Annotated in this window: 50 protein-coding genes and 2 tRNA genes (2 of these 52 cut by a window edge); 25 read left to right on the top strand and 27 right to left on the bottom strand. The window is 43.1% G+C overall.

Translation table 11 applies throughout. The features are described from left to right. The 4 genes from carA to AXF12_RS04945 all read left to right on the top strand — a co-directional run. On the top strand, positions 1–333 hold the final stretch of the coding sequence (carA, locus tag AXF12_RS04960) for a glutamine-hydrolyzing carbamoyl-phosphate synthase small subunit (RefSeq protein ID WP_066428862.1). The gene continues 771 nt to the left of window position 1, outside the view; only the last 333 of its 1,104 coding nucleotides appear in the window; the start codon falls outside the window, past its left edge; its stop codon occupies positions 331–333. A gap of 2 nt (positions 334–335) precedes the next feature. Further along, positions 336–806, top strand: a complete 471-nt coding sequence (locus AXF12_RS04955) for a DinB family protein (RefSeq protein ID WP_066428861.1) — start codon at positions 336–338, stop codon at positions 804–806. An 83-nt stretch (positions 807–889) separates the two neighbouring features. Continuing rightward, a complete protein-coding gene (gene eno, locus AXF12_RS04950) occupies positions 890–2,182 on the top strand; it encodes a phosphopyruvate hydratase (protein ID WP_066428860.1) in 1,293 nt (430 codons plus the stop codon). 82 nt (positions 2,183–2,264) lie between these two features. Continuing rightward, positions 2,265–3,020, top strand: coding sequence for a carboxypeptidase-like regulatory domain-containing protein (locus tag AXF12_RS04945; RefSeq protein ID WP_066428855.1), 756 nt, complete (start codon positions 2,265–2,267; stop codon positions 3,018–3,020). Between the two features lie 83 nt (positions 3,021–3,103). Here AXF12_RS04945 and AXF12_RS04940 read toward each other — a convergent pair whose 3' ends face one another. The 9 genes from AXF12_RS04940 to hemH form a co-directional block, all read right to left on the bottom strand. Further along, entirely contained in the window at positions 3,104–3,910 is an 807-nt protein-coding gene (locus tag AXF12_RS04940) for an undecaprenyl-diphosphate phosphatase (protein WP_066428853.1), read from the bottom strand. Continuing rightward, the gene (locus AXF12_RS04935) at positions 3,907–4,152 is read right to left on the bottom strand and encodes a DUF3098 domain-containing protein (protein ID WP_066428851.1); all 246 of its coding nucleotides are present in this window, start codon (positions 4,150–4,152) and stop codon (positions 3,907–3,909) included. The genes AXF12_RS04940 and AXF12_RS04935 overlap by 4 nt, the downstream gene beginning before the upstream one ends. Before the next feature lie 10 nt (positions 4,153–4,162). Next, complete coding sequence (locus AXF12_RS04930) at positions 4,163–5,041, bottom strand: cell division protein FtsX (RefSeq protein WP_066428849.1); 879 nt, start codon at positions 5,039–5,041, stop codon at positions 4,163–4,165. A 349-nt stretch (positions 5,042–5,390) separates the two neighbouring features. Next, complete coding sequence (gene ychF / locus AXF12_RS04925) at positions 5,391–6,482, bottom strand: redox-regulated ATPase YchF (RefSeq protein WP_066428847.1); 1,092 nt, start codon at positions 6,480–6,482, stop codon at positions 5,391–5,393. 88 nt (positions 6,483–6,570) lie between these two features. Beyond that, positions 6,571–8,370, bottom strand: coding sequence for a translational GTPase TypA (gene typA, locus AXF12_RS04920; RefSeq protein WP_066428845.1), 1,800 nt, complete (start codon positions 8,368–8,370; stop codon positions 6,571–6,573). Positions 8,371–8,478: 108 nt separating this feature from the next. Then, a complete protein-coding gene (locus AXF12_RS12260) occupies positions 8,479–8,619 on the bottom strand; it encodes a hypothetical protein (protein WP_159429709.1) in 141 nt (46 codons plus the stop codon). Between the two features lie 106 nt (positions 8,620–8,725). Further along, positions 8,726–8,799 (bottom strand) — tRNA-Met (locus AXF12_RS04910). An 82-nt stretch (positions 8,800–8,881) separates the two neighbouring features. Continuing rightward, a complete protein-coding gene (locus AXF12_RS04905; protein ID WP_066428840.1) occupies positions 8,882–9,424 on the bottom strand; it encodes a CopD family protein in 543 nt (180 codons plus the stop codon). Positions 9,425–9,428: 4 nt separating this feature from the next. After that, positions 9,429–10,457, bottom strand: coding sequence for a ferrochelatase (gene hemH, locus AXF12_RS04900; protein ID WP_066428837.1), 1,029 nt, complete (start codon positions 10,455–10,457; stop codon positions 9,429–9,431). A gap of 362 nt (positions 10,458–10,819) precedes the next feature. On the opposite strand from hemH, the gene gcvH reads away from it, so the two are divergent. The 6 genes from gcvH to AXF12_RS04870 all read left to right on the top strand — a co-directional run bounded on the left by gcvH (position 10,820) and on the right by AXF12_RS04870 (position 13,939). Next, on the top strand, positions 10,820–11,200 hold the full coding sequence (gene gcvH, locus AXF12_RS04895; RefSeq protein WP_066428835.1) for a glycine cleavage system protein GcvH: 381 nt from the start codon (positions 10,820–10,822) through the stop codon (positions 11,198–11,200). Continuing rightward, positions 11,193–11,588, top strand: coding sequence for a VanZ family protein (locus AXF12_RS04890; RefSeq protein WP_066428833.1), 396 nt, complete (start codon positions 11,193–11,195; stop codon positions 11,586–11,588). The genes gcvH and AXF12_RS04890 overlap by 8 nt, the downstream gene beginning before the upstream one ends. A gap of 35 nt (positions 11,589–11,623) precedes the next feature. Continuing rightward, complete coding sequence (locus AXF12_RS04885) at positions 11,624–12,358, top strand: energy transducer TonB (RefSeq protein ID WP_066428831.1); 735 nt, start codon at positions 11,624–11,626, stop codon at positions 12,356–12,358. Positions 12,359–12,621: 263 nt separating this feature from the next. Beyond that, the gene (locus AXF12_RS04880) at positions 12,622–13,353 is read left to right on the top strand and encodes an energy transducer TonB (RefSeq protein ID WP_066428830.1); all 732 of its coding nucleotides are present in this window, start codon (positions 12,622–12,624) and stop codon (positions 13,351–13,353) included. 62 nt (positions 13,354–13,415) lie between these two features. After that, positions 13,416–13,607, top strand: a complete 192-nt coding sequence (locus AXF12_RS04875) for a hypothetical protein (RefSeq protein ID WP_066428829.1) — start codon at positions 13,416–13,418, stop codon at positions 13,605–13,607. Positions 13,608–13,621: 14 nt separating this feature from the next. Next, positions 13,622–13,939, top strand: coding sequence for an energy transducer TonB (locus AXF12_RS04870; protein WP_231909942.1), 318 nt, complete (start codon positions 13,622–13,624; stop codon positions 13,937–13,939). A gap of 52 nt (positions 13,940–13,991) precedes the next feature. On the opposite strand, the gene AXF12_RS04865 is transcribed toward AXF12_RS04870, so the two are convergent. Further along, positions 13,992–15,482, bottom strand: coding sequence for a GH3 auxin-responsive promoter family protein (locus tag AXF12_RS04865; RefSeq protein WP_066428826.1), 1,491 nt, complete (start codon positions 15,480–15,482; stop codon positions 13,992–13,994). Positions 15,483–15,744: 262 nt separating this feature from the next. Here AXF12_RS04865 and AXF12_RS04860 point away from each other — a divergent pair. Then, a tRNA-Arg gene (locus AXF12_RS04860) sits at positions 15,745–15,818 on the top strand. Positions 15,819–15,853: 35 nt separating this feature from the next. Here the strand turns inward: AXF12_RS04860 and AXF12_RS04855 are convergent. Further along, positions 15,854–16,444: a hypothetical protein gene (locus tag AXF12_RS04855; protein WP_066428823.1), complete on the bottom strand. Its 591-nt coding sequence runs from the start codon at positions 16,442–16,444 to the stop codon at positions 15,854–15,856. 149 nt (positions 16,445–16,593) lie between these two features. On the opposite strand from AXF12_RS04855, the gene AXF12_RS04850 reads away from it, so the two are divergent. Then, positions 16,594–17,244, top strand: a complete 651-nt coding sequence (locus AXF12_RS04850; protein ID WP_066428821.1) for a protein-L-isoaspartate(D-aspartate) O-methyltransferase — start codon at positions 16,594–16,596, stop codon at positions 17,242–17,244. Between the two features lie 89 nt (positions 17,245–17,333). Here AXF12_RS04850 and AXF12_RS04845 read toward each other — a convergent pair whose 3' ends face one another. Next, a complete protein-coding gene (locus AXF12_RS04845) occupies positions 17,334–18,428 on the bottom strand; it encodes a DUF4434 domain-containing protein (RefSeq protein WP_066428820.1) in 1,095 nt (364 codons plus the stop codon). A 19-nt stretch (positions 18,429–18,447) separates the two neighbouring features. Continuing rightward, positions 18,448–19,503 carry a branched-chain amino acid aminotransferase gene (locus AXF12_RS04840; protein ID WP_066428818.1) on the bottom strand — a complete coding sequence of 352 codons (1,056 nt, stop codon included), beginning with the start codon at positions 19,501–19,503 and terminating at the stop codon, positions 18,448–18,450. 110 nt (positions 19,504–19,613) lie between these two features. Between AXF12_RS04840 and mnmC2 the strand changes: the two genes are divergently transcribed. Continuing rightward, positions 19,614–20,276, top strand: coding sequence for a tRNA (5-methylaminomethyl-2-thiouridine)(34)-methyltransferase MnmC2 (gene mnmC2, locus AXF12_RS04835; protein WP_066428810.1), 663 nt, complete (start codon positions 19,614–19,616; stop codon positions 20,274–20,276). On the opposite strand, the gene AXF12_RS04830 is transcribed toward mnmC2, so the two are convergent. Beyond that, positions 20,266–21,276 (bottom strand): o-succinylbenzoate synthase, encoded by a 1,011-nt coding sequence (locus AXF12_RS04830; RefSeq protein ID WP_066431784.1) that lies wholly within the window; start codon positions 21,274–21,276, stop codon positions 20,266–20,268. The genes mnmC2 and AXF12_RS04830 overlap by 11 nt on opposite strands. 244 nt (positions 21,277–21,520) lie before the next feature. After that, complete coding sequence (gene tsaE / locus AXF12_RS04825; RefSeq protein WP_066428808.1) at positions 21,521–21,931, bottom strand: tRNA (adenosine(37)-N6)-threonylcarbamoyltransferase complex ATPase subunit type 1 TsaE; 411 nt, start codon at positions 21,929–21,931, stop codon at positions 21,521–21,523. Between the two features lie 135 nt (positions 21,932–22,066). On the opposite strand from tsaE, the gene AXF12_RS04820 reads away from it, so the two are divergent. After that, positions 22,067–23,077 carry a phosphatase PAP2 family protein gene (locus AXF12_RS04820; RefSeq protein WP_066428807.1) on the top strand — a complete coding sequence of 337 codons (1,011 nt, stop codon included), beginning with the start codon at positions 22,067–22,069 and terminating at the stop codon, positions 23,075–23,077. 76 nt (positions 23,078–23,153) lie between these two features. On the opposite strand, the gene ric is transcribed toward AXF12_RS04820, so the two are convergent. The 3 genes from ric to AXF12_RS12255 all read right to left on the bottom strand — a co-directional run bounded on the left by ric (position 23,154) and on the right by AXF12_RS12255 (position 37,414). Further along, the gene (gene ric, locus AXF12_RS04815; RefSeq protein ID WP_066428806.1) at positions 23,154–23,873 is read right to left on the bottom strand and encodes an iron-sulfur cluster repair di-iron protein; all 720 of its coding nucleotides are present in this window, start codon (positions 23,871–23,873) and stop codon (positions 23,154–23,156) included. A 685-nt stretch (positions 23,874–24,558) separates the two neighbouring features. Beyond that, complete coding sequence (locus AXF12_RS04810) at positions 24,559–36,690, bottom strand: T9SS type B sorting domain-containing protein (RefSeq protein ID WP_066428805.1); 12,132 nt, start codon at positions 36,688–36,690, stop codon at positions 24,559–24,561. Between the two features lie 577 nt (positions 36,691–37,267). Continuing rightward, positions 37,268–37,414: a hypothetical protein gene (locus AXF12_RS12255; RefSeq protein ID WP_159429708.1), complete on the bottom strand. Its 147-nt coding sequence runs from the start codon at positions 37,412–37,414 to the stop codon at positions 37,268–37,270. An 88-nt stretch (positions 37,415–37,502) separates the two neighbouring features. Here AXF12_RS12255 and rsmH point away from each other — a divergent pair, with 88 nt between their 5' ends. The 10 genes from rsmH to AXF12_RS04765 all read left to right on the top strand — a co-directional run bounded on the left by rsmH (position 37,503) and on the right by AXF12_RS04765 (position 49,882). Further along, positions 37,503–38,411, top strand: coding sequence for a 16S rRNA (cytosine(1402)-N(4))-methyltransferase RsmH (gene rsmH / locus AXF12_RS04805; RefSeq protein WP_066428804.1), 909 nt, complete (start codon positions 37,503–37,505; stop codon positions 38,409–38,411). Positions 38,412–38,449: 38 nt separating this feature from the next. Continuing rightward, the gene (locus tag AXF12_RS04800; RefSeq protein ID WP_066428802.1) at positions 38,450–38,779 is read left to right on the top strand and encodes an FtsL-like putative cell division protein; all 330 of its coding nucleotides are present in this window, start codon (positions 38,450–38,452) and stop codon (positions 38,777–38,779) included. Positions 38,780–38,785: 6 nt separating this feature from the next. Further along, positions 38,786–40,804 (top strand): penicillin-binding protein, encoded by a 2,019-nt coding sequence (locus AXF12_RS04795; protein WP_066428800.1) that lies wholly within the window; start codon positions 38,786–38,788, stop codon positions 40,802–40,804. A gap of 37 nt (positions 40,805–40,841) precedes the next feature. Next, positions 40,842–40,973, top strand: a complete 132-nt coding sequence (locus AXF12_RS12645) for a hypothetical protein (RefSeq protein WP_257721646.1) — start codon at positions 40,842–40,844, stop codon at positions 40,971–40,973. Between the two features lie 24 nt (positions 40,974–40,997). Further along, the gene (locus tag AXF12_RS04790) at positions 40,998–42,458 is read left to right on the top strand and encodes a UDP-N-acetylmuramoyl-L-alanyl-D-glutamate--2,6-diaminopimelate ligase (protein WP_066428799.1); all 1,461 of its coding nucleotides are present in this window, start codon (positions 40,998–41,000) and stop codon (positions 42,456–42,458) included. 61 nt (positions 42,459–42,519) lie between these two features. Next, a complete protein-coding gene (gene mraY, locus AXF12_RS04785) occupies positions 42,520–43,752 on the top strand; it encodes a phospho-N-acetylmuramoyl-pentapeptide-transferase (RefSeq protein ID WP_066428796.1) in 1,233 nt (410 codons plus the stop codon). Between the two features lie 486 nt (positions 43,753–44,238). Then, the gene (locus AXF12_RS04780; protein ID WP_066428789.1) at positions 44,239–46,374 is read left to right on the top strand and encodes a TonB-dependent receptor; all 2,136 of its coding nucleotides are present in this window, start codon (positions 44,239–44,241) and stop codon (positions 46,372–46,374) included. 280 nt (positions 46,375–46,654) lie between these two features. Further along, complete coding sequence (locus tag AXF12_RS04775; RefSeq protein WP_066428787.1) at positions 46,655–48,886, top strand: NADP-dependent isocitrate dehydrogenase; 2,232 nt, start codon at positions 46,655–46,657, stop codon at positions 48,884–48,886. Positions 48,887–48,992: 106 nt separating this feature from the next. Then, positions 48,993–49,397 (top strand): 2TM domain-containing protein, encoded by a 405-nt coding sequence (locus tag AXF12_RS04770; RefSeq protein ID WP_066428785.1) that lies wholly within the window; start codon positions 48,993–48,995, stop codon positions 49,395–49,397. Then, a complete protein-coding gene (locus AXF12_RS04765) occupies positions 49,394–49,882 on the top strand; it encodes a dihydrofolate reductase (RefSeq protein WP_066428783.1) in 489 nt (162 codons plus the stop codon). Before AXF12_RS04770 ends, AXF12_RS04765 begins: the two co-directional genes overlap by 4 nt. A 57-nt stretch (positions 49,883–49,939) precedes the next feature. Here the strand turns inward: AXF12_RS04765 and aroB are convergent, their stop codons facing one another. Then, positions 49,940–51,007: a 3-dehydroquinate synthase gene (aroB, locus tag AXF12_RS04760; RefSeq protein WP_066428782.1), complete on the bottom strand. Its 1,068-nt coding sequence runs from the start codon at positions 51,005–51,007 to the stop codon at positions 49,940–49,942. 127 nt (positions 51,008–51,134) lie between these two features. Between aroB and upp the strand changes: the two genes are divergently transcribed. After that, positions 51,135–51,791 (top strand): uracil phosphoribosyltransferase, encoded by a 657-nt coding sequence (gene upp, locus AXF12_RS04755; protein WP_066428779.1) that lies wholly within the window; start codon positions 51,135–51,137, stop codon positions 51,789–51,791. Here upp and AXF12_RS04750 read toward each other — a convergent pair. The 8 genes from AXF12_RS04750 to AXF12_RS04715 form a co-directional block, all read right to left on the bottom strand. Further along, positions 51,762–52,694: a DUF6427 family protein gene (locus AXF12_RS04750; RefSeq protein ID WP_066428777.1), complete on the bottom strand. Its 933-nt coding sequence runs from the start codon at positions 52,692–52,694 to the stop codon at positions 51,762–51,764. The genes upp and AXF12_RS04750 overlap by 30 nt on opposite strands. Continuing rightward, the gene (locus tag AXF12_RS04745; RefSeq protein ID WP_066428776.1) at positions 52,694–53,182 is read right to left on the bottom strand and encodes a hypothetical protein; all 489 of its coding nucleotides are present in this window, start codon (positions 53,180–53,182) and stop codon (positions 52,694–52,696) included. The genes AXF12_RS04750 and AXF12_RS04745 overlap by 1 nt, the downstream gene beginning before the upstream one ends. After that, entirely contained in the window at positions 53,179–53,553 is a 375-nt protein-coding gene (locus tag AXF12_RS04740; protein ID WP_066428774.1) for a hypothetical protein, read from the bottom strand. The genes AXF12_RS04745 and AXF12_RS04740 overlap by 4 nt, the downstream gene beginning before the upstream one ends. A gap of 54 nt (positions 53,554–53,607) precedes the next feature. Next, positions 53,608–54,228: a porin family protein gene (locus AXF12_RS04735; RefSeq protein ID WP_066428773.1), complete on the bottom strand. Its 621-nt coding sequence runs from the start codon at positions 54,226–54,228 to the stop codon at positions 53,608–53,610. 83 nt (positions 54,229–54,311) lie between these two features. Then, positions 54,312–54,542: a ferredoxin gene (locus tag AXF12_RS04730; RefSeq protein ID WP_066428772.1), complete on the bottom strand. Its 231-nt coding sequence runs from the start codon at positions 54,540–54,542 to the stop codon at positions 54,312–54,314. A 75-nt stretch (positions 54,543–54,617) separates the two neighbouring features. Beyond that, positions 54,618–55,859: a peptidase U32 family protein gene (locus AXF12_RS04725; protein ID WP_066428770.1), complete on the bottom strand. Its 1,242-nt coding sequence runs from the start codon at positions 55,857–55,859 to the stop codon at positions 54,618–54,620. Between the two features lie 210 nt (positions 55,860–56,069). Next, entirely contained in the window at positions 56,070–56,477 is a 408-nt protein-coding gene (locus AXF12_RS04720; RefSeq protein WP_066428768.1) for a lipocalin family protein, read from the bottom strand. A 163-nt stretch (positions 56,478–56,640) separates the two neighbouring features. Further along, positions 56,641–57,671, bottom strand: partial view of a peptide MFS transporter gene (locus AXF12_RS04715; protein ID WP_066428764.1) — the 3' portion only. The gene runs 697 nt beyond the window's last position; 1,031 of the gene's 1,728 nt are visible here — the last part of the coding sequence; its start codon lies beyond the right edge, outside the window — the gene reads right to left on this strand; its stop codon occupies positions 56,641–56,643.

The following is a 57,671-nucleotide window of genomic DNA, read 5'->3' as shown; positions in this document are numbered from 1 at the left end:
TTAGGACATCAGATTATTGCACTGGCAAACGGGATTAGCACTTACAAAATGCACAACGGTCACCGTGGTATTAATCACCCTGTGAAGAATTTGCTTACAGGTAAAGATGAAATTACCTCACAAAATCACGGTTTTGCTGTGAATAGAGCAGAGGCAGAAGCTAACCCTAATGTGGAAATCACGCATATTCACCTAAACGACAATACTGTGATGGGTTTACGAGTGAAAGGCAAGAAATGTTTCAGTGTGCAGTATCACCCCGAAGCCGCTCCAGGTCCCAACGATGCTACCTATTTGTTCGACCAATTTGTAGAAATGATAACTAAAAAATAATAATGAAAGAATTACTTACACCCGAAGCACTGCTCACTAATCTAAAAGATGTGCGTGCCCTCACTCGCAAAGTGATTGAGACTTTTCCCGAGAAAGACCTCTTTGAGTTCAGTATTGCTAATTTGCGTCCGTTTTCAGGAATGGTAGAAGAGTTTTTGAGAGTTATGGACTATCTTTTTAAAGAAAGATTTCAGGAGCAACACACGCTTTTCTTGGAAGGAGCCTTTCCTACTACCAAAGCAAAAGTATTGGCTTTGTGGGATAGAGCTACTGAAATTCTTGACCGTGAATGGCAAAAAGTAGGTGATTATACCCAACCACTTACTATCTATCAAATGACTTTTAGCTTTGTCCAATGGATATTATACTTCATTGAAAACGAGAGTCACCACCGCGGACAAGGTTACACTTACCTCCGCGCTTTGGGTATCGAACCGCCTTACTTTTGGGGAAGAGAAAGCTTTAACAATTGACAATTGACAATTAGCATTACAAACTCAGATAAGTCCGATATCCCTAACCCCTAAACAAAGTAAATAATTAAATAACAAAATATATGAGTATTATTGTAGGCGTACACGCACGCCAGATTTTGGATTCACGTGGGAACCCCACTGTGGAAGTAGATGTAGAAACTGCTAATGGTTACATTGGTAGAGCAGCGGTGCCATCAGGTGCCTCAACAGGTGAATACGAAGCGGTTGAGCTCCGCGATGGTGGTAAGGACTATATGGGCAAGGGCGTAACCAAAGCCGTTGCTAACGTAAATGACATTATCGCTCCTGAGGTGATCGGTATCGAAGTTTCAGAGCAATTGCTTATCGACCAATTGATGATCGGCTTAGATGGCACACCTAACAAGTCTAAATTGGGTGCAAATGCTATCCTCGGGGTATCCTTGGCGGTAGCACAGGCTGCAGCAGCTGAGTTTGGTTTGCCACTCTATCGCTATGTGGGCGGTGTGAATGCACACACGCTTCCTGTACCTATGATGAACATCATCAACGGTGGTGCACACTCCGATGCCCCTATCGCATTCCAAGAGTTTATGATTATGCCTATCAAAGCAAAGAGCTTTACTCAGGCTATCCAAATGGGTTCTGAGGTATTCCACAACTTGAAGAAAGTGCTTCACGATCGCGGACTTAGCACTGCCGTAGGCGATGAAGGTGGTTTTGCTCCTACATTCGATGGCATTGAAGATGCGTTGGATTCTATCAAGAAAGCGGTAGAGAAAGCAGGTTACAAATGGGGTGAAGAGATTAAGATTGCGCTTGACTGTGCTTCTTCTGAGTTCTACAAAGATGGTAAGTACGATTACACTATCTTTGAAGGTGCTAAGGGTAAAGTACGCACTTCACAAGAACAAGCTGAATACTTGGCAGAGCTCGTTAGCAAGTACCCAATCATCTCTATCGAAGATGGTATGGACCAGAACGACTGGGACGGATGGAAGGTGCTTACCGATAAGATCGGCGACCGCGTGCAGCTTGTGGGTGATGACCTCTTCGTAACTAACGTATCGATCTTAGAGCGTGGTATTGAGGCAGGTATTGCCAACGCAATCCTTATCAAAGTAAACCAAATCGGTACACTTTCTGAAACGATTGCAGCTGTGGAAATGGCACACCGTGCAGGTTACACTTCTATTATGTCGCACCGTTCAGGTGAAACTGAGGACAACACTATTGCTGACCTCGCTGTAGCACTCAATACAGGACAAATCAAGACAGGTTCGGCTTCACGTTCAGACCGTATGGCCAAATACAACCAATTGATCCGCATAGAGGAACAATTGGGCACTACGGCTTATTTCCCACAGGAAAAGGCTTTTAATGTGAAGAACTAGTTTAGCTTCTAGCTTTTAGGTGTTAGCTTTTAGCGGTAGTGGCTAAAAGCTATCACCTAAAAGCTATTATTTAAATATTTATATGAAGAAACTAATCAGTTTATTGGTGTTGATGATGAGCGTATCGGTGTGGGCTCAGGAGGCTGAGCTCAAGGGGCATATTTACAGTGTGCACACCAATAAGCCAATGCCAAATGTACATATTCTCAACCTCAACAAAGTAAAGGGGGCTATCACCAATGAAAAGGGTGATTTTGTGATACGGGTATCAGCGAATGATACGCTGTATATTTCTTATTTGGGCTATAAATCTACTAAAATACGGGTTACCAATGATATGATCAAGTTTCAAGGCTTGAAGATTGGTATGACCGAAACGGCTTACACCTTGGGGGAGGTGGTAATTACCCCCTATAAACTCACAGGCTATTTAGATATAGACGCTAAAAATGCCCCTATTAGCGATGTGAAACGCTATAGTATCTCAGGCTTGGATATTGGCTATGAGAGCAAGGCAAGTGCGAGTGCTGTAGGGCGTGTGCTGAGTTCAGTGATGAACCCTGCCGACCTCTTATACCGCTCGTTTACCTCCAAAGGCAAGGAGCTAAAGAAGTTGAGAAGTATTCGTGAAGATAACAAACTGAGTGATGCCCTTTCACGACGTTACGACCGTGAGACACTAATGGAACTCTTGCAGGTAAGTAGAGCAGAATTAGAGGATATCATCCGTTCGTGTAATTACTCTAACGACTTTATTATGAGTGCCAACGACTTGCAGGTGCTTGAAGCCATCAGCAATTGCTATGAAGAGTACCGAGTATTACATAAGAAGAAATAAGATTAAAAAGGCTACTATTAATAAAATAAAAGAACCGCTCAAAATAAATGAACGGTTCTTTTATTTTTTAGTTAAGTCTATACTTACCAAAAATAAATAAGCAATATTGTACCTATCACAATTCGGTATATACCCCATACCTTAAAACCAAACTTTGTAAGAATATGGATAAAGAATTTCACGGCAATCATTGCAACAACAAAGGCTATTACATTGCCAAGTAAAAACATAGTTAAGTGTTCTTTACTTGACATTATCATTTCATAACCGTATTGCTGTACGCCACTAGTACCCCATTTCTTTAGAAAAAGTGAATAAACTGTTACTGCCAGCATTGTAGGCACTGCCAAGAAGAAAGAAAATTCAGCGGCTGCCTTACGTGTTAAGCCCTGTGTCATACCTCCAATGATAGAGGCAGCAGAGCGTGAAGTACCTGGCATCATTGCTAAACATTGCCAAAAACCTATCACTACGGCCTTCTTAATACTGATCTGCTTTTCATTATCAATCGGCTGATTCTTAAAGAAATTATCTATAAATAGCAATACAATTCCCCCTACAATCAGCACTATTGAGATCGCTATTTGATTACCGAGCACAGCCTCAATCCTGTCATCAAAGAGTTTACCTAAAATAAGAGCTGGTATTACGGCACAAACGAGCTTCATATAGAAATTAAAGTTAGAGAAATCAAAAAACTTTCGCCAGTAAAGCACTACTACTGAGAGGATTGCTCCAAATTGTATTGATACCTGAAACATCTTCAAGTACTCAGGATCTTCTGTACCCATCAGACTTGCTGCAAATCCCATATGAGCAGTAGATGAGATTGGCAAATATTCCGTTAATCCTTCAATAATAGCTATGATAATTGCTTGTAATGTACTCATTCCTTTTCTACCTTTTTAGAGTGAAATAATATAGCATAAACCTCAATAGCAAATCCTAATAATACTATGGCTGGAGCTAAGTGAATACGCCTAAAATTAAATATTGAAGGATCAAACATATTAGGGTCATCACTTCCTCCCCCACTCATTAGAATAAAGCCTATGGCAATTACTGCAAGACCTATACACATCACAATATAATTCTCCTTTTCAAACAAAAGTGTCGAATGATGTTTCTTCATAATAAATATTTTAGTAATATAAATCGTTCGTATTTAGGTTTAAGAATCTTTGTGTAGCAAAATAGGTACTCAGCCAACTGATGAGTATCCCTATTGCGAAAATACCAATAAACACTACAATCAGCGTAGTGTAATCCATTAATACTCCAAACTCTGGATATGAATTCACAATCGCAATCAGTGCTACATAGAATAGCACAGCTGCAATCACTGCACTGAGGATACCCAACTTTACATTGGTGATAATAAAGGGTCGACGTATAAAGCTACGGGTCGCACCCACAAGCTGCATTGTCTTAATTATAAATCGCTTAGAATAAATTGACAAGCGTATAGAGGCATTGATAAGCAGCACCGACACAAAGGTAAATAAGCCACTAATGATGAGAGTAACCCAGCCAATACGACTGACATTCTCGTGAAGCAAAGCAACTAACGACTTGTCATAATCTACTTCAGATACAAATGAGTTCTGCTCTAACTCCCGCTTGATTTCTGCCATCTTCTCAGGTTCAGCGTACTCTGCCTTAAGACTCAAGTCAATACTGTTCTGAAGGGGGTTTGTGCCTATATAACTTACAAAATCCTCACCTATTTCCTTGCTATAATTCTCAGCGGCTTCTTCTTTTGGTACAAAACGCAATGATTTTACATAGGTTGCCACTTGTAGTGTTTTTTGCAATTGCTCAATATCTGCCTTCTTTGCATCATCTTTAATGAAGATAGTTACTGACACTTGTTCCTTGAAATAATTAGCTAACTTTTTAGCACTTAGCACTAAGAAAGCCAAAAATCCCAGAAGAAAAAGTACTAAGCTAATACTCACTACTACTGAGAAATACGAGCTACGCAAGCGCCGTTTGTTAAATGATTCTATTGATCTTGACACAATCGTTTAGTTTTAATGAACACGCAAAGGTAAACATTATTTCAGAAATAGCCATAACTTTATATTAGATTTTTTTCAGAATTAAAAACACTTTAAAAAGCAGCTTTTTTTAATCTACACATTTAACTAACTATCAATATTTTATAGTGCTATTAAAATGTAATCTAAGTTTATATTATTTAAAGGAGCTAATTTATATTGCTTCTAAACGCTACGTGTCATACCTTTGCCTCGTGATTAGAGGTAAGTTCTCTTACAAGGATTTATCTTTATCAGATTTGAACCATAAAGATTATTTAATTTAGAATTATTTTTTATCGGTAAGCGATGTGAATTGCTTACCGATTTTTTATACATTAAATCTAAAGTGCATTATATCACCATCTTTCACGATGTATTCCTTGCCCTCTACGCGCATCTTGCCAGCCTCTTTTACTTTGGTCTCACTGCCGTAGTGCACAAAATCCTCATAGGCAATCACCTCCGCACGGATAAAACCTTTCTCAAAATCGGTGTGGATTACCCCTGCGGCTTGTGGGGCAGTATCGCCTTGGTGTATCGTCCAGGCACGCACTTCTTTCACTCCTGCCGTAAAGTAGGTCTGCAAACGCAACAAGTGATACGCCGCACGGATGAGTTTAGACGCCCCTGGCTCCTCTAAACCTAAATCCTCTAAAAAGAGCTGCCGCTCCTCATAGCTTTCCAGCTCAGCAATGTCTGCCTCTGTACCTACTGCCAGCACAATCACCTCTGCATCCTCATCTTTCACCGCCTCGCGCACCTGCTCTACGTAAGCATTACCAGTAGCAGCCGACCCCTCATCTACATTGCACACATAGAGGATAGGCTTTGCGGTAAGCAACTGAAAACTCTCCATAAGCTCGCGCTCCTCATCGTTGCATTGCACGGCACGGGCAGAGTTCCCTCCGAGCAAGGTCTCGCGTGTGCGGTTGAGCAAATTCATCTCCACCGCTGCTTTCTTGTCGCCTGCTTTTGCTGCGCGGGTTACTTTCTCCAAGCGTTTCTCCACCGTCTCCAAGTCCTTGAGTTGTAGCTCCACATCTATGGTACCCTTATCGCGCAATGGATTGACACTGCCGTCCACGTGCACGATGTTGTCATTATCAAAACACCTAAGCACGTGTATAATGGCATTGCACTCGCGTATATTCCCCAAAAACTGATTGCCTAAACCCTCACCCTTGCTGGCTCCTTTCACTAGGCCCGCAATATCAACTATCTCCACGGTGGCGGGCATCACACGCTCAGGATTTACCAAGCCCTCAAGAGTCTGCAATCGCGGGTCGGGGACATTCACCACACCCAAGTTAGGCTCAATGGTGCAAAACGGAAAGTTCGCACTCTGTGCCTTGGCGTTCGACAAACAATTAAACAACGTTGACTTCCCTACATTCGGAAGCCCTACTATTCCTGCTTTCATTCTTTTTTTTAGTGATTCGTGGTTAGCAATTAGTGATTAGCACTCTAATCATTCATACTGCTCTCCATTATAAATTATATATTATCCTTTACTCCCGCGCCATACGTTTTCTATCATTCTCATCTAAATAAATCTTCCTCAGGCGCATCGTCTTAGGCGTAACCTCCACATACTCATCTTTCTGTATGTATTCCAACGCTTCTTCCAACGAGAACTTAATCGGTGGGGCGAGCTTTACCTTGTCGTCCGAACCCGCCGCACGTACGTTGGTGAGCTTCTTGGTCTTGGTTACATTCACCACAATATCCCCACTGCGCGAGTTCTCACCGATCACCTGACCCGTGTAAATCTCCTCACCTGGGAAGATGAAAAACTTACCTCTATCCTGCAACTTATCAAGCGAATACGGAATCGCCGTGCCTTGCTCCATTGAAATGAGCGAACCATTTACCCTGCCTGCTATCTCTCCCTTATAAGGCTGATATTCAATAAACCTATGGTTGATAATCGCCTCCCCTGCCGTAGCGGTCAGCAGCTGATTTCTTAAGCCTATGATACCGCGCGAAGGTATCTGGAACTTAATTATCATACGCTCTCCCTTAGGCTCCATACTCAGCATCTCGCCCTTGCGGAGGGTTACCAAATCCACAGCACGCCCGCTAACATTTTCTGGCAAATCAATAGTGAGTTCCTCCACAGGCTCACACTTCTTACCGTCTATCTCTTTTATAATTACTTGGGGCTGACCGATTTGCAGCTCATAGCCCTCTCTTCTCATTGTCTCTATCAAAACCGAGAGGTGCAACACCCCACGCCCGTAGACGATAAACTTATCCGCCGAGTCAGTAGCCTCTACTCTGAGTGCCAAGTTCTTCTCTGTTTCGCGCTCCAAGCGCTCCTTAATGTGGCGTGAGGTAACAAACTTCCCGTCCTTGCCAAAGAAAGGCGAGTCGTTGATGGTAAAGAGCATACTCATCGTTGGCTCATCGATAGCAATCGTTGGCAACGCCTCAGGAGCCTCAGCATCGGCAATCGTATCGCCAATATCAAAGCCCTCTAAGCCCGCAATCGCACAAATATCGCCAGGCTGCACTTCCTCTACTTTCTTCCTGCCCAAGCCATCAAAAACGTGCAATTCCTTTATACGCGATTTAACAATGCTGCCGTCTCTTTTTACCAAAGAAATCGGCATACCCGCTTTGAGCTGCCCGCGGTGTAAACGCCCAATAGCAATACGCCCTGTGAAAGTCGAATAATCCAACGAAGTGATGAGCATCTGGGTCGTGCCCTCCTCTACCTTCATCGATGGGATATGCTCGATCACCATATCCAGCAGTGGCTCAATGCTGTCGGTCTTCTTGTGCCAATCCTCACTCATCCAATTCTGCTTAGCTGATCCGTACACCGTTGGGAAATCGAGCTGCCACTCCTCAGCACCGAGCTCAAACATCAAGTCGAATACTGCCTCGTGCACCTCATCGGGGGTACAATTCTCTTTATCTACCTTATTGATAACCACTATCGGCTTTAAGCCCATCTCAATAGCCTTTTGCAGCACAAAACGTGTCTGTGGCATCGGTCCCTCAAAGGCATCTACCAAGAGGAGCACCCCATCTGCCATATTGAGCACACGCTCTACCTCGCCCCCAAAGTCGGCGTGGCCTGGGGTATCGATAATATTAATCTTGGTGCCTTTGTACATCACCGACACATTTTTGGAGAGGATAGTAATCCCCCGTTCGCGTTCCAAGTCGTTGTTATCGAGTATCAGCTCGCCCGTCTCCTGATTGTCGCGGAAGAGCGCGCAGTGATGTAAAATCTTGTCTACGAGGGTAGTTTTGCCGTGGTCAACGTGTGCAATAATAGCTATGTTCTTAATAGCGGTCATATAATTTTCTACTTGTTAAAATAAATTCAGGGCGCAAAAGTACAACTTTTTAATGAATAATCAGCAATGTATAATTTTTTTTGTTAGGGAGAATAATATGCAATCTCATCATACATAACCCAAAGGAGGCTGCCGTTCCAATCGGTCTGTCTCAGGGTTTCTTACAGAATAATAGACATACCAACGCTTGGAGAGATCCCCTCCTGCATCATAAACTTTAGGCTCCGTATAATCCTTAGCTTTTTTCATAGTGTATTCATTTCTGTATTCATTTCGAACCAGCTCAGTAAATTTTCTCATAAAAAAAGAGCGATTTGTATTCACAAATCGCTCTTTTTCAATTCTTTAAAATTTGTAGCGAAGACGGGATTTGAACCCGTGACCTTTGGGTTATGAATCCAACGCTCTAACCACCTGAGCTACCTCGCCCTATTTTTCGGGTGCAAAAGTAATACTTTTTTAATTCACACCAAACTTTTTAGCATCTTTTTTAAGAAAAAAAGTAATCACCTTACTTCTTCCTCCTATTTACCACTTTGACAGTCAGCATAATGAGTGCACCCATCACCACAAAAGCAATCAACGACCAATACCAGTATTTGATAAACAATTGCTTCAATAATACGGCAAATACCACCACAAAGAGTATCAATGTTGCCACTTCATTCAGCATACGCAATTGCACAGAAGTAAACCGCCAAACTCCGCACTGCAAACGCTTTAGCTCTCGCCAACAAAAATAATGATACCCAAAAAGCAACACAATAAAAAGCAACTTAATATGCATCCATCCCTGCAACAAATACTCCCAATCAGTAGCATACAACAGATAAACCCCTGATACAGACATAATCACCAACGCTGGCACCGTGATGATATTCCACAGACGCTCCTCCATAAACGAGTACTGCTTATGCAATATAGAGCGTTCAGGCTCCTGACCTTGCAGTGCCTCAGTATGGTAGATAAACAGCCGCACCATATAAAAAATCCCTGCAAAATAACTCACCACAAAGATGATATGTATTGCCTTCGCTATCAAATAATCCTCCATAGCACTATCCTATTGATTCAAAATCTTCAACCCACTTCTGCAAAGCCTGCACCCAAGCCTCACTGTCGTTCAAACACGGAATCATCTGAAACGACTCGCCCCCGTGCGCCAAGAACGCCTTCCCTTCGCCCATCTCAATCTCTTCCAACGTCTCTACACAATCTGCCACAAAAGCAGGCGTAATCACTGCCAAACGCTTCACCCCTTGCTTTGCCAAAGCCTCCACCCTCTCCGAAGTAAAGGGTTTCAACCACTTGTCAGCCCCCAAACGCGACTGAAATGCTTGTGAATACTGCCCCTGCTTCAAACCTAAACGCTCTACCAATAAGCGTGTCGTCTCAAAACAATGGCTGCGATAACACAATGCCCCCTCCTCAGAATAAGCATCACAACAAAGCTCATTTTCAGTGATATGCTTATGCGCCGCAGTACCCACCGTCTTATGTAAATGCCGCTCAGGCAGCCCGTGATACGAAAACAACAGATGATCAAAAGCCCCCTCCCTCAGGTAAGGCGCAGCCACTGCAGCCACTGCCTCAATATACTCCTCCCGTCCAAAAAACGCAGGGAACTTTGTGAGCGTCATCTCCTTAAACTTCGTACTTACCAAACACTCCGCCAGCACCTCAATCGTTTGCGAAGTAGCCATCGCATACTGAGGATAAAGCGGCACCAACAGCACCTCCGTTACCCCCTTCGCACGAAGCTCCTCAAACCCCTGTGCTATACTTGGCTTGCCATAGCGCATCGCCATCGCCACGGGGGTCTGCACCCGTTGGGAAAGTTTCTCCACTAACCGCTTGGTAATCACAATAAGTGGCGAACCTTCCTCCCACCATATCTTCTGATATGCCACAGAAGTACGCTTAGGGCGCACCCTCAATATAATCCCGTGAACAATCAGATAGCGCAGCCAATACGGGTAATCAATCACCCGCTCGTCCATCAAGAACTCATCAAGATAGCGCTTTATGTCTTTAATCTCCACAGAATCAGGCGATCCTAAATTAACAAGTAATACTCCCCTTGGCATTTCTTCAAATAATTGCTCGCAAAGATACGACAATTTTCGCAAGTAACCCTACAAATCCATAAAAAAAATTAATACTACTATCAAAGAACACCCTCTATAGAAAAAACGGATACACAACGGATAGATAACGAACCCACCCCCTACCCCCCACACACCTTATATATATAACTGCTCCAACGCCACACTACCTCTTAACACTAAATCCTAAAAAAATCATAAAAAAGCTCAAAATTTATTGTATTGGCAATCAATATTATACATCAATTCACCCTAATTTAAAAACATTTTTCTGTTAAAAAATTTGTGTATATTGGGAAAAGTCCGTACCTTTGGCTCGCTATTTTAAACCAATAGAAAACACTATGAACATACCATCAGAATTAAAGTACACCAAGGATCACGAGTGGATACGCATTGAAGGCGAGACCGCTGTGGTAGGCATCACCGATTTTGCCCAAAGAGAATTGGGCGATATCGTCTATGTTGAAGTTGAAACTGTGGGCGAGACCCTCGCTAAGGAAGAAGTCTTTGGCACTGTCGAAGCTGTAAAAACGGTCTCGGATCTATTCCTGCCCCTCAGTGGAGAGGTTACTGAGCTTAACCCCGAGTTAGACAGCAACCCAGAGGTAGTCAATGCCGACCCTTATGGCAAAGGCTGGATGATCAAAGTAAAACTCTCTGACCCTTCTGAGGCAGAGAACCTACTCACAGCCGAGGCGTACAAAGAGCTCATTGGTGCTTAAAAAGTACAGATACACCATTCTCTGGGCGCTTTGGGTGATAGCTGTTGCAGTCTTATGCCTCCTGCCAACAAGTGATATCCAAAAAGCACCGAGAATACCTATACCACATTTCGATAAGGTCGTTCATTGCGCCTTCTATTTAGGCTATACCGTCCTCTTTATCCTAATGTGTAGGCTCGAAATAGCAAAAAAAACGACAGAAAAGAGAATTTATCTATGGGCTTTTATAACCTCCATCTCACTGGGAATAAGCATAGAAGCGCTCCAAGCACTTCTCACAACCACCCGTAGTGCAGATATGATGGATGTACTAGCTAACACCTTTGGCACAATTATTGCTATTGGTTTTATGAAGAAGTGCAAAGCCTTTTTCAGAGAAACAAACTAAGTATATTTTTAATAACGTTATAAAAAAGATTCATTATGCAACCTAAAAAAAATCCAAAAGCTGACCTTACGAAAAGCAGTGGACTCTTTTTTGCCATAGGCTTTGCAGTAGTCTCTGCCCTTACACTATGGGGCTTTGAAGCAAAAGTGTATGATACTAAAAAGGGCGACGATCGTAAGTCAGACGTTGACAAGGTTCTCGATGAAAGCCAAGAGAACTTTGTGGTTGAGGCGCCCAATACACCGCCACCACCGCCACCACCACCACCGCCAGCAGTAGTGCAAGATGTGGAAGTGGTTGATAATAGCAAGCAAATTCAGGAACAGGTCATCGGTAGTACTGAAACTAAAAAAGAAGAAAAAGTAGCTGAAGTTTCTTCTATTAAAACTCCTGAGCCTGTGGAAGAAGCACCTATTGATGTGCCTTTTACCATCATTGAGGACAAACCAATGTTCGAGGCTTGTAAAAACGTGCCAAAAGACCAACAGTTCAAATGCTTCAAGGAAAACCTTGACAAGCACGTGGCTAAGAACTTCGTTTATCCACCAGCTGCCCTCGAAATGGGTATCCAAGGAAAGGTAAACGTCAGTTTCCGTATCAACACTGATGGTTCTATCACCATCTTAGGTGTAAGAGGTACTGATAAGCTCTTAGAAGCTGAAGCTGAGCGTATCATTAAGAAATTACCTAAATTGATACCAGGGAAACAGCGCGGAAAACCAACTCCGGTAACTTTCGCATACCCTATCAATTTCAAATTACAATCATAATATCAACCGTTGTGAGTACATCCCCAAGAGTTTCCACTCTTGGGGATTTGCTTTTTTTAGAGTAATATTTTTACAGTCCTAAAGCAATTCTACCTTTATATAACATACAAATAAACAAACACTTAAAAACTTTTTCAAAGGAATAAGACTTCAAAACACCACTTTGGCACAGTTGTTGATTTACACATAATGACAAAACAATAAAAAGCTTTTTAGATAATTGTCGCAGTAGTTTTTTTAATAACTTTCAAAAAAGATTCATTATGTATCCAAAGAAAAATCCAAAAGCCGACTTATCTAAAAGTTCAGGGCTCTTTTTCGCTATTGGTTTCGCTGTGATCTCAGGCTTTACGCTATGGGGTTTTGAATCCAAGATGTACGACAAGAGCAACTTAGATAATCGAAAATCAGACTTTGACAAAGTTCTTGATGAAGACCCTGTGGCTGTAACTATTGAGCAGCCTACAATCCCCGTGACCCCTCCACCACCACCTCCGCAAGTAGTTCCTGCGGTAAATGTGGTAGATAATGACGCTCATATCATTGAGACTACCATCGCTTCTACTGAAGACAACAAAAAGAGCCCTATTATTGACCCAGGTGTAATTCAAACTCCTGAACCCGTAGTGGTTGAAGAGCCCGAAGTATCTTTCTATGTCATTGAGGAAAAACCAATGTTCAAAGAATGTGAAAACGTACCTAAAGCACAACAAGCTAAATGCTTCCAAGAGGCTTTAAACAGACACGTTTCTAAGAACTTCGTCTATCCTCAGGCGGCTTTAGATATGGGCGTACAAGGAAAGGTATTTGTCAGCTTCCGTATCAACACTGATGGCAGCATCACTGTATTGGGTACTCGCGGTCCTGACAAACTATTAGAAGCTGAAGCAGAACGTATTATCAAGAAACTGCCTAAGCTCATCCCTGGTAAGCAAAGAAACAAAGCCACTGCAGTTACCTTTGCATACCCCATCAACTTTGTGTTACAACAATAATCCAGAATGAAAAGCCCTGAGTTTAGGCTCAGGGTTTTTGCTATAAATAAAATACTAGAGCTATGAAGAATAAAGCAAACATAGTGCTAAGCCTAACAGTAATTTTCTTTATTGCCATTTGTATCTATCTACTAAGTGATATAGATAGTCAACCTATAAAGAAAAGGAATGATAAAGAAGAAGCAAAAGTAAAAACAGCTAACTCAACTCATAATGAAATAAATACACCTTCTTGCATATTGGCAATCAGATAGTAGATAAAATGCCTATGTTTGAAGCTTGTAAAGATGTAGTAACCGAAGAGCAAATAAAGTGCTTCAAAAACAATCTTGACAAACACGTAAGTAGTACATTCACCTATCCTCCATCAGCTCTTGAGCAAGGAATACAAGGGCGTGTGAATGTCAATTTTCGTATCAATATTGATGGTACAATTACTGTGGTAGATGTAAAAGGTTCTCACCCTCTCTTAGAGAATGAAGCTAAGCGAATTATAGAAAAGTTACCCAAGCTAAAACCTGCTGAGTTAGATGGGAAACCCATTGCAATCACATTTCAATATCCTATTAATTTTAAGTATCAGTAAAATCAATAAGCCCCGAGCTAACGCTCGGGGCTTATTGATTATAACAACTATATTATAATAAAGGTAACTTTTCGGCTATGGATCGGTCGTTGGCAAGGCGTTGTATCTTGTTCTGCCCGCCGAGTTTGCCTTGGGTTTTCATATAGGCATTAAAGCCGCCTTTCTCGACGCGGGTTATCTTCAAGGGTTGGAGCACTTTGCCTTGGATGAGGTCGTAATAATAGGTGTTCTGCTGTTGCATCGCCTTATCGAGGGCAAGGGCAAAGGCGGACATATCGGCAGGCTCGTTCTCGAACTCAATGAGCCACTCGTGGTAAGGCAGTTGTCCTTGGGGGGGCGTTACTTGCGGTGCGACTGTGAACTCGGTTACACGCGCCTCAGTGCCCTCTAAGGTTTGTTGCAGTGCCTCTTCCACTTCCTTGGCGATGACGTGCTCACCAAAGGCAGAGATAAAGTGCTTGATGCGCCCTGTAACCACAATGCGGTAAGGGGCAAGGGAGGTAAACTGCACGGTGTCGCCGATGCTATAGCGCCATAAGCCTGCATTGGTGGAGATCACAAGGGCGTAATTCACCCCAAGTTGCACTTCGCTGAGGGGTACACACTTAGGCGTATCGGTGAAGAAGGTGTCCGCCTCCACGAACTCATAAAAGATGCCTGAGGCGAGCAGCAGTAGCATTCCCTTCTCCTTTTGGCTATCTTGGAAAGCAAAAAAGCCTTCGCTGGCGGGGTAAAGCTCAATGCTATCGACCTTTCTGCCGATAAGATACTCGAACTTTTGGCGGTAGGGCTCATAGTTTACCCCTCCGTAGATAAAGAGGGAGAAGTCGGGGAAGAGTTTGCCCACGGGTAGCCCCGAGCATTTTACGAGGCGTTCGAAGTACATCAGCACCCAGGAAGGGATACCACTGATGAGGGTCATATCTTGGGTAAAGGTCTCTGAGACAATAGCGTCGATTTTAGTTTCCCAATCCTCAATACAGTTGGTTTTGTAGGAAGGCATTCGGTTACGTTGCAGGTAAGCGGGGACGTAGTGGGCTGAGATACCCGAAAGGCGACCGAGTTTGATGCCGTTTTTCTCCTCTAAAATAGGGCTTCCTTGCAGGAATATCATTTTGCCATCGACGAAATCGGCGCGCCCCGTCTCGTTGATATAGCAGAGAATGGCATTGCGTGCTGCCTCGATATGGTGGGGCATTGATTCTTTGGTAATAGGGATGTATTTGGCACCGCTGGTAGTGCCTGAGGTTTTGGCGAAGTAAAGCGGTTTGCCGCGCCAGAGCACGTCGCGTTCGCCCTCTACAACCCTGTCGATATAGGGTTTGAGAGCCTCGTAGTCGCGGATGGGTATGCGCTGGGTGAAATCGGCATAGGAATGAATTTCGGCAAAGCGATGGTCGGTGCCAAAGGCGGTGTTTTGAGCCTTAGCGATCAGGCTGTGGAACACTTGTTGCTGGGTGGCAATAGGGTCGGCTGCCCATCGATTGATTTTTCGCTTTACCAAGGCGGCAAATACCTTTGCGAGTGTGGCTTTCACTGACATATCTAATACTTCTGATTGAAGTGCAAAGGTAGTAAAAAAATATAAATTGCAACTAAGAAACACTCTAAATATATATCAAAAAGAAGCTAACCCTATCAACGTTTTAACACAATGCTTACTAAGCATTTATAAGGGTTTCTAAAGGCCAAGAAAGTAACTATGGATTAGAGTATAAATATTTTTTTTAGAAAAAAGTCCTTAAAAAATTTGGTAGTTTAAAAAAAGGTCGTACCTTTGCACCCGTAATAACTAATAGAACAATGGCCTCGTGGCGCAACTGAATAGCGCATCTGATTACGGCTCAGAAGGTTACAGGTTTGAATCCTGTCGAGGTCACAATAAAAAAGCCCTGAGAAGTCAGGGCTTTTTTATTACAACTCATCAAATGAATTAATAATATCTTTCATCTGCTGGCTATATTTATCCTTCTTACTGTCCAATGTCCAAGTAAAAATTTGATAATAAGCCTTATCAGTCTCTAAGATTGCAACAATATAATAAACCTCATTGCCATTTACATTCTCTGTCGTTTCTACTACAAAAGCTGGGCGATCATTAATCATTACCTTCTTTATTTCCTTAGGTGCAGGATACATCATCTTTGCATCCGACCAGCCCTTCTTGCAAATATTAAAGTAGTCATTCAAAGAAAAAGATTTCAAAAAAGCCTTCTTCGATGTATTTGCTAATGAGTCTTTCAGTACTTCATAAAGTATATCATTCGTCTCATCTCTATCCTCATCTATAATTGCCACAAAAACCTCCGATCGGTTATTGGCATACTGAAGGGAAGCATCATCATATAGATTTGCTCTTTTAGTAAATGAGTTAGGCAATTCCACTTCGTATTTATCATCAACTTTAACTAGTTGTAGCCCATCTGTTGAGCCCTCTCTAATCCTACACGAAGTCAGTAAAATAAGCATTGTGAGAACATTTACTTTTTGCTTTAAAAGTCTCATCTTTTCACAATAATTTAGTTTTTCGCTACAAAAGTAAGGTATTTTTTCTTACTGTTAAAATTTTTGACACAAAAAATAGTAAAAAATATTTTTTTACACTTTTGTAATTCCAGAAAAATGACTAATTTTGCGCTCTTAAAAGTACGACAATGCAAAGTTTAGAAGATACTTTAAAACATAGAGGATTACGAAATCAATTAGCTGATTTACTGCGAGAAAAAGGTATCAAAGACCAAAAGGTTTTAGAGGCAATTCGTGCTATTCCACGCCACTTATTTCTCGACAACAGCTTTGAAGAACACGCTTATCAAGATAAGGCTTTCCCTATTGGCGAAGGACAAACCATTTCTCAACCTTACACAGTAGCTTTTCAAACAGAACTGCTACAAGTATCTCCTCGCCAAAAAGTATTGGAAATAGGTACAGGTAGTGGCTACCAATCAAGCATATTACTCTATTTAGGAGTGCAACTTTTCACCATTGAGCGCCAAGAAAAGCTCTTCAAACAAACCCAAGTATTACTCCCCAAACTGATACGCCGCCCCGCAAGAATGTACTTTGGCGATGGCTACAAAGGATTACCCAAAGAAGCTCCTTTTGACCGCATTTTAGTAACCGCAGGTGCCCTATCCGTACCGCGCCCTTTACTGGCTCAATTAGCCATCGGCGGTAGATTGGTCATTCCCGTAGGAGATAAAACCCAGATTATGACCCTCTACGAACGCATTTCAGAAAAAGAGTTCCACAAAACAGAATACGGCGAATTCCAATTTGTCCCCTTATTAAAAAACAAAGCCTAACTGTAATTTAATCTATAAAAACTCAAAAAAAGAGCTATTCAAAAGAATTTGAATAGCTCTTTTTTTAATATGCTAATGAAATTCATCTTTTACTTTATCGTATTTATAAAGCCCTGATAATCTTTATAGAGCTTCTTTGCTCGCTCTCCTTTGGGGCTTACAGACGACATATCACTATAAAAATCAAAAGACACCACCTTACTTACACGCGGTACAGCTATCGCTACTGCAATCTGTCCCTTCACACGGTCAAAATTAGCAGGAATAGAAGAAAACTCTCCTGAAGGAATCTGTTCAAATGTTTCAAGGTCAATCCAAAATGCACCTTTATAAGAGGTGTTCTCCGTGTAAAGTCCCTTTTCTGCACTCTGATAGTAAGCTGCAAGTCTGTCGAGGGTTACGTGCTTCGCCCCTACTCCATCTTGAAGCATTATCACTTGTAGGTTACACTTGCTCAGCTCTGCCATAAAATGCTGTAGCTGATCAGGCGTTGATAAACCACTATTCCAAAAAGCTGCAATGGCAACAGGCTTATTATTGAGTTGATGCAACTTATTAGAAATCCTGTTCACAAAGTTATCCCTGAACGATGCCACAAGCGCAGAACTATTATAAGCATTCGGCTCAGGCTCGTGTGGAATATACCATCCTTTGAAAGCCTTACTATTGCCAAACTGTGCTTGAATCTCTCGCGCTATCTCAATACAGCGGTCGGCGTGAGTATGTAGCCAACTGACATTCGTCTGATTATGCCAATACCCTCCGTCAAAATACAACCCAATATACACCTCCATTCCCTTCTCTGCTGCCACAGTGAGAAGATTGCCAAGCGCCCCCTTAAACTTAGTATTTGTAAAAGTATTCTTTGAGTCAAACCACGTGTAATCACCATAAGCAGCAAACTGCACAATCACAGTATTGAGGTGTAACCCTTGCATCTCTCCAAGAAAGCTACTCCATTGCTCCTTGGTCCAATCTCCCTTACTCCAAAAATCAACAAATGACCCAGTAAGCGCTTTCTTTGCATAGGCATTTACATTATTATCAGGCGTCCTCATATCAACGCCCGTATCAGACTTCTGCTTAGGTGTTCCATCGGTAGTTGGTTTATCATCTTGGTCTTTACCACAGCTACTCAATGCAAACAGCATCAAGAGAATAGCTACTAAATAATATCTCTTCATTTTACAATTCTATTTATTATTATTTTACTTCTTCTCGCCAGCCAAAAGGGTCTTCTCCCCTATTGTACTGTATATCCAATATAGTTTCTTTTATCTTGTTAGCATACAACTCTTTAGGGCGATGAATAGCATAATCCTTCCCCTTGTATCCAAAGCCCGAAATAGGGCTAACCACTGCTGCTGTCCCGCAACCAAAAGCCTCTTGCAATGTGCCGTTCTCCGAAGCCTTAATAAGCTCCTGCACACGCACCTTACGCACTTCTGTTTCAATACCTAAGCGAGGTGCCAACTCCAAGATACTCTTACGAGTCACCCCATCTAAAATCCGTTCACTCACAGGGCACGTAATTAACTTATCTGCAATACGGAAATACAAGTTCATCGTTCCTGACTCTTCTAAAAATTCGTGGGTAGCATCATCCGTCCACATCACTTGCTGATAGCCTTCCTTAGCAGCCTCAGCCGTTGGGAAAAACTGCCCCGCATAGTTCCCCGCAGCCTTCGCATAGCCAAAACCTCCATTAGCGGCACGGCTGTAATAATCAGCAATCTTCACCTTCACATCACCATCGTAGTACGACTGCACTGGCGAAGTGATGATAACAAAAAGGTATTCCGTAGCCGCCGACGCCTTCACTCCTGCACTAGTAGCAATCATAAACGGTCGTATATAAAGCGAATTGCCAACGCCTTGCTTTATCCACTCTTTATCAAGCCCTAAAAGTTGCTTCAAGCCAGCGTCAAACCATTCCTCAGGAAAGGCTGGCATTGCCAATCGCTCACACGAGCGGTTCAAACGACGATAGTTCTCCCACGGACGAAACAAAAACACACGCCCCGCTTCATCCTTGTAAGCCTTCATCCCCTCAAACACCGCCTGCCCGTAATGGAACACACTCGCCGAAGGCATCAACGAGATAGGCGCATAAGGCTTAATCTCTGGTTGCTGCCAACGCCCCTCCCTATAAGCACATACGAACATATAGTCCGAAAACTCCTTGCCAAAAACTAACGACGTAAAGTCAACCTGACTGATACGGCTCTCCTCTATTGGTGTTATCTTAATATCTACCATAACGATCTTATTAATTTTTTGACAAAAGTACACTTTTATTTCATATCTTTGCCTTTTCAAAGTTGTATTTTTCTTGCAAAAAGAAATAATAAATTGATAAACAATATATTATGAAGAGAGAAATTATCACTACTGACGACGGTTCCACCTCTTTTCGCATCCCCGAGTGGGGTGAGAGCTTCCATTCCACGCACGGCGCTATTCAGGAAACCAAGCACGTCTTTATCAAAAACGGGCTTGCTCTGTTCAGTAACCAAAATATTTCAATCCTCGAAATAGGCTTTGGCACAGGGCTTAACGCCTTGGCTACTTTGGCTGAGCAGCCCCATCTCAACCTCAATGTACATTACGAAACCATCGAAGCCTACCCCCTATCGTGGCAAGAAGCCTCGCAGATGAACTACTGTGAGCTATTACAGCAGCCAGCACTTGCCCCTCTCTTTGCTAAGATGCACCAATGCCCTTGGAATGAAGAAGTTACCCTCAATAGCCATTTTATTTTAAAAAAAAGAAAACAGTTTTTCCAAGAGATTAACGACCTCTCCCAATTCGACCTTATCTACTTCGATGCTTTTGGCGCTCAAGTGCAACCTGAACTCTGGCAGGAAGATATCTTCCAGAAAATGTATAATGCCCTCAAAACCAATGGTATCTTAGTAACCTACGCCGCCAAAGGAAGCGTGCGACGCGCAATGACTGCCTGCGGTTTCACGGTCGAAAGACTACAAGGACCCCCAGGAAAAAGAGAAATGCTCCGTGCTACTAAAGCCTAAGCCCCAACTTGCCATCCTTCACTTCCAATGGGAAAGGGATATTGTTAGTATACAAACTGCCCGTACCCAAGCCCTGTGGCAAAGGGTTGCCAAGCATATATGTCCACTGGGCAATCGCATTCAAGCCTATATTGCTCTCAAGTGCGCTGGTTACCCACCAGCCAATGTTCAAACTCTCCGCCAGAGTTATCCATTGTTCAGATCCCTTATATCCGCCTATCAATGAAGGTTTTAAGATAATATACTGCGGACGAATTGCCTCCAGTAATCGCTGCTTTTCTTCCTTTGAAAACACCCCAATAAGCTCCTCATCAAGAGCTATTGGCAAAGGCGTCCGCTCACACAAGCGTGCCATAGCCTCCCACTGCCCTGCCTTGATAGGCTGCTCAATAGAGTGTAACTGCAAGTCAGCCAATCGATTGAGGTAATCCATTGCCTGCTCAGGCGCAAAAGCCCCATTAGCATCTACTCGTAGCTCGATATCCTCAGGTGAAAACTCCAATCTAATTCCTTGTAAAAGAGCATATTCTTCCGAAAAATCAATAGCCCCAATCTTCATTTTGATACAGCGAAAACCCTGTGCGAGCTTCTCACGTATCTGAGCCTTCATAAACTCTGGCTGCCCCATCCATACCAATCCATTGATAGGTATCTGAGCCTTCCCAGAGGTAAAATCCGATGGAAACAAATTGTACCAAGCCTCAGCTCTAAGTGATCTAAAAGCTTGCTCCACACCGAATTGTATCGATGGAAAAGCCTCTAAGTCAGCCCACAAGCGTTCTTCACCTAGGTGGATATGCGCACAAACCCACACCAACTTCTCCTCGTAATCCACACGATCATCTACGCTGAGTGTACGCAACAAACCGCATTCACCAACGCCCAATTTTCCATCCTCATTCAGCAGAAGAAAATAAGTATCCTTCTGCGTCAGCACCCCACGAGAAGTGCCCGACGGACGCTTAAAATTTAACACATATTTAATGTACGTTGCTCTCATCTTTTTACTAAACTTATTTAGCACTCTCTAATGGCATTGGAGGCGTGGCTGAGAAAATCATAGGAACGAGCGTTGAAAATCTCTACTGTTTGAGCGACCGCAGGGAGCGAGTTTAGAGATTTTCAGCGAGAGACGTTGATTTTCTCGCCTAAGCATCCACAGCCTTGAATTTTTGGTTCTTTTGTTTCAAGACAAAAGAACAGAAAAAACTAATCAGTTGTGAGTTATAATATTAGGAAATCAATTAAAACAACTTTACTTTTAATCTCCTTGTATTAGCGTCAATTACCTCAATATCAATTGCTATGTACTTCTCAGGTAGATACGAAGGCACTCGCTCAGCCCATTCAATAAAGCACCAATCGCCTGAGTACAGATACTCTTCAAATCCAATGTCAAAGGCTTCTTCCTCTTTCTTAATACGGTAAAAATCAAAATGATAGATAGTACCTTCCTCACTCATATAAGGATTGACAAGCGCAAAAGTAGGGCTCGAAACCGTATCACTGCTCCCCATAGCCTTCACCAAAGCCTTGATGAGCGTCGTCTTACCCGCACCCATTTCCCCACGGAAAACAATCACTCTTTCAGTGAGATAAGCCAATAACCGCTGCGCCACCAAGTCAATATCTACCAATGTATATACTATTTCCATACGATACTAATTACAGCGCAAAGGTATAACATTTTAGGCAATGGAGAAGCACATTTCCTCACATTTTTTAACAAATAAGCCATCTATTACCCTAAAAATTCGTATCTTTGCCGCCTCTTAACCAAAGATCGCTATATGAAATACATTGTTTTTACATTACTCCTCCCTTTCATAGGAATATCACAAACACTTGATACGCTGCCGCCATCACAAAAAGATAGCCTCCCCCTCCCCTCCACTATCGAAGGCGAAACGAAGGCGTATCGGATAAGTAAAGATGAAATCCTCATTTACAAAAAGCCCAAAATAAGTGATATCTTCAACAAGATACCGCGCAACTTTGGCAAGTCGGCAACGCTGATGGTTTCCAAGCCTTATTACCCCTATGGACTTGCCTCATTGGCAGCAACGGCGGCTATCATCCCTGCCGATCCTTGGCTGATAGAGGAAAGCCGCAACTTCGGTAAAAACTTGGGGCTGAATGAGGCACATACATATAAAAAACTGGGTTTCTTGAAGATTATCCCCGCAGATGTAAACTCAGCGATGTATTTTATCGGTAATGGCACTACGTTCCTGATCATCAGCGGAGGACTGGCTACCTATGGACTTATCACCAATAATTATAGAGCGAAAAGTGTATCGATGCAATTGGTGGAGAGCATCATCGTCTCGGGCTTGTTTGTGCAACCCTTTAAGCGCCTTAGTGGGCGTGAAAGCCCTTTCATCACCTTTGATGAGGGACGCCGCCACAGCCATTGGACTTTTGCCCCGAGCTTTGCCTCCTATCAGGAAGATACCCCGCGCTACGATGCTATGCCTTCAGGGCACCTCACCACGGCGATGTCTGCCCTTACGGTACTCATCGAGAACTATCCCGATCACAAATGGATCAAGCCTGTGGGCTACACCGCTCTCGGTCTGATGGCCTTTGAGATGATGCAGAGCAAAGTGCATTGGGCGTCCGACTACCCCATCGCACTCTTCGTGGGGTACATCACGGGTAAAACTATTGCTGATAGGCGTATCACTCGCCAGAAAATCAATGAGAACCTTGAGCAGCCTACCAATCGCTACACCTTTGATCTATCCACTTCTACCACCCTCGACGGCTACCAAATGGTTGGCTTCAATCTGCGCTTTTAAAGGATTGTCATTTATACATAAAAAAAGGATTTCAGCCATTCGCCGAAATCCTTTTTATGTAAATAAGTGTAATAGATTAACTGTTGAGTTGCTTCTCTAAGGCAATCGCTTTAGGGAATAGCACGTTATTCTCCAAGTGAATATGGCGATGCAAATCCTCTTCAAACTCTTGCAACATCGCAAAAGTAACACGGTAAGTGTTACAAGCATCTGCTGGCGGAGTGTAGTTATTGCTCAGCCGTGCAATCTCAGCAAAACGATCGCCCTCAACTGTATGTTCGTGCATCATCATTGCAATGGGGTTCTCCACAGTGCCGAAGTGAGCTGTCTCAAGTGGCTGTCCTGTCTGCTGTGCCTTCACAAGTTCACCTATAAAAGGGAATAGTACGCGCTCTTCCTTTTCAAAGTGGTTTGCCAAATCGTGCGCACTCTCTGTAAAAATACGATTGATTTCAAACAACTCTGGGTGTCTTTCACCGTGCACTCTGCACAGTTTATCAAGGAATTGCAATAGGATTGGCGTTTTATCGTGCACGTACTGATGGTGGATACGCACAATGTAGTTCGCCAGCAGATCCAAGGGCCAGCTACTCACATCCACCTGATCACCTTTCCCCTGTGGGATTGCGTTGAGGTCATTGATAAGACTCTGCTTATCAACATCCTTTTTATCACAAGCCTCATCAATGGTTCTCCCTCCTCTACAGCAAAAGTCAATGCCATACTTCTTAAATACCGCAGCTGCACGGAAATCGTCAGCCACAATTTCTCCAATAGTTTTGTCTGTCAAACTCATAGTGTTTTTAAATTTTCGGCAAAGGTACAACTTTTATTTCAAATAAAAGACTTTTGTAACTTTTTATTTTTAGAGGCTTATCCTCATAAGAATATACAAACACTTAGATCTGATACATTTTTTGATAAAAGTACCCAATAATCATTGTTTATATAGAAAGATTCTACGAAAAAAATAGGTATTATTAGACATACAGATATTTCTAACAACACTTTCTATACGATTTAACACTTTTTCTATTATTATTATTAATATTTTAACATTTTATTTGGTTATTATGCGTTAAAAACCATCATTTAAAATACGAATAATAAATTAGATAAACATTAAATACATAATTATCACTGCTAAATCGCTTATTTTTTACATATAAAATATTTTTTAAAAAAAAAGTTTGAAAATAATTTGGTAGTTAAAAATTTTAACGTACCTTTGCAGCAAAATAAAGACTTTTTCATCAACCAACATTTATGAGAATGGTTGTGTTAAAAACGATATAACAAACAAAAGTTTTTTTCATAATTATTATTTTTAAGTTTTCTTTTTTATTATTAAATTAAGCTGTGTAAAGATTCATTTATACAGCTTTTTTTATTTCTAAACTTCTCCCTACGCTGCATAAAAAAGCCGAGTATCTTTTTAGATACTCGGCTTTGGGAGTTTTATTATTAATTAAATTACTATACTATCTATAGAGTGTGAAGTGACCGTTGAAGGTTCTATCATCAAATTCATCATTGAGTTCGATGATATACCAGTAGTCGCCTGTTGGCATTGGCTTACCTTCATAGTTACCATCCCAAGCCTCTCCTTGTGAAAGGGTCTTGATGCGGCGTCCGTACCTATCATAGATATAAGTCTTGATGAATGGGAACTTCTCAACATTACGTGGAGTCCAAGTATCAAACGTACCATCTCCGTTTGGTGTAAAGTAGTTTGGTATGAAGATATCAAAATATTCTTCCTTGAACGTCTTAGTAATCGTACAGCCCGCAGTATCTCGTACTAATACATCAATGAGTTTGTACTTTTTACCGTTGACTGGATCAGTAAAGTCAGGATCTGTCTTCTTGAGCTCATACACGTTGTTGGTATCGTGGTCATCACCATTGAAGGTATAGTAATAAGGCTTCTTACCTCCTACTCCTTCTACTACCAAGGTATTAATTTGCGTAGTAGGTGATTTAACGATATTTGACAACTGATAGATCTCCTCAACTGTCACAGGTTTTGTAAGGGTATGGTTACATACCTTTGTAGCACCTGTCACAGAATGTACATCTGAATAAATGATTTCGAGGGTTTGAGTAGCAATACTACGATCGAACCTATTTTGATCAATATATCCAGCACTTATACCGTTATTGCGTGAGAAGGTTTGCGCAGGACCTCCGTTGAGTTTATAAGTAATCTTATTGAAGTCAACTGGATCTTTGAAGCGTACTTCTATCCACGTGCTAAACTCATTGTTATCACAGTTATAACCCTGCTCGGTAGTTGCTTCGAGGTCTGGTGCTGACTGTACGACAAACTCGTAAGTTGGTGACATTGTACAGCCTCCCCCTCTACTGCTATCTTTCACGATGAACTCATATTCACCTGCTGCCAAACCTGGTACTCTCTCCGTAGTGCCTGAAGCTACTCCAGTCTTTGTATAGAGTGCAACATTTGTTCCTTTATGAACTATTTGTACATCATAAGGTGGTCGTCCGCCTTTTATTTCATAGTCAACCCACGCATCTTTATCTTTGTGACATACTAAGAGCATTGAGTTGGTAATTGATACCGTAATGGCTTCTGGCTCCTTAATTTCTATCTGATCCTTGCGGAAGGTACAACCCCAAGTATCCATTATTTCTAATGAGTACATACCTGGTAATAAGTCGGTGAACCTTGTATCAGTTTGCGTACTTGCATTCAGGTTCGAGTCAACAAGAGTATAGTAATACCTTCCTGAACCACCTGATACATTAGTCACTTCGATAATACCATCGGAGCTGCCTTTACAAGTAGGCTGCTGTGTTACACTCACTGTGGCAGTAATTGTATCTGGATATTTAAGTCCTACTTGTGTAGTACCTGATACATTTGAACAACCCCAAGCATCTGTAACAGTAATTGTGTAAGTCTGTATACCTCCTGAGAAGCCTGTCGACATCAAGCCTGTGAAGAGCGCCCCATCACCATCTTGGTTGATGATTTGCTGACCTGTGATACCACCTCCTTGGATATCTACCTTGTAAGGTGCCCAACCACCAGTTACTCTCACAAAGATTTCACCACGATTGTTATCACAAGTTACGCTGAAGGTTTCTTGAGCAAATACTTCTATTGGTTTTTCTGCTTGAACAAGTTCAAAGGTTGTTTCTGCTTTACAATGGCTAAGAAGTGCTTCAGCTTCTACTCGGTACTTACCTGCTGGTAGGCCCCCGTGAGGAATACTACCACCTGTGCTAGTACCTGTGTACTGAGGTCCTGTTGGCAAAGTGTAGATAGTATAGTTGAAGCCATTAGCTACTTGGTCACCATCCGATAGACGCGTATCGGTTAGCTCTAAGGTGATAGAACCCGTACCACCGAAGCATTGTACACGTACTGGATCTTTAGCCTCTAACAAGAGAGTGTTAGGATTAAGCACATCGTAAGAAGTGGTAATCTCACATCCTGTTAGAGTATTCTTCGCTCTGATCACATAGCCCGATGGATCTGTAAGCGTAAGCGTCCAAGTAAGGGAGTTGAGCGTTGCACTTTGTATTGGTGCAAATTCACCTACCTTGGCTATCGAGTACTCAATAGGCTCATTGTTGTATACTGTAGTGGTACTTACTGTTACTACTAGAGTTTCATTTTGTGCACAAGTAAGCGCCTGTGTTTGAACTGCTGTCAGATCACTCATTATCAATGTAGGTGATACTGTTACCGCAGTGCTTGTCACACTACAACCATTAGCATCATATACCTCTACGTGGTAAGGTGTCGCCACCGTTACGTACGATGGTAAGGTATAAGTATACTCAGTTACTCCTGTTGTGAAGTTCTGCTGGTTGAGTACCGTGGTACCTTGCTTGAATTCTACACGTGTATAAGGAGTTGAACCTCCTGAAAGTGCACTTAAGTCGAACTTCAAGGTTGGGTTAGATGTACTACCATCAGCCTCACACTTGTAATCAGTAGCTGTAAGGGCATTTGGTGTTAATACCAATTGCTCTGGCGATTCAACTGTTACGCTCATCGTAGTTGTACAACTTTGGGCTGTCATAGCTTTGATGAGGTACTGTGCACCACCTAACGAAGCTGCCTTCGTTGGCACATTATTAAATATCACATAATTACCATTGATAGCCTTAGTTACACCTGCCATCGGCATACCTGGGGTAATTGGTGTAATAGTAAAGTCGTAAGGTGCTGCACTTGCTGGGTTAGCCTTCACTCGTATGGTTGAAGTGCCTTGGTAGCAAGTAGGCGTACTTACTGACATCAACTCCAAGGTAGGCATATCAGGTGTACGAACCACAAAGTCCTTAATCCTTGCACACTCAGCTGAAGTACCGAAGGTTGTCGCATCGTATATACTGATGCGGTAGTTACCTGCACCTCCAGATACAATAGCGTTATGTGTTGTACCAGCTACATTCGTGCCTGGGGTCACCTGAACTATCTCGCGTTCAGTAGGTAATCCCTTATCAACTACCTTGCTAATACCTATCTTATAAGCTCCTGATCCGCCTGTGATATTATTCACGTGGATAGTTACTGTATTGGTAGCTCCACAAGGTATTAATGGATCGTGCGAAGCATCAAAATCCATCAACTTGTACACATTTACTGTGGTGCTGGTTTCGCAACCATTAGCATCGCGTAAGTAAATAGTGTAAGGCGGTGTTTGTGGACCTAAGCGTACTGGCAATAGGAATTCACCTACTGAGACATCTAAGTTCTGCCAATTGGTCACCCCATCAATTCTATACTGGTGCTGACCAACACCGATGGTTGTCATTGTGAGCTTGATTGGATAATCCGCTCTATCGCTACAAGCATCATCAGCCGTTGCTGAGGCAATCGAAGGCTGAGGATCTAAAGCCACTGTTTGGGTAACAGTCTGCTGCATACATCCTGAACTATCGCGAACGAATACCATCCAAGTACCTGAGATAACATCTTTCGATACACCATCAGTTGAATTGGTAAGAGCGTTATCCAGCGCTACCCCTGTTGGTACTGGGGTTGCCATATTGTGGTAGTAATATTTGTAAGGAGCTTGACCACCTTGTACATCTACCACTATTCTACCCAAACCATCAGAAGCTGGTTGTTTACAGTTAGCTTGTTTTACCACTGTTGCAGAGACAGTTACTGATGAGGTCGATTTGCCGATGATAAAGTCATCAGAACCTTTTGTACATCCTGTTCCGTTCTTATCGGTAAAGAGTACAAAGTAACGTCCTGCTGGGATTCCTGTTATAGTGAAATCTTGACCTATAGTAGGTGCTGCAGTTGGGTTCAGCGTGCCAGTTACTGCTGGTGTAGCTGCTACCAACGGATTCGATGGTGGGTATACATACACGTCATACTTAACTGGTGTTGGCGTTGGCCAATCACTCAAGTGTACGATTACTTTACCATCGTTATTGTTGATACAAGTAGTTGATGCAGTGCCTACCACATTCACTTTCAACGGAGATTGTGTTGGTACTGGTATGCTTGCTTCTTGGCGATACATACACTGGCTACTTGTATGGAATACTACAAAAGTATACTTAACTCCTGGTACCAAACCTGTAAAGGTATGTGTTGAGGCTTGTACTTGTCCGCCTCCTGATAAAGTGGTTGTTACTACAGCACCACCTCTGTACCAAGTGTCGTTGGTTCCATCTGCATTCGGTACAGTTTCTGTTGGTAAGGTTGGGTTAATCAACTGACCCATACCTTCACGATATACCGCAAAGTAGTATGCATCAGTAGATAAGTGGCTACCTGTAATATTATAACCTGAAACGGCTATCTCACCTGTAGCTGCCGAGCAACCTATGTTAGCACTTGGGCGCGTATCAATCTTATTAGCCTCGCCTGCTACTGTGAAGTCATAGTGATAAGTACAACCTTTAGCATCCTCAACTACTATCTGATAAGTCGCAATATCTAAGCTATTAAACTGTTGTAATGCCCCTGCTGGAATAGCAGTTCGTGTTTCGGCGTCTACACCGTTCTTCTTCAGTATCACTTTATATGGTGCAGTACCACCCGATTGTATCGTTACTTGTGCACTACCCAATTGTGTACCCGCTGCCGAGCAAGTAAGCCCTTGATGAGTAGCCGTTACTACCATCGCAGCTGTTTGGGTAATAGTAAAGCCTATTGGTGCAGATTGGCACTGACCGCTATCTCTCAAGGTAATGGTGTAAGTACCTACTGCCAAACCAGCGATATCACCTACTGAGAGGGTAGTGGTTGTAATTCCGTTATAGAACAACATTGTGTACGGCGGTATACCTCCTCTAATACTTGAAGGATTGATAAGCACCTTACCTGTAGCTCCTCCCGCACAACTTACGTTTTCAACGGTAGGTGTTACTGTAAAGGTAGGTCGACTCACTTTCACTTCAAACTTGTTAGAAGTCTCTTCACAGTAGTCGCCATTATCCATCTGATAACGTACCTTGAAGTAGTAATCACCCTCTACACGTGTCTTGAATGAGAACACATTACCTGATTGTGTAAGGCTCATACCTGTTGGTATAGATGTTGTAAAGCCAGTTGTTGGTGAATTGCTCCACAAGAACTCTCTTGTACCTGCCTTACCACCTGAATAGGTAACTGAGAAGGTTGCCTCACTGTTAGGTGCACAAGTAAGAGGATCAACCTGTACAGCCTGCATACGGAATGGATTATCCACTGTGTAGCTTGTTGAAGCATCACAGCCATAAGCATCCTTCACAACAAAGTTATAAGTGTTTGCCGTCAAGTTCTCATAAATGATGAATGTGCTTGTTGAGCTAGTACCTGTTTCAAAGGTAGCCCCACCATCTTTACTGAACTGGTATCCTCCATTACCGCTGATTACCTTCACTTGTATACGAGCTGAGTTACCACCCTTATAGCAAGGCTCTAAGTCTTCAACAGTAATACTCAAAGTCTTAGGTTGAGGCACCACAAAGGTTGCCGTAGCAGTACATCCATTAGCATCTTTCACTTCTATTTGGTAAGTACCTGCCCCTATGTTGAAGTCAGCCTCATTATTAACAGCTGGATTGCTTGCCCCTGGCGTACCTCCACCTATTGGTTGGAAGCTGAACTGTGTATAAGGTCGAGCTCCTCCCATAGCAGTAAAATGTGCGGTACCAAGTGGGTTCGAGCAAGTCACTGGTGCTGTAATAGTAGCTGTAACTGTCAGCGGATCTGGCTTCTTAATAGTGTAGTTAACCTCTGCCTTACAGCTGTGATCATTTGCCTTACGTACAAAGATAGTTCCATTTGCTACAGCTGGTAGCCCTGTAATAGTTGCTACCCCTTGGCGCGGTGTCACAGCTGTCAATGTGATACCTGTCCACGTAGTAGTACCTGCCAATTGATACTCAACAGCAAGCGATGCTGGTGGATTATCAACTACCAAACGCAACTGACCGTCACCACCACATTTCTCATCTGAAGCTGTACCCGTTACCTTGAATGCACGGTCGTTATCAATCTTCACTGAAACGCCCTCAGCTCTTACCTTACATACCTTCGTAGGTTGTGAAAGCTGAATATCGTCAACCGCCAAGTCGCTACCTATTGCTGAAGCAGGCGCTATATTCCTAATTTCAAACAGCACCGCACTAAGCGTTACATCTACCCCTGCAAAGGTCACTTTCTTCTGTTGCCAAGCTCCTGAACGGCTTATCTCTCCTAACGATTTCTCAACATACTGAGTCAAGTTGCCAGGGTTGTAGATCCTTACCACCAAGTTAGGGTTCGTGCCTCCAATGAAGCTCGATGGCAATAGGTTGAACAATTGTACTGATACACTGAGCTCTTGTCCCACAACCACATCACGAACGATATGGCGATATACCACACCATTGTCATTATCTGGTGAGCTACCATTGATAGCTAAGTATCTACCATTAGCCATTCCTGAGGCATCAGTTGGGGTTGGGCTTACCCAGTTAGGGCTCGACGGCACTTGCTGAGTAATCATATATTGGTTATCACCCAAAGTAGCCGAATTACCCGCGCAAGTGATCAGCACTGCACTGCTATCGCAAGTATTAGTACCTGTACCAAAATCCTCATTGAAAAGTATATTAGGTGTAGTACCTGTTGCAGTAGTAGGAGTATAATGTATGTAAATACTGTAAATACCTGGTGAAAGCGTAAATACATTCGATGTACGTGTCTCACTAAGTGTACCGTCATCCTTAATCACTTGGTACTCGTAAGTGCCTGCTGGATTTGCAGTAACCGTAAATGTACCCTTACCATCACAATCGTACTGTACTGCTGTAATAGTCGCCGTAGCAGGTACAATTGGCTTAATACTAATAGGTATCTCAATAGTACACTTATTACTATCACGCACAAACACAGAAGTCGCTGATGAGCCTACCCTTAATATAGGGCTTGGTTGATAGTTCACATTATCAGTACTAAACTCATAGCCTGACCCTGTACCACCACGTACATTATTCACGTGAACGATATACTGAGTAGGAGTCTGAGTGTCGCACGATATATCCTCAGCTACACCTGCCGAAGCCTTCAAAGTGCTCTCTATACTATTAATGTAGATATTAGGATTTGTATACGTACAAGTATTGCTACTTGATAGCGTTACCTTTATTTCTAATTCATATCTACCTTCTGTCAAATTATTAAAGTAGCCTGTCGAGTTACTACCCACAGTCTGCACCCTCGCACCTGTATTATCCAACTTATACAAAGTAGATACTACATTCTGCTGTGTATTATAAGTCACTGATATCTGACCTGAGTTAGGCGCAGAGCCACACAAGATATCACGCTTATTAATAGTGTATCCTAAGAACCCTTCTGGATAAATATCTACCTCAGGAGTAACCGCAAATGCTGTATTGGCATCCTTAGCGAGGAATACATACTTACCTGGTTGTGTAATGGTTACATCAGCTTCAACAAAACTTGCTCCTGCTGGTATCGTAGCAACAACTGTACCTGAGTTAAACGGTGCAGAAGTATAATCGCTATAGCGCGCCACCCCATCTACACTCCATATAATGAACTCATAAGGATTCTTACCACCATCAGCCTCAAAGCGGATAGTACGCTTGTTACAATCCTTCCAAGCCTTTGGTATTGCCCTCGCAGTAAGGGTCGTATTCTTCTCTATCTTCTGAATCAAAGTTACCTTACAGCTATCAGGAAGTGATGGCGAAGTAACCTCAACAGTATAAGTATCTGGCGCAGTGATAGGCACACGATATTCGTGGTCATCAATCACAAATTGCTGTCCATTCTGAGGCACTACGTTCCCCGCCGAATTCTTCAACACATATTTATATTGAATGCCAGCCGTAGCCATACGGATAGAAATAAACCCTTGTTGATAGCTGGTCACATTTCCGAAATCTACAATAGCACCCGAAAGCGAGTTCGTAAACACATCAAAGTAGAAATACTTATCACATCCTCCCGTCTTCGAAGTAACCTTCAATCGATAGTGACCCTGTGTGTTAGCTACATAAGTATTATTGCTATGCTCTTTTACCCAAGCCGAATCATCCTTGTTAGGACAGTTAAGGCTTGATGGCGAAGCGCCTGATTTGAGCTTTTGCCATTCAATAGTTGAATCAGTAAAGTTCACAACAATATTACGCGATGGCTGGTTACACAAAATAAAGTGGCTCACCCAAGTACCATCACCAGGGCACACATCCCCACCATTAGCCTGAGGCTTGATTGGGTCTGCAACATCCGCAGGGTTTTGTAGCTTAATATGTTCAGTAGTAGTATACGAAACACCATTACAAGTAGTGATCTTCTCTACCTTATAATCCGCTGGGTCAGTAGCATCAAAGAAGCGAGAGTTAGACGCCCCTGTTTGCAATACATTATTCTTATACCACTTGTATTGTGCAAAACCATCAATAGCTGATAACCTTATAGTCTCACCTGGGCAAGCCAACTCTGTTCGATCACAAGAAGAAGTCGATATAGCGATCGTCTTACTTGCTGTCGAACTATCCTGCATCTTACAAGCACCGTTACCACCTTCATAAGTCATTGTATATGAAGATTGCAACAAGTTCATACAAGGCTTACCTATATCAGCACAAGTAGCCTTCAAGGATATAGGTATAAGTATTGTGCGCAAATTGCTACCCGCTGTAAGCGTTTGATACGGAATTTCAAACTTAAAGGTATTACCTGTTCGCGTAAAAGTAGGCTTATAGTGTAGCCAGCTCGCACCCGAAACATCAATACGCGAGTCATCTATCGTTACATTAGCGTGCGTAGGCAGAGTAACCTCCAAAGTCGATGAAGTTACCGCCTCTGTACCTTGGTTTTGATAAGTAATACGGTAATAGAAATTCTCATTCAATGCCAAGTCTCTGTTAATCACATTCCCAGTACCATCCACATAGTCATTCTTCACCACCATATTGATAGCACGCGATTTCACCGTCACAGTAAAGGAGCAAGTAGAAGTATTACCTGCCGCATCCGTAAAGGTGTACACCACCGTGTGAGTACCTATACCCATCCTCTCACCACTCTTATGGCTTTGAGTGTAAGTAACCACACCACAGTTATCAGTAGCAGTAACTACCCCCCAAGTAGGCTTCCCATAGCATTGCCCTGTCAGCGCATTATCTACTATAGGTGCTGTTGGGCAACCTGTGATCACTGGTGGCTGCGTATCCGATGCAAAAGTTACAGTCACCGATTTCGTACCCGAACCCGACGTACACAAAGTAGCATCCTTCAAGCTATGAGTCACTACATAAGTAGTCGCCCTATCCACCGTATCGGTAACACTTTGCCCTGTACCTATTGAAGTAAGCGAGCCTCCTGTCTCAACTCTGAACCATTCAATGTTGAACAACTGCTCCGAACCATCAAAGGTCAGCTTCACCTCTCTACCACACGGAGGCGAAACGAACGCATAACGAACCCCTGGTTCTGAATAGTTATTAGCCAACACCGACTTCTGGTAAGGTAGCTCACCACAGCTATGCTTCACTATCACGGTGTAATTGCCATCAGCCACATTCTTGAACACATAACCTGTAGCTGTCGAAGTAGCCCCTCCTGCTCCATATTCAGGTGAAGACGCCACCTCAACCCCTGTGGCAAGGTTTAGCAACTTAAATTGCAATGGATATTGTATGTATTCAGGGTTCTTGATGTTCACCGCTACGATGCCCGAACCCGCTGCTGCCGAGCACGAAGTGCCCACGACATCAACATCCAAATTGCCAGCAGGCCTAATAGTAAAGTACGCCTTGCTCGTATGATATGCTATAGTACCATTCCCCTCTGGATCTGAAGTATAGGCATCATTAGGGCGGATATAAGTATAACCATTATTTGATGTCGAAGGATCTAACGTCTCCCAGTGCATATTTTGTGGATAAGGTAGGTTTTCCTTATTGTCATCAATACGCCACATCTTCACACGCGCATAGTAAAATGCCTGAGTTTCGAATACATAATCCCCAGGTTGTAGGTTTGAGAAGATACCACTTCGCAAGCGGAAATAACCTGGTGAAACATTATCATAGTCGCCCGTAGCTGGGTTTTTCCTGAGCAAGCGCATCTGCAAGTTCTTCACCGTACCTGCCCTCGGTGCCGCTATCTCATAGGAAAGCGATCCATTCACACCACAGCCTGGTTTCACTTCAAACTTCTCTGTGGTGTATTGCATAGGGGTATCAAGGTTAAAATCGTCAGTAGCTGTATTGCCACACTTATCCTTAATAGTGATGCGATACTCCCCAGCGGGCAAGTCACCAAACTCAAAGCGTTTTATAGTCGATACATCTGGATTATCTACTTCTCTTACTAATGGGAAAGTGATCGTCTCAGTACGTGTCTTCTCAAATGGTAAACTTGTTTGGAAAGAATAAGGTCGTGTAGTCCCTGACTTACCGTCGTCTAAGTAATCAACAGTAACTGTGATTGGGTAGTTATACATATAGTTACCCAACCATTTACGGATAGATACAGTTCCTTTAAAGGCACCGTTATTTATCTCAAGTCCATTGAATGGATCTTTAATACCTGCTGCTACAGGTTTAATATAACGCATACGCTCAGGTTGGTAGCAGCTAACTACCCCTGCGGCATTTCTACTTACAAACCTCACCTTGTAATAACCCTCTGGCTGGTTTGTTAAGTTAGCGTAATTTTTATTGATCCACGTATAGTCACTCCCTATATTGAGTTTCACCCAAGCAGGGTCATTCATTCTGCTGCTAGTATAGTTCGGATCCCAACCTGGGTCGCCAACACCTGTCCACTTATAAACCTCATAGTAATAGCCAGCACCTGGTACGGTAGGGTCTTTTATCCAATTATCAACACTTTCCCAGTGGTATTCACCAAAGTGTACTTTTCCACCATATTCATTATTAAACTCTATCTTCCTCTTATACGTATCTACGTATAAATATTTAGTATTAGCTGTACGTGTACAATTGCCGCTAGGGTCTAAGTTTGAACGATCAAGCACTTCTAACGCTACTATACCATCTACATTAAGGAAGAAATAATCAGGAGATATTAATTTATTTACCTTGTTGTCATTTAAGTTTACAATACCCTTTGAAAGTTTGAACTTCTCTTTAATAGGTGTCTTTCCTAATTTAATTTCAAATTCTACTGTGTCATCCTCCTCGAATATCCAAGGGGTGTAGTAAGAATATCCCTTATTTAGTCCCCCTGCCACAGGATTGTTTTGGTACGTAGTAGTAATATCGTATTCCCCTATGAAATTACCTGCTTTATCCCAGCGTCTTACTACTGCTGTTTTTGCAGGACTTGTTTTGATAGCATTTTCTAACTGTGCAATTGGCAAAGAACCTTTACGCCTGATCTGTAATGAAAGACGGAACTTACAGTCAGTATTTTTTTGTAGTATTGAGTTTTCTTCTACCTTCTCGAACTCCATACAAGCTACATTCTCGGTAGCTCCTGGTATGGTAATATCCATTGTTTTTATTTCACCACAATTAGCTACACCTCCAGCCAAATCCTCTATGGTAAGTTGGTAGCCATAGCCATCTCTGATAGGTTTAGCAGTAGTACCTTGTATATTTACATTCAGCACAGCTCCTGCTGTCTTAGTAAGTGTTTGATCATATATAACGGTGCTACCCTTAGTGAATTTAACCTTAAAAGGCCCCTTAGCCCCTGCTACAATCTGGAAACTCAACCCCCCATCATCGCCTGAGCCTATACAGCTCGGGCCTTTGATATTGAGTTTGTTCCCTACAAAATCAGGAGCTACATACGATGAGATTACAGGCACGGACTTTGAAGCTACATTTGCCGTTACCAGATCCTGCACAGTAACGGTATAGTTACCCGCTTTAAGAAGGGTAAACTCGTATTTGTTATTAGTAGTCCCTATTTGCAAATCCTGAACGCGCTCAGTAGGTTCTCCTGGTACAGCCAAGCGCACACGTAGGGTCTTGCCTGAAGGTCCCATCGTGTTGGGAAGCGTCACCAAGATCTTCCCATCAGAATTACAGACCCCTGCGGTAGGCACTGCTGTAAACCCATTCAAGTTCAGCGTTTGCGCTACCATCGCAAAAGTTGCAATGAAAATAAAAACAATTGTTAGAAAAAACTTTTTCATAAGGCTATATGCTATATTTGAAACACAGTATTTTTTTTGTATTTTTATACTTTAATGCACAAAAGTATACATTTCCTACAAACCTACCAAATGCCTTCAATGCAAATGTTAAAATGAAAAACTTTGTCCGAGATGTAAAAACAAACCTCTTAAATACAACATAAAACAATAATAATCAATATAATAAAAGTACAAAACACAGTGTAAAAGCCTTTTACAGTAGAGAAAAAATGACACATATTTAACTGATTTTTTAACTTTTTATATGTAAAATTTAACATTTTCATAGCCCCTTTTTATAGTAAAAACGGGTAAGAAATACCCTACCTAAAACTCTATTTTTACATTTTAAAGAACTTTTTACACAGTAAAATAATACTACTTATACAATAAAATCACATCATAAAAGTAGTTTTACCTCAGTTTACAAACTTGTAGCAGTTTTTACACAAACAGGTCAATCGTACAAAAGTACGAGGTTATGACTATGCAAAGTGTGTAAAAAGACTATTTTTCATATAATTGTAATTCGTTGGTTGTTCGATGATTGTATACTAAACCTAATATAAACCTAATACTATGGTAATACTGAGGTAATACTATCCTTCGGCGTTCCTTCGGTGTTCGTCCGTATTGCATCCGTAATGAGTTCGATGTGAACGGCAGATGAACCCGAGATCTGTAGTGCTTTCTTAGGAAATAGAAATAGATAGAGATAAGGCATAAATTTCGTGCGTTTGATCTGTTATACAAAACTCTTTTTTGTGTATGTCTATTTTTATTTGTACCTTTGCCGTCTCAATAGCACTAAAATGAGTCAAGAGTATTCTTATCACAAACCCGTATTGCTCAGTGAGAGCATTGAAGGTCTGGATATTAAGCCAGAAGGCACCTATGTGGATGTCACCTTTGGTGGAGGTGGACACTCACGCGAAATCCTGCGCCATCTGGGTAGCAGCGGTCGCCTCTTTGCTTTCGATCAAGATGCAGACGCTATCAGTAATACTATTGACGACGAGCGTTTTACCCTCATTCAACAGAATTTTAAGTATGTAAAGCGCTACCTAAAGTTCTACGGCATCACTCAGGTAGATGGTGTGCTAGCTGATTTCGGGGTGTCATCACACCAGTTCGATGTGCCTGAACGAGGCTTCTCCACGCGCTTTGAAGGCAAACTCGATATGCGTATGAATCAGCAAGATTCACAGTCTGCACAGGACGTTCTTAACAATTATGACGAGACAGCGCTCACTCATATCTTTAGTCTTTACGGCGAATTGAAGAATGCTAAGGCAATGGCTCGTGCCATTGTAACAGCCCGCAAAGAGCGACCTATCCACACAGGTGCCGAATTGCAAGCTATTGTAAGTCCTTTCCTCCCCAAGATGAAAGAACTCAAAACTTTGGCACAACTCTATCAAGCTATACGCATTGAGGTAAATCAAGAGATGGAAGCTTTAGAGGTTTTTCTATTACAACTACCTGACATAGTGCGTGAAGGTGGACGTATCAGCCTTATCAGCTATCACTCCCTTGAAGATCGCTTAGTAAAGCGTTTCATCCGTGACGGGCAGTTAGAAGGTGCTCCTGAAAAAGATTTTTATGGCAATATATCTGTCCCTTTCAAAAAAGTAGGTGGAATGATCACTCCCTCAGAGGATGAGATCAAGGAAAACAGCAGAGCCCGAAGTGCTAAACTGAGGATAGGTGTAAGGATTTAAAAACAACTGAAGAACTAAGAAGAAAATTAAAATAAATAATGGGAAAAGCAACTAACGAAATAAAACATATCCTTCGCGGGAAATTCTTAGTGGAGGGCAAAGAGGCTGTCAAAAACTGGACTTTCATAGGCTTCCTCTTCGTCTTAGGCGTTATTATGATTGCCAGCGCCCATAGTGTGGATAGGCGCGTTCACCAGATAGCACGCCTGAACGATGAGGTTAATGAACTCAAGAGTCAATTTGTCGATATACGTTCGCGCTTGCAAAAAGTGCGTTTAGAGTCTACGTTATTAGATCAGTTAGAAGCACGTGGACTTCAGCAGCCTGAGCAGCCACCTCAAAAGATCAAAGCTATCATTGAAGAGTAATATCTTATGGGAAAGAAAGAAAAAAAGATAACAGGTAGAACTTTCTTCGTAGCAGGTATGATGCTTGCTATCGGGCTTTTCATAGCTTTTAAACTCATCAAACTGCAAATTGAAGGAGAGGCTTATCGCGAAAGGGTTGATGAAACCACCCTCCGTGAGGCGGATATCCTCCCCAGTCAAGGCAACCTCTATTCCGATGATGGAAGCCTCTTAGCCACTTCTGTTACGCGCTATACCATCCGCTGGGACGCTGTTGCTCCTTCCTCTCGTGACTTTAATAAACTGATCAATCCTCTCTGCGATTCCCTGTCAAAGATGATGGGGAATTCAAGCAGTTACTATCGCAATCTATTCAGAAAAGAACGCCTAAATAAAAATCGCTATATGCTTGTAGCTCATAACTTAGGTTATAGCGAGTACATCCGTATAAAGCGCTTTCCTCTCTTCTCAAAAGGTCCGTACAAAGGCGGACTCATTGTTGAACGCAATATCAAACGTGAATACCCTCTTGGTGGCATTGCTAATCGTAGTATTGGTTACGCCCGCACTGATGAAACAGGCTATACTACTCGTGTAGGACTTGAAGGTGCTTATGCCAACTACCTTTTGGGCACCAAAGGTCGCCGTGTGGAACAAAAAATTGCTCAAGGACAGTGGAAGCTCGCTAGTGGCTTTAACATCATTGAGCCCAAAGATGGCTATGACGTAGTTTCAACTATCAATATCAATATTCAGGATATTGCCCACCACGCCTTGCTCACTCAACTCAAGAAATACAAAGCAAAACACGGCTGCGTGATCGTGATGGAGGTGAGTACTGGCGAGATTAAAGCTATCTCTAACTTAGAACTCAACCCTAAGAACGACACTTACTCTGAGCGCTACAACTTTGCTGTAGGTGAGGCACACGAACCTGGCTCTGTATTTAAATTGATGACCGTAGTGGCTACCTTAGAAAAACGAGCCATCGACACTACCTACACCGTTGATGTTAGGGATGGTAAAGTGCAGTATTATGACAAAACCTTTCAGGATTCACAACATAGGTTCACAGGGCGCATCAGCCTGTCAAAGGCCTTTGCAGTCTCTTCCAACGTAGGGATGACTGAGCTCGTACACAGCCTTTTTGCAAAAACTCCCAGCGACTTCACTTCACAATTGCTACAAATGAACTTAGGGCTGCGCTTAGGGCTGCCTATTTTGGGGGAAGGTGAGCCTTTTATCCCAACTCCTAAGGACAAGATGTGGAGTGGGGTGACCCTCGAATCTATGGCGATAGGCTACTCAGTGAAAATCACTCCTTTACAGAGCTTAGCTTTCTACAATGCCATTGCCAACGGTGGGGTGATGATAAAACCGCGTTTGATTAAAGAAGTACGGGAATGGAATAAAGTTATCGAGAAATACAACGCCGAGATTATCAACAGCAAGATATGTTCCCCAGAGACAGCCCGCAAGGCAAAAGGCTTGTTGGCAGATGTTGTAGCTCGCTCTTATGGCAGCGGTCACCGTTTGCATTCCGATGACTTTTCGATGGCTGGCAAAACAGGTACTGCCCGTAAAAACTACGCCAGTGCGGATAAAAGTAAACTGAGCTATATATCGTCGTTCGCAGGGTTCTTCCCTGTGGAAAGCCCAAAATATTCGTGTATCGTCGTCATTCACGAGCCCGACAAAAGTGTGGGTTTTTACGGAGCGGATGTGTCAGGACCTGTATTTAAAAGTATTGCTCATAAAATTTATACCAATTCACTGCTGATGGATACCGTGGATGACGTTGATAAAGTCTCCTATGCTTCTGCCAAGAACTATGAGGACTATTATGCCAAATCTGCAAAGTTCAAAACTATTATGCCCGACCTACGTGGTATGGCAGCTATGGATGCTGTAGCTCTCTTAGAAAATATGGGTTGTCGCGTACGCCTGACAGGCACAGGAAAAGTAAGCACTCAGTCGGTAGCCTACGGTACAAAGATAACCCCAGGTACTTTTGTAAATCTTCAGTGTGGGACAGTATCTGAATGAGAGATTTTAAGAAATAATAACTAAATAACATAAGAATATGAACACAAGTACAGAAACAAACAAGATGAAAGCTTCAGCACTGATAAGAAGTAGCTATAAACCTAAAAAGGTTGAAAATAAGAATAAAGAAACCGAGACAAAAACAGAGAAGAAAGAAAAAGATAAATAATCTCTGACCTCTAATTTCTATACAATGATTTTAAAAACTTTATTAAAAGATATCACTACCGAAGCTATTATCGGTAGCATTGAACTTGAGATCACCTCACTCTGCTTTGATTCACGCAAAGCCTCTCAAGGCAGCCTTTTTGTAGCCGTACGAGGTACTGCGGTGGATGGGCACACTTTTATTGAAAAGGCCATTGCTCTTGGAGCTGTGGTAATCGTCTGTGAGGAGTTGCCCAACACTTTACACAAGGAGGTTACTTATGTGCAAGTGACAAATAGTGGCAAAGCCTTAGCTTTATTAGCTTCTGCCTACTACGGCAAGCCTTCACAGCAGCTCAAGCTCGTAGGCGTCACAGGCACTAATGGCAAGACTACCATTGCCACACTGCTCTATGAGCTTTTCCGTGAGGCAGGCTATAAGGCAGGACTGCTTTCTACTGTTGCCGTCTATATTGATGATGAGCGCCACGAGGCTACTCACACCACTCCTGATCCACTGGAACTCAATGCTCATTTAGCTGCAATGGTACAGAAGGGTGTTACCCATTGTTTTATGGAGGTAAGTTCTCACGGTATCGACCAACATCGTTGCGAGGGATTACACTTTATGGGAGGTATCTTTACCAATCTCACCCACGACCATCTTGACTACCACAAAACTTTTACCGCTTATCGTGATGTAAAGAAACGATTCTTTGACAATCTTCCTCGAGAGGCTTTTGCCTTGGTAAATGTCGATGATAAAAATGGCTCCTTTATGTTGCAAAACACTCGTGCCACCAAAAAGACTTACGCTCTAAAAACCCTTGCTGACTTCAAGGCGAGGATCATTGAAAGTCGCTTTGATGGCTTACTTTTAAAAATAAACAAGCAAGAAGTATGGACGCAACTCATCGGGCGCTTTAATGCCTACAACCTTTTAGCAGTATATGCCACAGCAACACTTTTAGGCTTAGATAGCTTGGATGTGTTGCGCCTGATAAGCAAGATAAAACCCGTGACAGGTCGCTTCCAAGTAGCAGTAAGCAGCAGTGGCGTGGTCACCATTGTTGACTATGCTCATACCCCCGACGCTCTGCAAAATGTTTTAGAAACCATCAATGACATACGTTCCCACAAGGAAACCCTCACTACTGTAATAGGCTGTGGTGGCAATCGCGACAAATCCAAACGCCCTGAAATGGCTGATATTGCCACAACCCTCAGTGATGCTGTAATCTTCACCAGCGACAATCCCCGTGATGAAGACCCTAAGACGATCCTTCGTGAGATGGAAGCAGGAGTACAACCTCAAAACTTCCACAGAGTACAAACCATTACCGATCGACGCCAAGCCATTCAGTCAGCAGTGAAAAATGCTGAGAAAGGAGACATCATCCTCGTTGCAGGGAAAGGGCACGAAACCTATCAAGAAGTCAAAGGGGTGCGCTCTCCTTTCGATGATCTCAAAGTTATTCAGGAATTTTTACTCCTATATGGAAAGTAATTCCAGAAATTATTGTACCTTTGCCGCCGATAACTAATTACACCAAAAGCTGTTCGCTAATATGTTGTATCATTTATTAGAAACCTTAGAAAAATACTACGACTTCCCTGGTTCAGGATTATACAAATACCTCTCTTTTAGAGCAGGTATGGCTTTGATATTATCCTTACTTATCTCAATTGTCTACGGTAAGCGTATCATCCGCCTCCTACAACGGAAGCAAATTGGCGAGACAGTCCGCGACTTAGGTCTAACAGGTCAAAGCGAGAAAGCAGGAACGCCTACAATGGGGGGAATTATCATCATTTTAGCAACACTCATCCCTGTGTTATTACTGGCTAAGTTGGATAATGTATATGTCATCTTACTAATTATCACCACTATATGGATGGGTACTATCGGCTTTATTGATGATTATATCAAAACCTTCCGCAAAAATAAAGAAGGTCTTAAGGGGCGTTTTAAAGTCCTCGGGCAAATAGGCTTAGGCATTATCGTAGGGGCAACACTCTATTTTAACCCCAATGTAACCGTAAAGAATGAAAAGGCAAGCTTTGCAAAAATCCAAACAGAAAATACTATCCCTACTGAAAACAACCTCACCGAAGAGGTAAAATCAACTAAAACAACTATCCCCTTTGTAAAAAACAACGAATTTGACTACGCCGATCTTATTGCTTGGACAGGCGAAAACGCTCATAAATACGTATGGCTTGTATTTATCCCATTGGTAATCCTCATCGTTACAGCTGTCTCCAACGGTGCTAATCTCACTGACGGAATCGATGGACTTGCTGCGGGAAGTTCGGCTATCATTGTGCTTGCTCTGGGGATCTTCGCTTGGATCTCTGGCAATATCATCTTCTCTCATTACCTCAATATTATGTATATCCCACGAGTGGGTGAGCTTACCGTCTTCATTGCAGCCTTTGCAGGTGCCCTTGTAGGGTTCCTGTGGTACAACACCTACCCCGCACAAGTCTTTATGGGCGATACAGGGAGTTTAACCATCGGAAGCATCATTGCCGTAATCGCCATCGCTGTTCGTAAGGAGCTCCTCATACCCATCCTTTGTGGTATCTTCTTAATAGAAAACCTCTCCGTAATCATACAAGTAGCTTACTTCAAATACACAAAGCGCAAATATGGTGAGGGCAGACGTATCTTCCTAATGTCTCCGCTTCACCACCACTATCAGAAAAAAGGCTTCCACGAAAGCAAAATAGTGATGCGCTTCCTCATCGTAGGCATCTTCTTAGCCGTGATTTCAATTGTCACACTCAAGCTGAGATAGAACAAAGCCTGCAAAACAATACTTTTAATTGTAGTTTTCAACAAATAAATGAAAATAGCGCCCTAAAAGAAGTCTTTATATATACCAATCTCATCCCCAACAGATAAAATATATTGAAAGCGTTGTATCTAAAAACAGAGGTAAAGTAAATAAGGACAAGCCTCAATAAATATTTACCGCTAATAAAAATAAAAGAGCCCTTACTTATAGGTACTTATAAATCAACGCACAACAGAATTAAAACTACTTTTTAAATAAAAAATCAGTAAAAAGTTTTCCCTATTACAAAGAAACATCGTACTTTTGCGCCGTCTCAAAGGGGTGCTGTAACAGGCTGAGATCATACCCATAGAACTTGAACAGGTAATACTGTTAAAGGAAAAAGAAGCGTTAACGCTTGTTCCTGCTTTTGGGTAGCACGAACAGGCTTTTTTTATTCACCACCAAATAATTACCTCTTTTATTTGTAAAATACAACATTTTACAATGAAAAAATCATTACTTGGCGCAGTACTTTGCCTATTACCTATGGCAATAGTAGCGCAATCACAACCCATCCAACTCGATGAGGTGCTCGTATCTGCTGTAAGAGCAAAACAAACCAATCCCGTAACATTTAGCAATCTCTCCAAGAAAACCATCAAGGAGAAAAACACAGGGCAACAGCTCCCTCTGCTCCTCAATCAGCTACCCAACGTAGTGAGTTATAGCGAGGACGGCACAGGCTTTGGGGCTACCAATATGTTCGTTCGTGGCTCCAACTTAGAGCGCATCAACGTAACCATCAACGGCGTGCCCTTCAACGATGCCGAGTCGCACGGCGTATTTTGGTATAACCTCTCCGACTTCGCTGCCTCAGCTGAAAACATCCAACTCCAACGTGGCGTAGGAACTTCCTCAAACGGCTCAGGAGCCTTTGGAGCAAGCCTCAATGTGCTTACCGACGCCATCCAAAACGATGCCTCTGCCGAGATAGCCAACTACTACGGAAGTTACAACACACACAAGCACGCTGTCAAGCTCTCCACAGGCAAAATAAACAACCGTTTCGAACTCAGTGGACGCTTCTCCGTTATCAAATCCGATGGATACCGCGACCGTGCCTCTTCCGACCTCAAATCCTACTTCCTACAAGGAGCCTACGCCTACGGAGGAACCCTCATCAAAGCCCTTCTCTTTGGCGGACGGCAACACGTCTATCTCACTTACATAGGCTTAGATAAAGAAACCCTCGAAAAAGACCGTCGCTACAATCCTGCTGGCGAATACTACGATGCCGCAGGTAATAAGCACTTCTACAACAACGAAACCGATAATTACGCCCAAGACCACGCCCAGCTACACTGGTCACAACAATGGGGCTCCTCGTGGAACTCCCATCTCGCCTTCCACTACACCAAAGGCAAGGGCTATTGGGAAAACTACGAGAAAAAAGCCTACTCCAAAGTCGGGCTCCCTTCGCTTGGCAAGGACGCCAAAGGCAAAGAAAAGAAAGCCTACATCATCCACCAGCAAGGGCTCGACAACGACTTCTACGGAACCACTTTTGATATCAATTACCACAGTAATAAGCTCGAAATCATCTTCGGTGGTCTCGCAAACCGCTACGAAGGAAGCCACTATAAGGACTTACTTTGGGCTGAAAAAGCCTCCTTCACCTACGGGAACCGCTACAGCTACGAAGGCATCAACCCCAAAGGCGAGCTCTCAGCCTTCTCAAAAATCACGTGGCAGCTCACACCACACTGGAGCCTCTTCGGTGATTTACAATACCGACACGTCACCTATCGCGCTGATAAATACAACGTTAACGAACACCTCTCCGCCTTTAATCCAAAGGGAGGCATCACCTTCAGCATCAATCCCGATAGCCACCTCTACATTTCCTATGCACGTGCCACTAAGGAACCCAATCGCTCTGATTATAAGAACTATACCGATGCCCTTGCCGATAATCCCGAAGCAAAAAAGCCACTCCCTGAGAAGCTCAACGACTTCGAACTCGGTTGGCGATTTACAGGCAGCGATCTACAGCTAAACCTCAATGCTTATTATATGCAATACACTGACCAACTGGCTCTTACAGGTAAGCTAAACGCAACGGGCTACCCCATACGCGAGAACGTAGGCAAAAGCTACCGCGCAGGGGTCGAACTCAATTTGAGCTACAAAATCTCCGACCGATGGCTGTGGCAGCCTAACATCGCTTACAGTCAAAACAAGAACAAAAACTACAAAATCACCGACCCTACTGATAAGACCAAAACTATTGACCTCGGCGATACTCCTATCTCCTATTCACCTGCTGTGATAGCTGGCAATACCCTCACTTTCTTCCCTTTAAAGGATCTCGGAATGAGCCTAATCACCAAGTACGTCAGCAACCAATACGTCGATAACACCAAGCATAACGACGCCAAATTAGAGGCCTATTGGGTAAACAACTTCGCCGCTACCTACCTGTGGAAACCTCGAGCCGTTGCTAAAGAGGTACTCTTCTCCGTACAAGGGAATAACATCCTCAACAACAAGTATGTAGCCTATGCCAACAACGATTACGGAATGAGTTACATCCCCGCAGCAGAAGCCAACTACTTAGTAGGGGTAACCATTACTTTCTAAGTCCGCTGACAGAAAATATTTCTGTCAGCCCTTTTACCTATCCTACTCGAACACATCTCGAACACATCCCGAACACATCTCGAACAAACGAGGTGTGTTCCCTTTTTTACACAAAAGCAATATCGTAGAAAATACAACTGATTTTCGGATAAAATATGAAAAAATGAAAAATCACCTTTGGGAAACCTTCTAAAATACCCCCTTTCAAAAAATAATTCATTTTATATTTGGTGTATTAAAACTTTCTTTATACCTTTGTACTCTTATTAAACATCATATTATGGCTAAAAAAGAAACTATCATCTATACTCTAACCGACGAAGCTCCCTTCTTGGCAACCCACTCACTATTGCCCATTATCAAGCGCTTTACAGCCTCTTCGGGTATTGAATTTAGCGAGAAAAACATCTCTTTGGCAGGGCGCATCATCGCAGCTTTTCCTGACTTCCTCACTGAGAACCAACGCACTAATAATGACTTAGCTGAGTTAGCCACCCTCACCGCAAGCCCAGAAGCCAACATCATCAAGCTGCCCAACATCAGTGCTTCTGTGCCTCAGCTCTTAGCCGCCATCAGTGAGCTAAAAGCCAAAGGCTACGACCTGCCCGATTATCCAGAAAACCCTCAAAGCGAAGGAGATAAACTTATCAAAGCACGCTATGATAAGGTAAAAGGTAGTGCCGTAAACCCCGTGCTGCGTGAGGGTAATTCCGACCGCCGTGTGCCCCAAGCAGTGAAAAACTACGCTCGCAAACACCCCCACACGATGGGCACTTGGAGTAAGGAATCACAAACTGCCGTGGCTACAATGGCTGAGGGCGACTTCTTCCACAGCGAAAAGTCAGTAACCCTTTCCGAGGATACCAAACTGCGTATCGAACTCGTTACAGCTGAGGGCGTTAGCACAGTCTTAAAAGAACCCTTTGCCGCTCAGAAAGGTGAAATCATTGACGCCGCCGTAATGCGCAAAAGGGCGCTGCTCGATTTCTACAAAGAGCAAATCACTACCGCCAAACAGCGCGGCTTACTGCTCTCATTACATCTGAAGACCACAATGATGAAGGTCACCGACCCCATCCTCTTCGGGTATGCACTGAGCACTATCCTCGCCGACGTATTCGAAAAGTACGCCACTACATTCGCCCGCTTAGGGATAAGCCCCAATAATGGCTTAGCCGATTTACTCAGCAAAATAGAGCCCCTACCCACTGAGGAAAAAACTGAAATTCAGCAAGCTATTGAGCAGTCACTCAAGAAAGCACCTGCCATTGCGATGGTCAATTCCGATAAGGGTATCACTAATCTGCACGTACCCAACGATGTGATCATTGATGCCTCAATGCCCGCAATGATACGCAATTCAGGCAAAATGTACAACGCACAAGGTGCTTTGCAGGACACCTTGGCTCTCATCCCCGACAGTGCTTACGCAGGGGTTTATAGCACTACGATCAACTTCTGCAAAGAGCACGGCGCCTTCGACCCCACCACAATGGGTAGCGTCTCCAACGTCGGGTTGATGGCACAAAAGGCAGAGGAGTACGGCTCGCACGATAAAACCTTTGAGATACCCAGTAGCGGCACCGTGAACGTCATTGACGAAAGCGGCACTACCCTCCTGAGCCATAAGGTGGAGCAAGGCGACCTATGGCGTATGTGTACTGTGAAAGATGCCCCCGTACAAGACTGGGTAAAACTCGCAGTATCAAGGGCTAAGGAGGCACGTGTCCCCACAGTTTTTTGGTTGGACAGCCATCGAGCCCACGATGCCGAACTGATCAAAAAAGTGAATACCTACCTGAAAGATTACAACACCGACGGCTTGGAGATCAGCATTCTTCCGCCCGCTGAGGCTACCCTATTCACCCTGAAAAGGCTCCGAAAAGGCGAAGATACTATCTCTGTGACGGGTAATGTCCTACGCGACTACCTCACCGACTTATTCCCTATTTTAGAACTTGAAACGAGTGCTAAAATGCTTTCCATCGTGCCTTTGATGAGCGGCGGTGGTCTCTTTGAAACAGGCGCAGGCGGTTCAGCACCCAAGCTCGTCGCCCAGTTTCTCGAGGATAACTTCCTCCGCTGGGATTCCCTTGGCGAATACCTCGCCTTAGGAGCCTCACTGGAGCACTTAGCCCGCACCTTCGACAGCCCCAAAGCATCCGTACTGGCAAACTCTTTAGGCAAAGCTACTGAGAAACTTCTCGAAAACAACAAGTCACCACAACACCACATAGGTGAAATTGACACGCGAGGCAGCCATTTCTACTTGGCAATGTACTGGGCAGAAGCCTTGGCAGAGCAAACTGAAGACGCTGAGCTCTCCCGTGAGTTCTTCCCTATTGCACATTCGCTAAAAGAGAAGGAAAACATTATCGTCCAAGAGTTTACCAGAGAGCAAGGTCACCCCGTAACACTCGGCGGCTATTACCTCCCCGATGAAGAAAAAGTCTGCACCGTGATGCAACCCAGTGCTACCTTCAAGCGCATCCTATTGCCTCATTTACTGTAAAGACTGTTAAAACTTAACGGATGATATCAGAATAAAAAAAAGTAGAACCCTTTTGCGCAACAAATATTTTTATTATTTTTGCGCCGAATTTACTAAATAAAACATTATGACAGATACACAATTGACTCAAGAACAATACGAGCTATTCAAAAATGCCGAAGAGAGAATGAAGCAAAAACGCTTGCTCTACATCCATTTCTTTGTGTTTGTATTAGGCACTATCTTCTTTTGGGTAGCCAACAAACTATTAGGCTATGGCGCCGACTATAACTGGTGGTACTGGGCTGCTCTGATATGGCTATTCCTATGGTTATGGCACGCTATGAGTGTGTTTGTATTCAACCGATTTATGGGTAAAGAATGGGAAGAAAAACAGCGCGAAAAGCTCATCGCTGCTCAACAAGAAAAGATTATGAAGATGGGCGTTGCCGTTGAAAAAGAACTCGAAAAAAAGCGAGAAGAAGTAGCCCGACAGATTGAAACCGAGCAAAATAAGTCTGAAACTGTATGATAACCCTCATCGCTGCTACCGACGAAAATAACGCTATCGGGCACAAAGGCGAGCTGCTATGGCACCTCCCCCTTGATTTTAAGCACTTCAAGGCACTCACTACGGGGCACTGCATCATAATGGGCAGGAAGACTTTTGAGACTTTCCCCAAACTGCTGCCCAACCGCACCCATATCGTGATCACAAGGCAGCAAGAATATCACCCTGAAGGCGTTATTGCGGTCAGCACTCTTAATGAGGCTATTGAGCGAGCCTTGTCCTTAGATGCCTCACCTTACATCATAGGCGGAGGCGAGATCTATGCGCAGGCAATACCCCTCGCCCACTGCATAGAACTCACTCGGGTGCATCACTCTTTTGCGAAGGCAGATACTTATTTCCCCACTATCAACCTATCTGAATGGGAGTTAATCGCCTCTGAAACGATCCTCAAGGACGAGAAGCACGCCTACAATTTCACTTTTGAAACCTATAAGAGACGTTAAGTATTGGGCATTAAGAAACAACAAAGGCTAAACAGTATATACCGTTTAGCCTTTACTCTATAACGTTTGAAAAACCTGATAAATAAGCGCTTCAGGCACAATACAGTCTGTCTTAGAGCGCCCAATACCCTCTAAAAGCACAAAGCGCACTTCACCGTGTGAATTCTTCTTGTCAAAGCGCAATAGCTGAATAATCTCACCGACTTCCTCAGAGGTAAACTTCTCTTGGGGAAAGTAGAACCGCAGTGTTGTATTTACGCTATCGCAATCCTTCCGTGGGAATCCCGTTAAAGCTACCGACAGCTCACAAGCTAGTTGCATCCCAATAGCTACCGCCTCACCGTGCAACAAACGGCGGCGATGGCTGCTCTGCAAGCAATAGGACTCAATAGCGTGCCCAAGGGTGTGTCCGAAGTTCAACGTCTTGCGTAGCCCTCCTTCGCGAGGATCTTGCATTACGATCTGGTTCTTAATTACCACCGACTCATAAATAAGCCTATCTAAATCAGTAATATCTAAGTCTTTCAGGCTACACATCTGCTGCCAATATGCCTGAGAGGCAATCAGCCCGTGCTTGAACATCTCAGCAAGCCCGCTGCGGAATTCTTCCCGCGAAAGCGTTGCTAAATACTGGGTATCAATAATAACACCCTTTGGACTATTGATCACCCCCACTTGGTTCTTCAGTGAGCCTAAATCCACACCTGTCTTCCCTCCTACCGAAGCATCAACCATAGCCAAGAGTGAGGTAGGAATATTCACAAAATCAATACCTCGCATAAAAGTTGAGGCTACAAAGCCGCTCAAGTCAGTCACCACACCTCCCCCTAAATTGATAAGCACACTATGGCGGTCAGCACCAAGTTCAGAAAGAGCATACCACACCTGCGTACACGTATCAAGGTTCTTGTGCTCCTCCCCCGCTTCTATCTCAATGATTTCAATAGGGATATTAGTTTCCAACAACTGTAAGAAGGTAGGCATACAAGCCTCAGCGGTATGGCTATCCACTAATAAAAACAGCTTTGAATAGTTCTTTTCAGCAAGTAATTGATGTAGAAAATCAGCTCCCTGCTCATTAAAATACACTGAATACCCCAGCGATTCAATAGGATTTAACATCATAATCTATAATAAGTTTAGGGCACAAAGATACAATTTTTAAAAAAATTACATATTACAGATTGCTCATTACTCATTAAATTTGTACCTTTGCCGCGTAATAGCTTTTAAAGCTGAAAAGCCAATAACAATGATTATCCACCACTTAGGCGAGGATCCTTCTATCCTCAACCGATTTATCGCCGAACTGCGCGATGTAAACATCCAAGCCGACCGTATGCGCTTCCGCTACAACCTTGAGCGCATAGGCGAAATTCTTTGTTATGAGATGAGTAAGTTCCTGCAATACAAGTCGGAACTGGTAAAAACCCCCTTGGGCGAAAAGAAAGTACAACTACCCAAGGACGAGATTGTGATATGCTCTATCCTCCGCGCGGGACTGGCATTGCACCAAGGGCTTATGAACTATTTCGACTATGCCGACAATGCCTTTATCTCCGCCTATCGCAAGCACACTTCCGAGACAGACTTCGACATCTTAGTGGAGTACTTAGCCTCCCCTTCCTTAGAGGGCAAAATACTCTTCCTTGCCGACCCAATGCTCGCCACAGGTCGCTCGTTTATCAACGTATATGAAGCCTTGGCACCACTGGGCAAGCCCAAGCAAACACACCTCTTTGCCGTGATAGGTTCTGAGCAAGGTATTGAATATTTAGAGGAAAAATTTCCAGAAGATACGCACTTGTGGATTGCCACCATCGACCCTGCCCTCAATAAGCACGGCTACATAGTACCTGGCTTAGGTGATGCAGGCGACTTAGCTTTTGGTAACAAAATGCAGGGTTAGAATCACCACAGGGAAGCATATCAATAGCCACAGTATCGTTTCCTTGAGCCATAGTTTGTAAATGCGCTCGACATAAAGCGCAAAGAAAATGGCGATGGGTGCAAAGAGATAGATGGGCTCTTTGGAAAGAAAAAAGACGAGAAGCCCCACCCAGAGGAACTGTATCACTATCTGCGAACTGATGCTGTGGTAACGTCTTACGAAGTAGTATACCCCCAACGACACTGATAGCATCACCCCTAAGCTGATGAGCGATACTACGGTAGCCAGCGGCAAGTTAAAGTTGGGAATTTCTGTGATATGGGTGTAATCAAAAGCCTCAAAATTGTCAATAATCACTTGAAAAGGCAAGCCCGAGAGCAACCAAATGGCAGTGCCCAATATCAGTATAACAATGAGGGCTAAGAAGGGTATAAGCCAATATCTACGCTTCTCAGAGCCGTAGAACAGCAACGAAATCCATATATTGAGTAAAAAAACAAGTGCCCAAGGGTGCAATATACCCGCGCAGAACACCAATAAGGAAGCATCAAAGAGTTTTTGAGGTACTTCTTCACCCGTTTTAAGTGTAAGAATACGCCAAAGCACTAATAATACCAATAAATTAGCTCCTACAACCCGTATAGAAGAGAAGGTCATAGGAAAAAGGATGATACATATTGCAAAAAAGAAGAGCACATAGCAGTTTTTTGTCTCAGCTAGCTCATTCCAACGATTGATTTGCTGTAAAAGCAAGAATGATAGCAGCAAAAGGATGGTTATCACTAACTTTTCAATCACTACTGCATCTGTGAAAACCGTATGCAGCACTTGGGTTTCGTATACCAACGCCCCAGCCAACAGTGCTAAGAACACTATCAGTAAATCAATTGCCCTTGTATTTTCAAAACGCGCACTAAGCATCAGTTACTTATGGTTATTTGTTCACCTGCCAACGTTACATTGTAGTTGAGCAGAGGGTATATATTTGTGATATTTCCTGTGGCAATAGGCTGACCGTTCAGCAGGTGATAGACGGTTTTGTCGCAGGGGCACATTGCCATTGTATAGTTATGGCTATTGTCTTCACAAGGCTGAAAGCCCACATCTTTGCTGCCCTCAGCGCAGTGCATCGCTTGGCAATCCGTGAGGTTGTGGTTAGGGCAGGCAGCCTCCCACGCACGATAGGTATTCCCGCCGAGGTACGTTACGAATACCCCCTTGATGCCCGCACTTGGTGCAGGAATAAAGACTGTGCTACCAGGGGTTTTCAAGCTGTTGTATGCTGGTAAATTAGTGTTAATCGTATATGAAAACCGCGCCTCACCCAAGAAAGGATTGCGCTTTGCCGTATCCTTGGTACAACCCACAAGGCTTATCACTGCTATTGTGATGTAAATTAGTTGCTTCATAAGTTGTCTTCTTTCCATTGATTGTGTAATATATCATATAGGTTTTTCCATAAGGTATTGTCGTGAGCGTTTTGCTTACGATATTGCTGCTTATCAGTTATTACTACAATTACAGCATCTGTACCACAGGACGCTTGTACACTTTCTCCTTCCTTTATAGTCTTAAACTTTTTGAGGTCTAAGGCTTTCATCACTTTTACCCAATCCTTAGTAGGCTTTCGCTTGCTGCTTTTTAGTTTTCTTGGATATGGTGCATATTTCTCAAAACCAGCCCACTGCTTATCTATCCAATAAGCAGGAGAAAACAAAACCTTACCTCCGTAGAATTCCAAACGTACCTCTCGTACATCTTCCTTCTCTTGACCTTGCATAAAGAAAGTATTTAACAACAATAATATACAAAACAACTGCTTCATCACTAATCGCTAAAAAACATAGCCTATCCCTATCGAAAGGGTTCTATTCTTAAAGATATAATTCGGACTAAAGCCTGTATTGGTAAGCGTTAGCTCATCACCTTCGAAGATGTTGGTAAGCCCTTGTACCCAGCGCAGTTCAAAGAACCAACTCGAATCCAAGGTATAGCCAATGCCTGCGGTCATTGCTACATCAATGTTGTCAATAGCCTCATCACTCACGTGCGTTACAGGTAGAGGAGCTCCCTTATCGAAGTAAAAGTTAGTTTTACCTATGCGATACTCCAACTGCGGACCTACGTGCAGATTGATGCCTCGCCCCACATTGAATCGTGCCATCACAGGAGCCGAAAGATAGTCCAAGTCGAGCGTAGCCTTGCCGTAAATATCGGACTTGATATGCGCACCACGGCGGTTGTAAATACCTTCCACCTGCACTGAAAATAGGTTAGAAAGCGGTATTTCCATCGTAATACCCGCAAAAAAACCGTGATAAGCCGTCATCGAGGCTCCATCACTCATATCTCCGCTCAGGCGTGCATAGTTATAGCCCGCCTTCAAACCTATGTACTGCGCCTTGGCACTCCAAAACGCACACACACACATTGTTAATAATAAAATTCTCTTCATTGGTTTATTTAATTTTAGGCTTTAGGCATAAGGGATTAGCGCGTTAGCTCTGACGCCTTACACCTTAAGCCTGATACCTTGCATCAGACTTGTTTCGTTGTTATAATCTTCACAGGGCAAGCCTTTTGTGCTGCTTCACACGCCTCTAAGATGCTTTCATCGTGCGACTTCAGGGTGTAAAACCCTTTCTTCTCCGTAGAACGAAGTAGCACACTCTTGCCGTCTTTCTTCGACATCTGAAACTGCTCTGGTGCCATCTCCACACAATAGTTGCACCCGATACACTTATCCCGCTGTAATGTTACTATGACCATTTTTTCAGGTTTGAGGTGTGAGGTCTGGGGTCTGAGACCTAATTCCGCGTTACCTCATACCCCACACCCCAAACCTTACATCTTAACTATTTTATACAATTTATCTGAGGGGCGCACTCTAAAATCCGTTTTGAGGGTGCAACTGTCGCCTTTCTTAGCGCGCTCGGCAGGCACATCATCTACCATCATCGCAGTGAGTTCTATCTCTTGTACGCCTGTGGTAGGACCTGTGATGAGGAGCTTATCGCCTATCTTAATGTCAAATGCCTCAATGGCAAACTCTGCAATGCCACTCTTAGGGAAGTAGTGCTTACCTTGCCCTATGTACACCTTCTTCTGTGTGGCGTTAGAGCCTGGGGTGTCGCTCCACTCGCCGAGCTTCTGCCCAAGGTAATAACCGCCCCAGAAGCCACGGTTGTACACCGTCTTCAAGGCTTCCATCCACTCCTCAACCTTCTCTTTGCTATACGTACCTGCATAGTAAGCGTCAATCGCCTCGCGGTAGGTGCGTATCACCGTAGCCACGTACTCAGGCGCACGCCCACGCCCTTCGATCTTCAGTACCTTAGCCCCCGTATCGATCACCTGATCAAGGAAGTTAATGGTGCACAAGTCCTTGGGCGACATCATATACTCATTGTCGAGCTCTATCTCAAAGCCGCTCTCTTGGTCGATGACGGTGTACTTCTTGCGACAGTTCTGCTTGCACGCTCCGCGATTGGCAGAGGAGTTGTGCGAGTGCAAACTCAGGTAGCACTTGCCAGAGACCGCCATACAGAGAGCCCCGTGTCCAAAGATTTCCACCTCTACTAAGTTGCCTGAGGGTCCCTTGATTTCCTCCTTAGCAATCTGGTCGCATATCTTCTTAATCTGCCTCAAACTCAGCTCGCGACTCATCACCATCGTATCGGCAAAGAGCGCGTAGAACTTCACCGTCTCAATGTTGGTGATGTTGATTTGCGTGGAGATATGCACCTCCATCCCTATCTGCCGTGCGTAGGCAATCACCGCCTGATCCATCGCAATCACTGCCGTGAGCTCTGCACGTTTGGCAGCATCTAAAAGCGTTTTGATGATAGAGAGGTCGTGGTCGTAAATAATCGTATTGAGGGTGAGGTAGGTGCGTATGCCCTTAGGGTGGCAGCGGCGTGCAATCTCCTCCAAGTCGTCAATGGTGAAGTTGATGCTCGCCCGTGCCCTCATATTGAGCTGGTCTACCCCAAAATATACCGAGTCAGCACCGTTGTCAATTGCCGCTTGCAGCGACTCAAAATTGCCCGCTGGTGCCATTAATTCAATCTTTCCTGTTCCTGTCATTCGTTAGTGATTAGGGGTTAGTAGTTAGTGGTTAGGGGGCAAAGATAATACTTTTTTAATGATTAGTGATTAATGATTAATGATTAATTTACATTGTACTATTGCAACAGATTAAAAGTCAATGAACTATAAAAATACTAAAACCTCACTTTTAAGCACAAAAAAGACCACCATGAGGGCAGTCTTTTTTGTAATTTAAAAACATAGTTACTACTTTTTTGTATAACTACAAGTGCCATTATAGCGGTTTACTACCAAAGTTTTCCTGTCAAGTGTAACGATAGTAGCTTCCTTAGAATAATTACTGTATCCTGATTTTTTAAACTCTATCTCGCCGTTTTGCTCATTAACGAGAAACTCTCCTGATTCTGTCGAGGCACTCCCATCATCATAATAATCTACAATCTTTAATTTGTCTTTTGAAAACTCCAAAAAACTCTTCTTTTTATTGGCTGAAATCTCAGTGGAATTAATCTTTTGAAGCATCCAAGTACCTTGTAAAAGAGACCACTTATCTGTTGCTGTTGGGCTATCATCATCACTTTTGCTGCACCCCACAGCGATAAACAGCATACATACAGCTAATAAAACGGTCTTTAAAAATACATTTCTTTTCATCGTAATAATAAAGTTTAAAATTAATGCGGCAAAGGTATGGCATTTTTCCCAGCCCGCCATTACCCCCCCCCCTCCATTTTAACAAAACTTTAACACACTACTACTATAATAAAGCAAAAAGGCAGCTCATAAGAGTTGCCTTTTATATCTTTTAGTATTAGTTTTATTTTACTTCTCCCATTAGCCTCTTAAGCAGTGGATGCATTGCCATTACAACAACGGCAGCCCCCGTCATAATGCCTGCAAAGAGCAGAAAGAAGCTATCTAAGCCATAGTTCTTGATAATTACATCCACTTGACCACCTAAGGCTGCGGCTCCTTTTTGTGCTAAAGCTATAGCTAAATACCACATCCCAAACATAAAGGCGAGCATACGCACAGGTACTAACTTAGAGATGTACGACAAGCCCACAGGCGATACAAAGAGTTCGCCCAAAGTGTGCAGCAGGTAAATCACTGCTAAGAAGAGCATCGGTATCTTGCCATCGACTTTGAAGTAGACTGAGCCTGCCCAGATTGCCAAGAAGCCTAAAGCTACAAAGAGCAAGCCAAAGGCGTATTTGAAGGCTACTGGCGGATTGTATTTGGACTCCCATATCTTTGCCACTGAGGAAGCCAGCGTAATCACAAAGAAGGAGTTGAGCGTTTGGAACCACGTTACTTCAATCTCGCCTACAGTTTCATTGAACTTCTGGTAGAGCATATATACACAGCCTACCCACAAGAGCACAAAGCAGATCCCTATGAAGAGGTTGGTGAGTGGGATGATCTTCCAAGTAACTTGTGCAATCTTATAGAGCACGTAGGTGATGATGCAGAGCGGCACTATCACCAAAAGGCTATTAACAATGTTAAAAATCAACAGCCCATTGCCTGTAAGTACCCTATTGACGTGGTCACGGGTGATGATCGTAAGTGAAGAAGGAGCTTGCTCAAATCCCACGTAGAAGAAGATAACAAACAAAGCTATAAAGAACACTCCAAACATTTTACTACGCACTTCAGCTTCATAACGCATTGTGCGTGAAATGAGTAGGTATACAAACATTATCCCAACAAGAATAATCACTAATAAATCTCCTTTGAGTGCACTCGTATCTAAGAAGGCAAAGAAGTCGGTGCTGCCTGCGTTTACTAACTGTTCGTTGATGGTATAGCCCAAGCCGAATATCACTACAAGCACTGTGAGGATAA

Source organism: Capnocytophaga haemolytica (assembly GCF_001553545.1).
GTDB classification, from domain to species: Bacteria; Bacteroidota; Bacteroidia; order Flavobacteriales; family Flavobacteriaceae; genus Capnocytophaga; species Capnocytophaga haemolytica.
Note: the sequence above shows the minus strand (reverse complement) of the source record. Positions and strands in the feature narration are given on the sequence as shown.

Excerpts from the sequence above, each read along its gene's own strand:
- AXF12_RS04945 (WP_066428855.1), top strand. The coding sequence starts at position 2,265 with ATGAAGAAACTAATCAGTTTATTGGTGTTGATGATGAGCGTATCGGTG.
- aroB (WP_066428782.1), bottom strand. The coding sequence starts at position 51,007 with ATGATGTTAAATCCTATTGAATCGCTGGGGTATTCAGTGTATTTTAAT.
- hemH (WP_066428837.1), bottom strand. The coding sequence starts at position 10,457 with ATGCCAAGGGGAGTATTACTTGTTAATTTAGGATCGCCTGATTCTGTG.
- AXF12_RS04845 (WP_066428820.1), bottom strand. The coding sequence starts at position 18,428 with ATGAAGAGATATTATTTAGTAGCTATTCTCTTGATGCTGTTTGCATTG.
- ric (WP_066428806.1), bottom strand. The coding sequence starts at position 23,873 with ATGAGTTTGACAGACAAAACTATTGGAGAAATTGTGGCTGACGATTTC.
- upp (WP_066428779.1), top strand. The coding sequence starts at position 51,135 with ATGATTATCCACCACTTAGGCGAGGATCCTTCTATCCTCAACCGATTT.
- AXF12_RS04775 (WP_066428787.1), top strand. The coding sequence starts at position 46,655 with ATGGCTAAAAAAGAAACTATCATCTATACTCTAACCGACGAAGCTCCC.
- AXF12_RS12260 (WP_159429709.1), bottom strand. The coding sequence starts at position 8,619 with ATGAAAAAAGCTAAGGATTATACGGAGCCTAAAGTTTATGATGCAGGA.
- AXF12_RS04740 (WP_066428774.1), bottom strand. The coding sequence starts at position 53,553 with ATGCAAGGTCAAGAGAAGGAAGATGTACGAGAGGTACGTTTGGAATTC.
- mnmC2 (WP_066428810.1), top strand. The coding sequence starts at position 19,614 with ATGAAGAGAGAAATTATCACTACTGACGACGGTTCCACCTCTTTTCGC.
- AXF12_RS04940 (WP_066428853.1), bottom strand. The coding sequence starts at position 3,910 with ATGAGTACATTACAAGCAATTATCATAGCTATTATTGAAGGATTAACG.
- AXF12_RS04780 (WP_066428789.1), top strand. The coding sequence starts at position 44,239 with ATGAAAAAATCATTACTTGGCGCAGTACTTTGCCTATTACCTATGGCA.
- AXF12_RS04880 (WP_066428830.1), top strand. The coding sequence starts at position 12,622 with ATGTATCCAAAGAAAAATCCAAAAGCCGACTTATCTAAAAGTTCAGGG.
- AXF12_RS04720 (WP_066428768.1), bottom strand. The coding sequence starts at position 56,477 with ATGAAAAGAAATGTATTTTTAAAGACCGTTTTATTAGCTGTATGTATG.
- gcvH (WP_066428835.1), top strand. The coding sequence starts at position 10,820 with ATGAACATACCATCAGAATTAAAGTACACCAAGGATCACGAGTGGATA.
- mraY (WP_066428796.1), top strand. The coding sequence starts at position 42,520 with ATGTTGTATCATTTATTAGAAACCTTAGAAAAATACTACGACTTCCCT.
- AXF12_RS04725 (WP_066428770.1), bottom strand. The coding sequence starts at position 55,859 with ATGACAGGAACAGGAAAGATTGAATTAATGGCACCAGCGGGCAATTTT.
- rsmH (WP_066428804.1), top strand. The coding sequence starts at position 37,503 with ATGAGTCAAGAGTATTCTTATCACAAACCCGTATTGCTCAGTGAGAGC.
- AXF12_RS04935 (WP_066428851.1), bottom strand. The coding sequence starts at position 4,152 with ATGAAGAAACATCATTCGACACTTTTGTTTGAAAAGGAGAATTATATT.
- AXF12_RS04840 (WP_066428818.1), bottom strand. The coding sequence starts at position 19,503 with ATGGTAGATATTAAGATAACACCAATAGAGGAGAGCCGTATCAGTCAG.
- AXF12_RS04745 (WP_066428776.1), bottom strand. The coding sequence starts at position 53,182 with ATGAAGCAACTAATTTACATCACAATAGCAGTGATAAGCCTTGTGGGT.
- AXF12_RS04830 (WP_066431784.1), bottom strand. The coding sequence starts at position 21,276 with ATGAGAGCAACGTACATTAAATATGTGTTAAATTTTAAGCGTCCGTCG.
- AXF12_RS04820 (WP_066428807.1), top strand. The coding sequence starts at position 22,067 with ATGAAATACATTGTTTTTACATTACTCCTCCCTTTCATAGGAATATCA.
- AXF12_RS12645 (WP_257721646.1), top strand. The coding sequence starts at position 40,842 with ATGAACACAAGTACAGAAACAAACAAGATGAAAGCTTCAGCACTGATA.
- AXF12_RS04875 (WP_066428829.1), top strand. The coding sequence starts at position 13,416 with ATGAAGAATAAAGCAAACATAGTGCTAAGCCTAACAGTAATTTTCTTT.
- AXF12_RS04955 (WP_066428861.1), top strand. The coding sequence starts at position 336 with ATGAAAGAATTACTTACACCCGAAGCACTGCTCACTAATCTAAAAGAT.
- AXF12_RS04790 (WP_066428799.1), top strand. The coding sequence starts at position 40,998 with ATGATTTTAAAAACTTTATTAAAAGATATCACTACCGAAGCTATTATC.
- eno (WP_066428860.1), top strand. The coding sequence starts at position 890 with ATGAGTATTATTGTAGGCGTACACGCACGCCAGATTTTGGATTCACGT.
- AXF12_RS04865 (WP_066428826.1), bottom strand. The coding sequence starts at position 15,482 with ATGTCAGTGAAAGCCACACTCGCAAAGGTATTTGCCGCCTTGGTAAAG.
- AXF12_RS04735 (WP_066428773.1), bottom strand. The coding sequence starts at position 54,228 with ATGAAGAGAATTTTATTATTAACAATGTGTGTGTGTGCGTTTTGGAGT.
- AXF12_RS04770 (WP_066428785.1), top strand. The coding sequence starts at position 48,993 with ATGACAGATACACAATTGACTCAAGAACAATACGAGCTATTCAAAAAT.
- AXF12_RS04800 (WP_066428802.1), top strand. The coding sequence starts at position 38,450 with ATGGGAAAAGCAACTAACGAAATAAAACATATCCTTCGCGGGAAATTC.
- AXF12_RS04730 (WP_066428772.1), bottom strand. The coding sequence starts at position 54,542 with ATGGTCATAGTAACATTACAGCGGGATAAGTGTATCGGGTGCAACTAT.
- AXF12_RS04855 (WP_066428823.1), bottom strand. The coding sequence starts at position 16,444 with ATGAGACTTTTAAAGCAAAAAGTAAATGTTCTCACAATGCTTATTTTA.
- AXF12_RS04905 (WP_066428840.1), bottom strand. The coding sequence starts at position 9,424 with ATGGAGGATTATTTGATAGCGAAGGCAATACATATCATCTTTGTGGTG.
- AXF12_RS12255 (WP_159429708.1), bottom strand. The coding sequence starts at position 37,414 with ATGCCTTATCTCTATCTATTTCTATTTCCTAAGAAAGCACTACAGATC.
- AXF12_RS04850 (WP_066428821.1), top strand. The coding sequence starts at position 16,594 with ATGCAAAGTTTAGAAGATACTTTAAAACATAGAGGATTACGAAATCAA.
- ychF (WP_066428847.1), bottom strand. The coding sequence starts at position 6,482 with ATGAAAGCAGGAATAGTAGGGCTTCCGAATGTAGGGAAGTCAACGTTG.
- AXF12_RS04810 (WP_066428805.1), bottom strand. The coding sequence starts at position 36,690 with ATGAAAAAGTTTTTTCTAACAATTGTTTTTATTTTCATTGCAACTTTT.
- AXF12_RS04795 (WP_066428800.1), top strand. The coding sequence starts at position 38,786 with ATGGGAAAGAAAGAAAAAAAGATAACAGGTAGAACTTTCTTCGTAGCA.
- typA (WP_066428845.1), bottom strand. The coding sequence starts at position 8,370 with ATGACCGCTATTAAGAACATAGCTATTATTGCACACGTTGACCACGGC.
- AXF12_RS04765 (WP_066428783.1), top strand. The coding sequence starts at position 49,394 with ATGATAACCCTCATCGCTGCTACCGACGAAAATAACGCTATCGGGCAC.
- AXF12_RS04885 (WP_066428831.1), top strand. The coding sequence starts at position 11,624 with ATGCAACCTAAAAAAAATCCAAAAGCTGACCTTACGAAAAGCAGTGGA.
- AXF12_RS04870 (WP_231909942.1), top strand. The coding sequence starts at position 13,622 with ATGTTTGAAGCTTGTAAAGATGTAGTAACCGAAGAGCAAATAAAGTGC.
- AXF12_RS04750 (WP_066428777.1), bottom strand. The coding sequence starts at position 52,694 with ATGCTTAGTGCGCGTTTTGAAAATACAAGGGCAATTGATTTACTGATA.
- tsaE (WP_066428808.1), bottom strand. The coding sequence starts at position 21,931 with ATGGAAATAGTATATACATTGGTAGATATTGACTTGGTGGCGCAGCGG.